The sequence below is a fragment of the Streptomyces gardneri genome, assembly GCF_006539185.1.
Classification (GTDB): Bacteria; Actinomycetota; Actinomycetes; order Streptomycetales; family Streptomycetaceae; genus Streptomyces; species Streptomyces gardneri.
In genome coordinates this window covers 1-57,049 of sequence record NZ_BJMN01000017.1, presented here as the reverse complement: position 1 = coordinate 57,049, position 57,049 = coordinate 1, and the positions used below count along the sequence as shown (strand labels likewise).

Annotated in this window: 52 protein-coding genes and 5 pseudogenes (1 of these 57 cut by a window edge); 40 read left to right on the top strand and 17 right to left on the bottom strand. The window is 70.9% G+C overall.

The window, feature by feature from the left end; all coding sequences use genetic code 11:
• From SGA01_RS14595 to SGA01_RS42890, 3 genes and pseudogenes are all read left to right on the top strand, one after another.
• Positions 1-211: the end of an FG-GAP repeat domain-containing protein gene (locus SGA01_RS14595; RefSeq protein WP_308699056.1), read on the top strand. The gene continues 473 nt to the left of window position 1, outside the view; the window shows 211 of its 684 coding nt (coding positions 474-684); the start codon falls outside the window, past its left edge; its stop codon occupies positions 209-211.
• An 893-nt stretch (positions 212-1,104) separates the two neighbouring features.
• Positions 1,105-2,076: an NADP-dependent oxidoreductase gene (locus tag SGA01_RS14585; protein ID WP_371866037.1), complete on the top strand. Its 972-nt coding sequence runs from the start codon at positions 1,105-1,107 to the stop codon at positions 2,074-2,076.
• Positions 2,077-2,378: 302 nt separating this feature from the next.
• A pseudogene (locus tag SGA01_RS42890) lies at positions 2,379-2,456 on the top strand (glycosyltransferase family 2 protein); the annotation flags it as partial.
• 302 nt (positions 2,457-2,758) lie between these two features.
• Here SGA01_RS42890 and SGA01_RS14575 read toward each other — a convergent pair.
• Complete coding sequence (locus SGA01_RS14575) at positions 2,759-3,601, bottom strand: hypothetical protein (RefSeq protein WP_141296925.1); 843 nt, start codon at positions 3,599-3,601, stop codon at positions 2,759-2,761.
• Between the two features lie 138 nt (positions 3,602-3,739).
• Positions 3,740-4,624 (bottom strand): LysR family transcriptional regulator, encoded by an 885-nt coding sequence (locus tag SGA01_RS14570; RefSeq protein ID WP_141296924.1) that lies wholly within the window; start codon positions 4,622-4,624, stop codon positions 3,740-3,742.
• A 138-nt stretch (positions 4,625-4,762) separates the two neighbouring features.
• On the opposite strand from SGA01_RS14570, the gene mgrA reads away from it, so the two are divergent.
• The 5 genes and pseudogenes from mgrA (at position 4,763) to SGA01_RS14545 (ending at position 9,810) form a co-directional block, all read left to right on the top strand.
• Positions 4,763-5,755, top strand: a complete 993-nt coding sequence (gene mgrA, locus SGA01_RS14565; RefSeq protein ID WP_141296923.1) for an L-glyceraldehyde 3-phosphate reductase — start codon at positions 4,763-4,765, stop codon at positions 5,753-5,755.
• Between the two features lie 329 nt (positions 5,756-6,084).
• Positions 6,085-6,429, top strand: a complete 345-nt coding sequence (locus tag SGA01_RS14560; protein ID WP_141296922.1) for a hypothetical protein — start codon at positions 6,085-6,087, stop codon at positions 6,427-6,429.
• Between the two features lie 227 nt (positions 6,430-6,656).
• A complete protein-coding gene (locus SGA01_RS14555) occupies positions 6,657-7,454 on the top strand; it encodes an 8-oxoguanine DNA glycosylase OGG fold protein (protein WP_141296921.1) in 798 nt (265 codons plus the stop codon).
• 360 nt (positions 7,455-7,814) lie between these two features.
• A pseudogene (locus tag SGA01_RS14550) lies at positions 7,815-8,438 on the top strand (LamG domain-containing protein); the annotation flags it as partial.
• 229 nt (positions 8,439-8,667) lie between these two features.
• Positions 8,668-9,810 (top strand): S1 family peptidase, encoded by a 1,143-nt coding sequence (locus tag SGA01_RS14545; RefSeq protein WP_141296919.1) that lies wholly within the window; start codon positions 8,668-8,670, stop codon positions 9,808-9,810.
• Positions 9,811-10,025: 215 nt separating this feature from the next.
• On the opposite strand, the pseudogene SGA01_RS42885 reads toward SGA01_RS14545, so the two are convergent.
• Positions 10,026-10,712 (bottom strand): annotated as a pseudogene (locus SGA01_RS42885) (AbfB domain-containing protein); the annotation flags it as partial.
• A gap of 156 nt (positions 10,713-10,868) precedes the next feature.
• Entirely contained in the window at positions 10,869-11,204 is a 336-nt protein-coding gene (locus tag SGA01_RS14535; protein WP_141296917.1) for a hypothetical protein, read from the bottom strand.
• 434 nt (positions 11,205-11,638) lie between these two features.
• Here SGA01_RS14535 and SGA01_RS14530 point away from each other — a divergent pair, with 434 nt between their 5' ends.
• From SGA01_RS14530 to SGA01_RS14520, 3 genes and pseudogenes are all read left to right on the top strand, one after another.
• Positions 11,639-11,920: a hypothetical protein gene (locus tag SGA01_RS14530; RefSeq protein WP_141296916.1), complete on the top strand. Its 282-nt coding sequence runs from the start codon at positions 11,639-11,641 to the stop codon at positions 11,918-11,920.
• A gap of 182 nt (positions 11,921-12,102) precedes the next feature.
• A pseudogene (locus SGA01_RS14525) lies at positions 12,103-12,712 on the top strand (histidine phosphatase family protein).
• A gap of 122 nt (positions 12,713-12,834) precedes the next feature.
• Positions 12,835-13,845: a tellurite resistance/C4-dicarboxylate transporter family protein gene (locus SGA01_RS14520; protein ID WP_141296915.1), complete on the top strand. Its 1,011-nt coding sequence runs from the start codon at positions 12,835-12,837 to the stop codon at positions 13,843-13,845.
• 40 nt (positions 13,846-13,885) lie between these two features.
• Here SGA01_RS14520 and zwf read toward each other — a convergent pair whose 3' ends face one another.
• The 3 genes from zwf to SGA01_RS14510 form a co-directional block, all read right to left on the bottom strand.
• Positions 13,886-15,337 (bottom strand): glucose-6-phosphate dehydrogenase, encoded by a 1,452-nt coding sequence (gene zwf / locus SGA01_RS14515; RefSeq protein WP_229918361.1) that lies wholly within the window; start codon positions 15,335-15,337, stop codon positions 13,886-13,888.
• Between the two features lies 1 nt (position 15,338).
• On the bottom strand, positions 15,339-15,467 hold the full coding sequence (locus SGA01_RS42015) for a hypothetical protein (protein WP_255325193.1): 129 nt from the start codon (positions 15,465-15,467) through the stop codon (positions 15,339-15,341).
• Positions 15,468-15,637: 170 nt separating this feature from the next.
• Positions 15,638-16,072, bottom strand: a complete 435-nt coding sequence (locus SGA01_RS14510) for a MarR family winged helix-turn-helix transcriptional regulator (RefSeq protein WP_141296914.1) — start codon at positions 16,070-16,072, stop codon at positions 15,638-15,640.
• 120 nt (positions 16,073-16,192) lie between these two features.
• Between SGA01_RS14510 and SGA01_RS14505 the strand changes: the two genes are divergently transcribed.
• Positions 16,193-17,320 carry an NADH:flavin oxidoreductase gene (locus SGA01_RS14505; protein WP_055639318.1) on the top strand — a complete coding sequence of 376 codons (1,128 nt, stop codon included), beginning with the start codon at positions 16,193-16,195 and terminating at the stop codon, positions 17,318-17,320.
• A gap of 1,161 nt (positions 17,321-18,481) precedes the next feature.
• Positions 18,482-18,646 carry a hypothetical protein gene (locus tag SGA01_RS41050; RefSeq protein ID WP_167534103.1) on the top strand — a complete coding sequence of 55 codons (165 nt, stop codon included), beginning with the start codon at positions 18,482-18,484 and terminating at the stop codon, positions 18,644-18,646.
• 156 nt (positions 18,647-18,802) lie between these two features.
• Here SGA01_RS41050 and SGA01_RS14500 read toward each other — a convergent pair whose 3' ends face one another.
• Positions 18,803-19,372: a DUF6434 domain-containing protein gene (locus SGA01_RS14500; protein ID WP_141296913.1), complete on the bottom strand. Its 570-nt coding sequence runs from the start codon at positions 19,370-19,372 to the stop codon at positions 18,803-18,805.
• Between the two features lie 139 nt (positions 19,373-19,511).
• Here SGA01_RS14500 and SGA01_RS14495 point away from each other — a divergent pair, with 139 nt between their 5' ends.
• Positions 19,512-20,036, top strand: a complete 525-nt coding sequence (locus SGA01_RS14495) for a hypothetical protein (RefSeq protein WP_141296912.1) — start codon at positions 19,512-19,514, stop codon at positions 20,034-20,036.
• Positions 20,037-21,077: 1,041 nt separating this feature from the next.
• Here SGA01_RS14495 and SGA01_RS14490 read toward each other — a convergent pair.
• A complete protein-coding gene (locus SGA01_RS14490) occupies positions 21,078-21,422 on the bottom strand; it encodes a hypothetical protein (RefSeq protein WP_141296911.1) in 345 nt (114 codons plus the stop codon).
• 708 nt (positions 21,423-22,130) lie between these two features.
• Between SGA01_RS14490 and SGA01_RS14485 the strand changes: the two genes are divergently transcribed.
• The 9 genes from SGA01_RS14485 to SGA01_RS14445 all read left to right on the top strand — a co-directional run bounded on the left by SGA01_RS14485 (position 22,131) and on the right by SGA01_RS14445 (position 30,879).
• A complete protein-coding gene (locus SGA01_RS14485; RefSeq protein WP_141296910.1) occupies positions 22,131-23,384 on the top strand; it encodes an IS256 family transposase in 1,254 nt (417 codons plus the stop codon).
• 134 nt (positions 23,385-23,518) lie between these two features.
• Entirely contained in the window at positions 23,519-24,544 is a 1,026-nt protein-coding gene (locus tag SGA01_RS14480; protein WP_055646586.1) for a hypothetical protein, read from the top strand.
• Positions 24,545-24,822: 278 nt separating this feature from the next.
• Positions 24,823-25,380: an STAS domain-containing protein gene (locus tag SGA01_RS42880; RefSeq protein WP_141296909.1), complete on the top strand. Its 558-nt coding sequence runs from the start codon at positions 24,823-24,825 to the stop codon at positions 25,378-25,380.
• Positions 25,381-25,417: 37 nt separating this feature from the next.
• The gene (cseB, locus tag SGA01_RS14470) at positions 25,418-26,140 is read left to right on the top strand and encodes a two-component system response regulator CseB (RefSeq protein ID WP_371866036.1); all 723 of its coding nucleotides are present in this window, start codon (positions 25,418-25,420) and stop codon (positions 26,138-26,140) included.
• A complete protein-coding gene (locus SGA01_RS14465; protein WP_229918362.1) occupies positions 26,137-27,393 on the top strand; it encodes an ATP-binding protein in 1,257 nt (418 codons plus the stop codon). Before cseB ends, SGA01_RS14465 begins: the two co-directional genes overlap by 4 nt.
• 433 nt (positions 27,394-27,826) lie before the next feature.
• Entirely contained in the window at positions 27,827-28,780 is a 954-nt protein-coding gene (locus tag SGA01_RS14460; protein WP_141296907.1) for a D-alanyl-D-alanine carboxypeptidase family protein, read from the top strand.
• Entirely contained in the window at positions 28,777-29,865 is a 1,089-nt protein-coding gene (locus SGA01_RS14455) for an endonuclease/exonuclease/phosphatase family protein (protein ID WP_141296906.1), read from the top strand. The genes SGA01_RS14460 and SGA01_RS14455 overlap by 4 nt, the downstream gene beginning before the upstream one ends.
• Before the next feature lie 65 nt (positions 29,866-29,930).
• Positions 29,931-30,161 (top strand): DUF11 domain-containing protein, encoded by a 231-nt coding sequence (locus SGA01_RS14450; RefSeq protein WP_141296949.1) that lies wholly within the window; start codon positions 29,931-29,933, stop codon positions 30,159-30,161.
• A gap of 10 nt (positions 30,162-30,171) precedes the next feature.
• On the top strand, positions 30,172-30,879 hold the full coding sequence (locus SGA01_RS14445) for a response regulator transcription factor (RefSeq protein ID WP_141296905.1): 708 nt from the start codon (positions 30,172-30,174) through the stop codon (positions 30,877-30,879).
• Positions 30,880-30,886: 7 nt separating this feature from the next.
• On the opposite strand, the gene SGA01_RS14440 is transcribed toward SGA01_RS14445, so the two are convergent.
• Positions 30,887-31,237 (bottom strand): CAP domain-containing protein, encoded by a 351-nt coding sequence (locus SGA01_RS14440; protein ID WP_141296904.1) that lies wholly within the window; start codon positions 31,235-31,237, stop codon positions 30,887-30,889.
• 801 nt (positions 31,238-32,038) lie between these two features.
• Here SGA01_RS14440 and SGA01_RS42010 point away from each other — a divergent pair.
• The 7 genes from SGA01_RS42010 to SGA01_RS14400 all read left to right on the top strand — a co-directional run bounded on the left by SGA01_RS42010 (position 32,039) and on the right by SGA01_RS14400 (position 40,721).
• Positions 32,039-32,596: a hypothetical protein gene (locus tag SGA01_RS42010; protein WP_229918364.1), complete on the top strand. Its 558-nt coding sequence runs from the start codon at positions 32,039-32,041 to the stop codon at positions 32,594-32,596.
• A 259-nt stretch (positions 32,597-32,855) separates the two neighbouring features.
• Positions 32,856-33,680: a thioredoxin family protein gene (locus tag SGA01_RS14425; protein ID WP_141296903.1), complete on the top strand. Its 825-nt coding sequence runs from the start codon at positions 32,856-32,858 to the stop codon at positions 33,678-33,680.
• Complete coding sequence (locus tag SGA01_RS14420; RefSeq protein WP_167534102.1) at positions 33,680-34,279, top strand: TlpA family protein disulfide reductase; 600 nt, start codon at positions 33,680-33,682, stop codon at positions 34,277-34,279. Before SGA01_RS14425 ends, SGA01_RS14420 begins: the two co-directional genes overlap by 1 nt.
• The gene (locus tag SGA01_RS14415; RefSeq protein ID WP_141296902.1) at positions 34,276-35,058 is read left to right on the top strand and encodes a cytochrome c biogenesis CcdA family protein; all 783 of its coding nucleotides are present in this window, start codon (positions 34,276-34,278) and stop codon (positions 35,056-35,058) included. Before SGA01_RS14420 ends, SGA01_RS14415 begins: the two co-directional genes overlap by 4 nt.
• Positions 35,059-35,224: 166 nt before the next feature.
• Positions 35,225-35,803 (top strand): protein-disulfide reductase DsbD family protein, encoded by a 579-nt coding sequence (locus tag SGA01_RS14410; RefSeq protein WP_167534101.1) that lies wholly within the window; start codon positions 35,225-35,227, stop codon positions 35,801-35,803.
• 205 nt (positions 35,804-36,008) lie between these two features.
• Positions 36,009-37,421, top strand: a complete 1,413-nt coding sequence (locus SGA01_RS14405) for a HAMP domain-containing sensor histidine kinase (protein WP_141296900.1) — start codon at positions 36,009-36,011, stop codon at positions 37,419-37,421.
• Between the two features lie 621 nt (positions 37,422-38,042).
• Positions 38,043-40,721 (top strand): SpoIIE family protein phosphatase, encoded by a 2,679-nt coding sequence (locus SGA01_RS14400; protein WP_141296899.1) that lies wholly within the window; start codon positions 38,043-38,045, stop codon positions 40,719-40,721.
• A gap of 266 nt (positions 40,722-40,987) precedes the next feature.
• Here the strand turns inward: SGA01_RS14400 and SGA01_RS14395 are convergent, their stop codons facing one another.
• Both SGA01_RS14395 and SGA01_RS14390 read right to left on the bottom strand, forming a co-directional pair.
• A complete protein-coding gene (locus SGA01_RS14395; protein WP_141296898.1) occupies positions 40,988-41,875 on the bottom strand; it encodes a ketopantoate reductase family protein in 888 nt (295 codons plus the stop codon).
• Positions 41,876-42,009: 134 nt separating this feature from the next.
• Positions 42,010-43,194: an MFS transporter gene (locus tag SGA01_RS14390; protein ID WP_141296946.1), complete on the bottom strand. Its 1,185-nt coding sequence runs from the start codon at positions 43,192-43,194 to the stop codon at positions 42,010-42,012.
• A gap of 55 nt (positions 43,195-43,249) precedes the next feature.
• On the opposite strand from SGA01_RS14390, the gene pdxR reads away from it, so the two are divergent.
• On the top strand, positions 43,250-44,728 hold the full coding sequence (gene pdxR, locus SGA01_RS14385) for a MocR-like pyridoxine biosynthesis transcription factor PdxR (RefSeq protein ID WP_141296897.1): 1,479 nt from the start codon (positions 43,250-43,252) through the stop codon (positions 44,726-44,728).
• Entirely contained in the window at positions 44,716-45,432 is a 717-nt protein-coding gene (locus SGA01_RS14380; protein ID WP_141296896.1) for a maleylpyruvate isomerase family mycothiol-dependent enzyme, read from the top strand. Before pdxR ends, SGA01_RS14380 begins: the two co-directional genes overlap by 13 nt.
• Before the next feature lie 188 nt (positions 45,433-45,620).
• Here the strand turns inward: SGA01_RS14380 and SGA01_RS14375 are convergent, their stop codons facing one another.
• The gene (locus SGA01_RS14375; protein ID WP_141296895.1) at positions 45,621-46,169 is read right to left on the bottom strand and encodes a hypothetical protein; all 549 of its coding nucleotides are present in this window, start codon (positions 46,167-46,169) and stop codon (positions 45,621-45,623) included.
• A gap of 298 nt (positions 46,170-46,467) precedes the next feature.
• On the opposite strand from SGA01_RS14375, the gene SGA01_RS14370 reads away from it, so the two are divergent.
• On the top strand, positions 46,468-47,244 hold the full coding sequence (locus SGA01_RS14370) for a YoaK family protein (protein WP_141296894.1): 777 nt from the start codon (positions 46,468-46,470) through the stop codon (positions 47,242-47,244).
• Here SGA01_RS14370 and SGA01_RS14365 read toward each other — a convergent pair.
• Positions 47,234-47,719 (bottom strand): carboxymuconolactone decarboxylase family protein, encoded by a 486-nt coding sequence (locus SGA01_RS14365; protein WP_229918365.1) that lies wholly within the window; start codon positions 47,717-47,719, stop codon positions 47,234-47,236. The two genes, SGA01_RS14370 and SGA01_RS14365, sit on opposite strands and share 11 nt — an antisense overlap.
• 113 nt (positions 47,720-47,832) lie before the next feature.
• Here SGA01_RS14365 and SGA01_RS14360 point away from each other — a divergent pair, with 113 nt between their 5' ends.
• Together SGA01_RS14360 and SGA01_RS14355 are read left to right on the top strand one after the other, a co-directional pair.
• Positions 47,833-48,756 (top strand): pirin family protein, encoded by a 924-nt coding sequence (locus SGA01_RS14360; protein ID WP_167534100.1) that lies wholly within the window; start codon positions 47,833-47,835, stop codon positions 48,754-48,756.
• 58 nt (positions 48,757-48,814) lie between these two features.
• Positions 48,815-49,195 (top strand): GNAT family N-acetyltransferase, encoded by a 381-nt coding sequence (locus SGA01_RS14355; protein ID WP_141296891.1) that lies wholly within the window; start codon positions 48,815-48,817, stop codon positions 49,193-49,195.
• A gap of 60 nt (positions 49,196-49,255) precedes the next feature.
• On the opposite strand, the gene SGA01_RS14350 is transcribed toward SGA01_RS14355, so the two are convergent.
• Complete coding sequence (locus tag SGA01_RS14350) at positions 49,256-50,053, bottom strand: VOC family protein (protein ID WP_141296890.1); 798 nt, start codon at positions 50,051-50,053, stop codon at positions 49,256-49,258.
• Between the two features lie 269 nt (positions 50,054-50,322).
• On the opposite strand from SGA01_RS14350, the gene SGA01_RS14345 reads away from it, so the two are divergent.
• Together SGA01_RS14345 and SGA01_RS14340 are read left to right on the top strand one after the other, a co-directional pair.
• The gene (locus SGA01_RS14345) at positions 50,323-50,715 is read left to right on the top strand and encodes a hypothetical protein (protein ID WP_141296889.1); all 393 of its coding nucleotides are present in this window, start codon (positions 50,323-50,325) and stop codon (positions 50,713-50,715) included.
• Between the two features lie 243 nt (positions 50,716-50,958).
• Positions 50,959-51,348, top strand: coding sequence for a hypothetical protein (locus tag SGA01_RS14340; protein WP_141296945.1), 390 nt, complete (start codon positions 50,959-50,961; stop codon positions 51,346-51,348).
• Positions 51,349-51,781: 433 nt separating this feature from the next.
• Here the strand turns inward: SGA01_RS14340 and SGA01_RS41045 are convergent, their stop codons facing one another.
• Complete coding sequence (locus tag SGA01_RS41045) at positions 51,782-52,036, bottom strand: hypothetical protein (protein WP_167534099.1); 255 nt, start codon at positions 52,034-52,036, stop codon at positions 51,782-51,784.
• A gap of 126 nt (positions 52,037-52,162) precedes the next feature.
• On the opposite strand from SGA01_RS41045, the gene SGA01_RS41040 reads away from it, so the two are divergent.
• Together SGA01_RS41040 and SGA01_RS14325 are read left to right on the top strand one after the other, a co-directional pair.
• Positions 52,163-52,873 (top strand): hypothetical protein, encoded by a 711-nt coding sequence (locus tag SGA01_RS41040; protein ID WP_167534098.1) that lies wholly within the window; start codon positions 52,163-52,165, stop codon positions 52,871-52,873.
• Between the two features lie 407 nt (positions 52,874-53,280).
• The gene (locus tag SGA01_RS14325; RefSeq protein ID WP_141296887.1) at positions 53,281-53,502 is read left to right on the top strand and encodes a hypothetical protein; all 222 of its coding nucleotides are present in this window, start codon (positions 53,281-53,283) and stop codon (positions 53,500-53,502) included.
• Here the strand turns inward: SGA01_RS14325 and SGA01_RS14320 are convergent.
• Entirely contained in the window at positions 53,492-55,753 is a 2,262-nt protein-coding gene (locus SGA01_RS14320; protein ID WP_255325192.1) for a Dyp-type peroxidase, read from the bottom strand. The two genes, SGA01_RS14325 and SGA01_RS14320, sit on opposite strands and share 11 nt — an antisense overlap.
• A 345-nt stretch (positions 55,754-56,098) precedes the next feature.
• On the opposite strand from SGA01_RS14320, the pseudogene SGA01_RS14315 reads away from it, so the two are divergent.
• Positions 56,099-57,049: pseudogene (locus SGA01_RS14315) on the top strand (glyoxal oxidase); the annotation flags it as partial.

Genomic DNA, 57,049 nt, shown 5'->3' with positions numbered 1-57,049 from the left:
AGGCTCCGACGTCTCGTACGGCGGCAACTGGACGGCGTCGAACATCCCGATGGTCATGAGCACACCCGACACCAGCGGTGACGGCATCCCCGACCTCTGGGCGCTGACCGGTTCCGGAAGGGTGAAGCTGTACCGCTGCACCACGACGGACACCACCGCGGGCGTCCTCGTCGTGGTCGGCGGCTGGAGCTCCATGAAGGCCTTCGGCTGACCGCTACCGCGACCGCCGCGAAACCGGTGAGGGCGTCTGCCACGAGCTCATGGCCCGTGGCAGACGCCCTCGGCGCGGGGCGGCCCGCGCCGCCCCCGAACTCACCGCCTTCGAGAGGGTCAGAAGAAGCCGAGGGCTCCGTGAGCCCTCCCAGACGACTCGCGGAAGTCTCCGCGAGGGCTGCCCTCATCTGCGGTGAGGGTTAACGCGGAGCGCCGAGACCGTGGTGCGGCGATGGGGAATTGCGGACTACGCCGATACGGGCGAACACTTCACCGTCAAGGTGTGGAAGCCCGCGCTCGCGAAGGCCGGCGTCATCCCCATGCGGAGGGCGGGCGCTGGAAGGCGTCCCGCAAGGACGGTTCCCCACGTCCTCCGGCACACGTACGCCTCGGTCGTCCGCGAACACGAACGCCACCGGAGGCAGGCCCTCCCGGCCGGTCGGCGGGTAGACCCGGCACCACAGCCGCCGCTCGTGGTCGACGTTCTCGATTGCGTTTGGCCGGGAGCGGACAAGGTCCACGGCGGGCTTGTCCGCGCCCTGTGGCAGAAGCTGCCCCGCTCCCAGTACCGGCGCAGCTTCTGCACCAGCTCGTGGGCGTCCTCGGTACGGCGGTCGACCTCCAGCAGGAACGCCGGCACACTGGCCGCCGGCGCCCGCACCAGGTCCGCCCGCTTCTCCTCGCGAAGCGCCGAGACCCGTATGCCCTTCGTCCCAGCATTCTCTTGGCCTCGCCGGGTCCTCGCCGGGTCAGCACCCCCACCTGCCGCTGGTCCTCCTGAACCAACTCGATCCTCACCAGGCGGTGGTCCGCCAGGGCCGCGCACCAGGCTCCCACCCGCCCCTACTTCCGGGCGAGCCTTGCAATGTGTCCGGGGCTCACCGTGCTCAGATGGAGCGGGGACCGAACGGTACGGGAGAGGCGTCGCGGATGTCCGAGGGCACTATGAGGGCGATGGCGTATGAGACCTACGGTGGGACGGAGGTGCTCCGTGAGACCCGGTTGCCGCTGCCGAAGGTCGCCCCTGGCGAAGTTCTCGTCAAGGTCCGATGTGCCGGGGTGAACCCGGTCGATTGGAAGATCATGGCGGGCGGGCTCGACAGCCTGATGGATGTCTTTCACCCGGTGGTTCCTGGTTGGGACGTGAGCGGCACCGTGGAGCGGGTCGGCATCGACGTGCCCGAGTTCGCGGTCGGCGACGAGGTGATGGCCTACGCCCGCAAGGACTACGTGCACGGCGGTACCTTCGCCGAGTACGTCAGCGTGCCCGTACGTGCTCTCGCCGCCAAGCCGGCCTCGTTGAACTGGGCGCAGGCCGCCGGACTGCCGCTGACCGGCCTGACTGCCTACCAGCTCCTCACACGTCTGGGGACGACCTCCGACGACATCGTTCTCGTGCACGGCGCGGCCGGCGGCGTCGGGTCCTTCGGCGTGCAGCTGGCACGGGCACGGGGAGCGAGGGTCATCGGCACCGCCTCCCCTCGCAACCACGATCGGTTGCGAGGGTTCGGCTGCGAGCCCGTCACCTACGGGGACGGACTGACCGAACGCGTTCGTGCCCTGGCTCCTGACGGGGTCACGGTTGTCGCCGACTTCGTGGGCGGGGTTCTGGACACCACCCTGGCTGTTCTGGCCGAGGGCGGGCGGCATGCTTCCATCGCCGACCACACCGTCCTCGGTGCCGGTGGCCAGTGGATGTGGGTCCGCCCGGACAGCGAGGACCTCGCTGCTCTGGGCAGGCTCGCGGACCAGGGCCGGCTCACGGTCGATGTCGCCGCAATGTTCCCGCTCTCCGAACTCGCCGCGGCCTTCACCCTCAGCCAGGAGGGCCACACCTCAGGGAAGATCGTCATCGAGGTCTGACCCCGGACCGCGAACCCGGGTCGACGGGCCCGGAAGCAGACGCCCATGCCAAGGCGCGGTGGTCGCGGCCCGGCCCTGGTCGAAGGCTCCATCAGAACATGGCCCTGCAGCTCGTCGCCTACGCCGGGCAGTACCTGATCGCGGTCTCCAACGAGGAGTGACCCACTCCGAGGAGGACAGCGCGTCCTCTGGCAAAGACGCACAGTACGACCCGCTCGCCCGACTGCTGTTGCCGCCGGAGGAGCTGACCTCTTTCAGCAGACAGTACGTCAGGACGCCTACGTGTCCGAACAATTCGCACGTTCCTCGACAGCGACGACATGTGGCTCCCGACGAAGCTGGAGAAGCAGCTCGCCTTCGCAGCGACGGCCGAGACGCCGCGAGAGCTCGCCCAAAGCCCTCATCCAATCGAGTACGTGCTGAACCACCTTGCCGGGCTGGCGGGTGGCCGGCCCCGCGCACGTGCGGAACGTGAGGCCGGCTCTGGAAATGTGCACCCGTCCTGTGGGCGACCCTCACGACCATACGGGCAGGCCGGACACCACGCAGGTCCTGATGCGCTGTCGCCGCGAACCGGGCCGTCCCGCCGGCCGCCGTACCTCAAGACCTACGAGCATGAACGGCGCCGACCCCGCCGCCTTCGGAGCAACTGGTCAGGCGCGCACTCATGCGTAGCGTCTCATCAGGGACGTTCGTAGTGCTGGAGGATGCCGCCCGCGGAGAAACAGAGGGCACCGGTGAGGGTGCCCCAGTTGGCGATGTCGGCGTTGATCAGGCTGCCGGTGGCGGGGCGGGTGTACGCGGCGAGTGCCGAGACCATGAAGAGGACGGAGCCCAGCTGGTTCACGGCGACGATCCACCAGCCGAGGTCGCGCTGCCGGATGCACGGCCGGCCGTGGCAGATCTCGGCGAACGCGAGGTGGCCGGAGATCAGGAAGAGCACGCAGCCGATCACATCGGGTGCCCAGATCAGCCGGTTGACCTGCTGGGTGGTCAGGCCCTGGAGGAAGGAATCGAGCAGGTCGACGGCGAACACCAGGGTGCCGGCGAACAGGACGAAGGCGCTCAGCCAGTCGACCCGCATCGGCTCATAGCTCCACCACCGCCACCCAGGGGCGACGAGGGTGCCTTCCCCTCCGGGCACGTGCCGCGGGGCGTTGACGACCTGGAGCAGGGAGACGTAGCCGCCGGTGTTGAAGAACAGACCGCCGGCGAAGTAGATCGAGGCACAGGTGGTGGCGTCGCCGGAGCCGAACTGGGCCACGGCGGCGCCGGCCGCGAAGAGCGCTCCGCCGATGACGAAGGCGGTGGCGGCCACGGCGTTGAGCCTGCGGAGCCGGCCGAGGGCGGCGTCGTCGGCGCTGGCATCACGGGCGCCGGCCGCGCCGGGCGGACGTACGGCGATGAGGCCTCGGCGCCGGGCGGGCCGGGATTCCCAGACGGCCGTGCCGCCGCCGGGCGGCTGCCAGGTGAGGCGGGTCGTGAACGGTCCTGTGCCTTCGGCGCGTTGATCGGGCTGTCCCACAGGCCGAGATTAGACGTCGTGCCCGTCGTCGGCCGAGCGCAACGCCGCCGGTGAGGCGGACAGAGCCTCGCGAGCGCGGCGAGCCGCCGACACCGACGAGGGCGGGCGCGACCTCGTCGGTGTCGGGTCATGAGGCCGTCACCGTCTGTCTCTCTCCAGTAGTTTCATCAGCGCGCGGGCTGCCGGGCTGGTGGCATGCGGCGGTGGCAGCAGGGCCACCGTCTCGTAGACCGCCTTGCCGGTGTCGGCGAGAGGGGCGGCGTGCAGGGAGTCCCGTTTGTGCCGGAAATGCCGAGGTACGGCAGCGACACCGAGGCCCTCCTCCACCAGGTCCAGGAGGCTGTGCACGTCGTTCACCTCCAGGCTCACGGTCCGCAGTACGCACGCGGAGGCGAAGGCCTCGTCCGTGGCCCGGCGCGGTCCCCAGCCGGGGTGGAAGTCGACGAAGACCTCCTCGGCGAGGTCTCCGAGGGTGAGGTCCGGGCCGGCCGCGGCGAGAGGGTGCTCGGGGTGGCACAGCAGGGTCATCGGCTCGGTGGCCAGCGGCACCGACCGCAGTTGGTCGGAATCCGCCCGGGTGCGGTAGGCGAAGGCCAGGTCGAGGCGCCCCGCGGCGACGTCCTCGGCCAGTGCGAGCCCGCCTTCCTGCCGGAGGCGTATCTCCACTTCCGGGTGCCGCTGCCTGAACGCAGCCAGCAGCCCCGCGACGTGCACTCCGGCGACGCACTGCTCGGCCCCGAGGGAGAGCGTGCCGCGCACCACGCCCTGCACGGCCGCCACCGCCTCGTGCGCGGCCCGTACCTGTGCCAGGATGCGCTCCGCCTCGACCAGCAGCGCCCTTCCGGCCTCCGTCAGCGTCACCCGACGGGTGCTCCGTACGAACAGCGGCGCCCTCAGGTCCCGCTCCAGGGCGCGGATCGATGCCGAGAGACCGGACTGGGAGACCATCAGCCGCTCGGCGGCCCGTGTGAAGTGCCGGTCCTCGGCGACAGCGACGAAGTGCTGAAGATGGCGCAGTTCCATGACTCAGAAGCCTATGCGCTGAATCCCATCGGATTCTCCTGTTGGATTCATGCCCAGAGGTCGGGGGAGATTGGTCACGCCACGAAAAACCCGCCGCGCATCGATCGCCGTGCGCCGGTCCCACGCCATGGAGTCGCGTTGTACACCGCACATCCCGCCCGTTATGACGACATGCCCTACCGGCGCTCCGGGCGCAGCGGCCTGAAGCTCCCCGCCCTCTCCCTGGGGCTCTGGCACAACTTCGGCCCGGACCGTCCCGCCCAGACCCAGCGCGCCATCCTGCGCCGTGCCTTCGACCTCGGGATCACCCACTTCGACCTGGCGAACAACTACGGCCCGCCGCCCGGCGCGGCCGAGTCCGCCCTCGGCGAGTTCCTGCGGACGGATTTCGCGCCCTACCGCGACGAGCTGGTCGTCTCCACCAAGGCCGGCTACCTGATGTGGCCCGGGCCGTACGGCGAATGGGGCTCCCGAAAGTCCCTGCTGTCGTCGCTCGATCAGAGCCTGGGCCGGCTCGGCCTCGACTACGTCGATGTCTTCTACTCGCACCGCTTCGACCCGGACACGCCCCTGGAGGAAACCATGGGCGCCCTGCACTCCGCGGTCCAGCAGGGCAAGGCGCTCTACGTCGGCGTCTCCAACTACTCGGCCGAGCAGACCCGTGAGGCAGCCCGCATCCTCGGCGAGCTCGGCACACCCCTCACCATCCACCAGCCCCGCTACTCCATGCTCGACCGTCGCCCGGAGGACGAAGGCCTGCTCGACGCCCTCGACGACCTGCGGGTCGGTTCCATCGCCTACTCCCCGCTGGAACAGGGCCTGCTCACCGGACGCTACCTGGACGGCGTCCCCGATGACTCCCGGGCCGCGAGCGACAGCCCCTTCCTGAACCGCGACGCTCTCACCGAGGACCTGGTGACCCGGTTGCGCGCCTTGAACGACATCGCCGCGTCCCGTGGCCAGACCCTGGCCCAACTCGCCCTCGCATGGGTGCTGCGCGGCGGCCGCGTGACCTCCGCCCTGGTGGGAGCAAGCAGCGCACGACAGCTCGAGGACAGTGTGGCCGCCCTGCGCAACCTCGAATTCGACACCGAGGAACTCACCCTCGTCGACACGCTGGCCCGCCCCTGAGCCACGAGCGCCACCCCGCAACCTCGACTGGCCTCGATCCCCTGTACGACACAGGCCGGAGTGGAGGACCGGGAGCGGCGAACCGGAAGCCTGCGGTGCCGTGCGAGACGGGCCGGGCTGAACCGCCGTGCAGCCCTCCAGGCGATTCGCGACACTCTCCCGCCCGCGCCGCGGGCACGTAGCGGGTTCACTGCATCGCCCGACGGTCCAGCCCTCGAAGGCGTACCGGGAGAGTTGATCGCGCTTGTCCAGACAATGACGCGCTCAGGCCACAAGCGCCTCGACGAAGCCGTCGCAAGGGCTCGCCGGAACGCCGGCCACCCCAGCGAGTGGAACCGCTTGGTGCTCGCTCCCTCACGGACGCCCTGGCGTACAACGTCCTGCTTGTAGGCGCACTCGCCGCCTACAAGCAGGAACAAGGCATCGTTCCGGATCTGCTGCGCCGACACCTCCAGTCCCCCGACCCCGACCGCTTCGTCACCCAGGAGGCGTTGGACCTGGTGTCCGGCCTCATGGGGCGTCCCGCCACGACTGATGGGCCGGAGCCCCCATGGCACTTCCACGGCCGGGACATCGCCGAGCGCGGCGTCGCCCATGAACCAGGTCGTCTCCGCCGCAGCGAGCAGCAGGCCCTGCAATCCTTGGGCCCTTGCTCGCCGCTCTCGCAGTGGTAGGCAGGGGCCTCTGCGACTGGCTACGCGTCTGCCGCTGATGACTCGGCGGTCAAGATCGCCTGCCAGACGACTACGGTGACGGCCCTCCGCCCGGAGGGCCGTCGAGTAAAGCCGGCAGCGGTCAGCCCAGGCTTCGTCAGCTTCTCGGCCCGCGCATGCGTGGGGGCGAGGCGGTAGGCGTCGGTCCCGGTTTCGATGAAGTGGGAGTGGGAGTGGGAGTGGCGAGGATGGCACGACAGGATCTCGCGGATGCGTTGGACGCCGAGCTGATGAAGCGGCTGTTGCCGACGGCTGCGGTGCACTCCGTACACGGGTGGTTGGCTGGGGCTGGAGCTCGGTACGTAACCGGTGTCGGCGCTCATGCCGTGGAGTATGTGCCCGCACGCTGGTCGGGCATCTTGCCGTGGCCCGACCAGCTCCTTGAACAGTCGCACACAACGAGCGCAGCGATCAGCCGCGCCCAGGTAGTGGCGGTTGCGCGAGAGGCGGTCAAGGGAGGGGAGTTGTCCGAAGCCCTTGTTGCCTCGTATGTGTGGGGGCAAGGAAGAACTGGCTACGGACCACACCGCCTCAAGGAGATCTTGGCCGAACCGAACGTCTCCGATGCGTTGGCCAAGGCGGGTGCGGCTCTGCGGGAGGAAGGCGCGGTCGCGGCTTATCGCGTGCTGTGCAGGGCGGTAAGGGGGCTGGGGCCGGCCTTCTTCACCAAGCTGCTCTACTTCCTCGGCCTGGCCATGGACGCTCCCGCTGCCCCTCGTGCACTGATCCTTGACCAGAGGGTTGCGCGCGTCGTGCGCACCCACGCTACGCGGGTCGGGCTGGAGACGGGACTGACGTCAGCGTCGGGCGTGGCGGCCTGGACTTGGTCGGACGGCGGCTGGACGCCGCACCGTTACGGGGTCTACCTGCGCTGGATCAACGCCGCCGCCGAGCAGCTCGTCTCTTCTGGGATCGGGTGGCCTGAGTCAAGCCCGGACCTGCTGGAGCTCGCCTTGTTCGACGGCGTCTGGGATCCAGCAAGGTGACTCCTCCCCGGAGATACCGGCCTCCGCTCCGTGCCTCACGTGCGCCTTCCCGTGAGCGATCGGCCGATCCGGCGGCGATGCCGCTGCGACCTGGCCGAACAACGAACTGCTCGGCGACGTGCCCTTCGACGTGAGTATCAATGCCGCGATGCAGGGAAGCGGCGGCAACGTATGGCACGTCATGCCGCACTACGGCACGCCCACCGGGGCGGCAGCTTCACCTGGCCCGGGCCCACAGCGCTGGCAACGGCTGGGGACTTCATCGGGCCGTGAACAGCCTGAGGCAAGGAGGAGACCGTGCCAGAGTCGGCTTCGTTCACTTCTAGGGGCTCTGGCACAAGGTCTGTGAACTGCCTCTTCCTGTCCGGCTCCGGCTCGTCCCGGTCAGGAACAGGCGCGGGCACGACCGCCCGTGACTCGGGACCGAGCGGACGGACGCTCACGCTCAACGAGGGAACGGGCTGGAGCGCCGGGTTCGGCGGAAGTGCGCTGAAATTCGACGGCCAGGGCCACTTCGCCCAGGCGGACGGGCCCGTCATCGACACCACGACGAGCTACTCCGTGTCGGCGTGGGCGACGCTGGACTCCCTGCCGGGCAGCTACGCGACCGTGGTGAGCCAGGACGGCCGACGCCAGGAGAACCCCTTCTACCTCCAGTACGGCCAGGGCGCCTTCGCCTTCAGCACCTCGGGCGGCAACCGCGCCCACTACGTCACGACTCCCGAACTGGGGCGCTGGTACCACCTGGTGGACATCAGGGACGCCGAGAGGAACGAGATCCGGCTGTACGTCGACGGCGTCCTCGCCTCCACGGCGGTCGCAGGTCCGGCCGATGTGAGCACGGGTCCGTGCGCGGTCGGCCGCGCCAAGTGGGGCGGCGGGAACGTGGACTTCTGGAAGGGCTCGGCCGACGGGGTGCACGCCTTCGACAAGGCGCTTTCCTCCGAGGAGGTGGCCGCGCTGCACGCAGCCGAGAAGCCGTAGGGCGACGTCCGCGGGGCCGCGCGGGAGCACCGCGGCGGCCCTGGGATCCCCGGACCGCGGGCACGGGCCCGCGGTCCGGGACTTCGCCATGCCCGGGGGCGGTGCTCCGGGGCTGCCGTCGCGACGGCCGAAACCTGGTATGGACCTGACAAGCGTGGGCGGTTAGCGTGGCGGCGACGCTCACTGAGAGCGCTCTCAAGATGGCCAACCCCCCACACCAGGAGGTCCCGTGAAACGCACCACCCCCCTGCGCGCCGCCATCGCCGCCGTGCTCCTGACGGTCGGTCTGGGCGCCGCCCAGGCCGGCGCGGCCCCGCTCCCGGAGCCCGCGGCGGCGCCATCCGCCTCGGCCAGCCTCCTCGACGCCATGAGCCGGGACCTCGGGCTCACGGCGGCCGAGGCCGAGGAGCGGCTCAGCGCCGAGAAGGCCGCCGTCGAGGTGGAGAAGGCCGCCCGCCGGAGCGCGGGCGCCGCCTACGGCGGTTCCTGGTTCGACGCGGCGACCGGGCGGCTCGTCGTCGCCGTGACCGACCGCACCGAGGAGGCCGAGGTCCGGGCACTGGGCGCCGACACCCGGCTGGTCCGGCACAGCGCGGCGGCACTGGACCGCGCCAAGGCCCGCCTGGACACGCTGAACGCACCCGCCGGAGTGGCCGGCTGGCACGTCGACCCGAGGAGCAACAGCGTCGTGGTCGACGTCGTGCGCTCCGAGCGGCAGACCCCCGCCGTGCGGTCCTTCGTGGACCGGGCCCGGGCCGGCGGCGCCGTCACCGTCGCCGAGACGGCGCAGGCGCCCCGTACCTACGCGGCGGGCACGGTCGGCGGCGACCCGTACTACACCGGCAACGTCCGCTGCTCGATCGGCTTCTCCGTGTACGGGGGCTTCGTGACGGCCGGGCACTGCGGCCGGGCAGGCGCGGCGGTGCGCGGCTGGGACGGTTCCGCGATGGGCACCTTCCAGGGCTCCTCGTTCCCGGGCGACGACTACGCGTACGTCTCGATCCACAGCGGCTGGTGGACCGTGCCCGTCGTCCTCGGCTGGGGCACCATCCCCGACCAGCTCGTCCGCGGGTCGGCCGAGGCGCCGGTGGGCTCCTCGATCTGCCGCTCCGGCTCGACCACGCACTGGCGCTGCGGCACGGTCCTGGCCAAGAACGAGACGGTGAACTACAGCCAGGGCGCCGTGTACCAGATGACCAAGACCAGCGTCTGCGCCGAGGGCGGCGACTCCGGCGGCTCGCTCCTCAGCGGTGACCAGGCCCAGGGCGTCACCTCCGGCGGCTGGGGCAACTGCTCCTCCGGCGGCGAGACGTGGTTCCAGCCGATCAACGAGATCCTCGGCCGGTACGGCCTGCGGCTGCACACCGCCTGAGTCCGTGACGCCGGACGGGTCCTTCCAGGCACCGGCGCCCGGAAGGACCCGCGGTACGGCTTCCCGTCAGGCCCGCACGGGCCGGACGGGGTTCCCATCAGGGCGCCCAGGGCGCCTCCGACCGACCAGCTGCTGACGGCGCCGAGCGTCTGGGGGCGGTCGAAGCCCCCGCTTCCCGCGCCCGAGGCGATGTACGCCGGGGACTCGAAATGGCGCAGGTAGAAGCCAGGTATGTTCAGCGACTCGAAGGTGACGCCGGTCCCGCCGATGCCCGGGCGGGCACGGAAGGTGGCGTCCTGGCGGAAGAGCGCCGTGCCGTCGTCGGCCGCCGTGCGGACCCGGCTGTCGGCGTGACGCAGGTACCGGCCGGGGTAGTTCACCGACTCGAACGAGTAGCACGAGGAGTCGGCGAGCCCGCGGCGCAGCGTGAAGGTGGCGTCCTGCTTCAGCAGGGTGCCCCCAGGTGGTGACGCGCAGCGAGCGCCGCACGTCTGTGGGGAGGAGCACCGAGCTGCGCCACAGGGCGGGGTCGCCGGTGCTCCACGTCGCGTCCGCCGCGAAGGAGGACGCCGCGTCCCAGGCGTTCGGGCCACCGCTTCGGGCGAGGTACACGCCGCGGCGTTGTGGCGCAGATAGGAGCCGGGGAAGTTCAGTGACTCGTACGAGGTGCCCCCAGCCGCGATTCCGGTGCGGGCGCACCAGGTGGCGTCGGCCGCGGAACGTGCCGCCGGTGTCGCCGTCGAGGCGTACGCGGCCACCGGAGTGGCGCAGGTAGCGGCCGGGGGGCTCGCCGACTCGAAGGAGTGGCAGCGAGGGTCGGCGAGCCCGGTGACGGTGCGGAACGAGGCGTCCTGGCGGGCGCCGTCGGCGGAGGCCGCGGTCAGCACGTCGGTCCGGGCCAGGCAGTCGGAGTGGCGGAGGTAGCGATCGGTGTAGCCGGGGGTGGTGACCCGGAAGGAGCGGATGTGGCCGAGACTGAGGCCCGGCGTGGCGTTGAGGTTGCGGGAGGCAGCGATGAGCGCGCCGTGCGCGGCCCGGAGTCGGGCGGTGTCGACCTTCTAGACCCTGCGGTCGTAGCTGAACAGGCCGTTGTACTCGCCCTCGACGTCGGTGATCTCGGTGTAGACGTACGCGGACAGGCCCTTGGTGAGCATGAGCTGCTGGGTGTCGCGGACCATGCCGGTGCACCGGTCGTAGAGCTGCGCGACGCTGGACACCTGCTCGTAGGCGAAGAACCGTCCGTCGAGGCTGTACTCGTGGCCGGGTGTGCGCAGTCCGAACTCATCGCGCCCACGGCCCCCACCAGTCGGGCGGCCGCGGGTCGCCCGGAACCGGGGTCGGCTGGTCGGGGGATGGAGCCCGAGGCGCATCAGGGCGTCCGCGCGGACGCTCACCGGCCTCTGCAACCTCCTGTCCGCCGCCCAGCGGACCTTCCGTCCCTCGCGTCCCGGGCTCGTCGACGACCGGGAGGTCCGCAAGCTCCCGTACTGGCGGACCGGGCTGGGGCACCTGGCCTGGTTGGGCCTGATGCTCAGCTACAAGGCCGTCGCGACCGCCGACGACGTCCAGGGCGTGGCGGACGACGACCAGAGCTGGACCAGCGTGCTGGTTCTCGTGTGCACCTTCCCCGTGGTGGTGGGCGCCTTCTGGCAGCCGCACGGGACGGCCTCCGCCGGGTCTACCTGCCCCGGGCCCTGCGGCCCCTCGGCTCGGTCCTGGCCATCATGGCATCCATGGGCACCTCCGCCCTCGCCATGGCACCGGAGTCGGCGGGGTTCAGGGACGCCGTGGGGCTCCCCGGGCGGGTCGTCGTCATCGCCCTGTTCGTGTGGTCCATCGGCTTCGCCTCTACGGCATCGGACTGTCGTGGGTGCGCGTGTTCCGCACCGCCGACATCCACGAGGTGCTGCCACCGATCCTCGCCTGCGTCCTGGTGTGGGAGATGGCCCTCCTGGATGTGACCACCGGCGCCTACGACCAGGCTCCGCCGGGGGTCCGGAGGCTCTTCATCCTCGGCGTGCCCGTCACGGTGACGGCGCTGTCGTGGTGGGAGCTGTCCCGGCTGCGGCGCCACCACGGCCTGACGCTGCGCACCGCGCTGCGCCGCTGACCCGACCCGCTACCTCCGTGCACCGCGCTGTCGCCCCCGCTTCCGGCGTCGCACCCGTGCAGCGTTCTCACGGTGCGTGACCGGCGCCGAGGGCCCCATGCTGGAGTGCGGGACCTGTCTCCCGGCCGCCCCACGGCGGCAGAGGCCCGCGCCGTCATGCCGACGAACGGAGCACCGCCGCCATGAGTGACCTCATCCTGATCCGCCATGGCGAGACGGAGTGGAGCGCCACTGGACGCCACACCGGCCTTACCGATCTGCCGCTCACGCCGGAAGGCGAGGCGGAGGCCCGTACACTCGCCCCGTTCTTCGAGGGCCGCCCCACTTCCTTCGTGCTCACCAGTCCCCTGCAGCGCGCCCGACACACGGCGGACCTGGCCGGGCTGCGGGACACGGTGGTCGACGAGGACCTGCACGAGTGGGACTACGGCGGGTACGAGGGGCTGACCACCGCCCACATCCACGAGACCCGGCCCGACTGGTCCCTGTGGGAGGACGGCGTGGCCCCGTACGCCGACGGCCGGCCGGGCGAGACCACGGAGGACGTGGGGCGGCGCGCTGACCGGGTCCTGGCGCGTCGCGTCCCTTCTCGCCGCCTCCGAGGAGGACGGCGTGCTGGTCGCGCACGCGCATCTGCTGCGCGTCCTGACCGCCCGCTACCTCGGCCTGCCGCCCTCCGAGGGCCGGCTGTTCCTCCTCGCCACAGCGCGGGTCGGCAGGCTGTCCACGGAGCACGGACTGCCGGTGGTGTCGGGCTGGAACCAGCGTCCGCTCCCTCCTGTCCACGAGTGACACGGCACCGCCGATACGCGCCACCGAGGCACTCGGCAGAGCCGAACGGGTGCCGGTTCCGCCCCCTCGCCCGCCCGCTCCGACGAGTGGCGGGCCGCCGGAAGCAGCGATGCGATGGGGCCATGCACGAACGCCAGCAGGTGAGGCACCGGTACGCCGGGCACTGGGCCGCGTGGCCGCCGGTGACCGGTGCTGCGGTCATGGCCACCGGAATCCTGTCGGTCGGTCTGAGTCTGACCGGCTTCGAGGTGGTCTCCGTGGTGGCGTTGTGCCTGGCCACGGCACTCTGGGTGCTGCTCGCGTTCGGCTTCTCCGCCGTGATCCTTGAGGACCGACGCCGCTGGGAGTCGATCGCCGACACCCCTCCGGCACTCACAGCGGTCGCCGCCACGACGGTGCTCGGTGTCCGGTTCGAACTCCTCGGCCTCACTCCGGTGGCCGTGTCGCTCCTGGTGATCGCGGTGCTGGTGTGGCCCGTGATGCTGATCGCCGTCCTCCGGCACATGACCCGGCGGGCACCGGGCGCCGTGTTCCTGATCTGTGTGGCCACCCAGGGGCTCGCCGTCCTGTGTGCCGTCCTCGCGCCGGAGGTCGGCGACTGGCTTGCCCGGGTGGCCCTCTGCCTGTTCCTGCTGGGTCTCGTGTTGTACGTCGACGCACTGGCCCGCTTCGACGTCCGCCAGGTGTTGACGGGCGCGGGTGACCAGTGGATCGCGGGTGGGGCCTTGGCGATCTCCGCACTGACCGGATCGAAGCTCCTCGCCTCGGGAGTCTGGTCGGGCGGGGCGGCCACGACGCTGCGGGTCGCCACGCTCGTCCTTGTGGCTCTCGATCTGGCCTGGTACGCGGTCCTGCTGTGCGGCGAGGTCGCGCGCCCGCGCCTCGGCTACGACGTCCGTCGCTGGGCGACGGTCTTCCCCCTGGGCATGACGGCGGTGGCGTCCCTCTCGGTGTCGGCCGCCACCGGGGTCGGGTGGCTGGAGGGGGTGGGGCGCGTACTGCTGTGGATCGCCGTCGCCGCGTGGCTTCCGGTCGCCTACGGCTTCGCACGCTCGCTCGTGGGCCGCGCGCAGGACCGCTCCTCCCCCGCTGCCGGCGACGGTCGACCGCTCCGCGTGCGCCGGAGGCGGTGACGACCGCAGCGGCCGAAGCGGTCGGGCTGCGGATTCCGGGTCAGCTGCTACGGGGGAGGTGCCAGCGGTAGGGCCGGATGAGCTCCGTCAGGCTGTCGGGGCCCCAGGATCCCTTGGCGTACGGTTCGACCGGCGGTGGGGAGTCCAGGAGGGGCGCGGCCACCTCCCAGAGTCGTTCGATGCCCGTCGCGTCGGTGAAGAGGGACTGGTCGCCCAGCATGGCGTCCAGGATGAGGCGCTCGTAGCCCTCCAGGGCGTGGTCCCGGCTGAAGGAGTCGGCGTAGTCGAAGACCATGTCCGCCGGAGTCAGGCGCATGTCGGGGCCGGGCTTCTTGGCGAGGAAGCGGGCGGTGATGGTTCCGGGGTCGTTGAAGTCGATGACGAGCTCGTTGTGACGGCCTTCGGCGGACTCCTGCGCGGCCAGCGGGAACATCCGCAGGGGCGGTTCGCGGAAGCCCAGGGTGATGACGTGGCGGCTCGCGGCGAGGGCTTTGCCCGAGCGGAGGTAGAAGGAGACGCCTGCCCAGCGCCAGTTGTCGATCTCCAGGCGCAGGGCCGCGAGCGTCTCGGTGTCCGAGGCCGGATCGACTCCCGGCTCGTCGCGGTAGCCGTCGTACTGTCCTCGGACCACCCGGGCCGGGTCGACGGGGCGCAGGCTCTGGAAGACCTTGTCCTTCTCCGCGCGCAGCGAGTTCGCGTCCAGGGTGGCCGGCGGTTCCATGGCGATGAACCCGAGGAGCTGGAACAGGTGCGTGACGATCATGTCGCGGAAGGTGCCGGTGCCCTCGAAGAAGTGGGCGCGGCCTTGGATGTCGATGTGCTCGGGGACGTCGATCTGCACGTGGCTGATGTGGTCGCGGTTCCAGATCGGTTCGAGGAGTCCGTTGGCGAACCGCAGGGCGAGGATGTTGTCGACGGACTCCTTGCCCAGGAAGTGGTCGATGCGGAAGACGCGGGACTCGTCGAAGACGGTGTGGATGGCGTCGTTGAGGGCACGGGCGGAGGCGAGGTCCGTGCCGAACGGCTTCTCCACGATCACGCCGGCGTTCCGGGCCAGTCCGGAGGCACCGAGCAGCTGCACGACCGAGGCGCAGGCCTGCGGGGGTACGGCAAGGTGGTGAAGGAGCCGGGGAGTGCCGCCGATCTCCCGTTCGGCCTCCTGGACGGCGGCTACGAGCGGGCCTGGGTCCTCGGGGTCGGCGGCGCCGAAGGTGAGTCGGCTCTCGAATTCCAGCCACTGCGGGCCCTCGGGCTTGGCGAGGCCGAACTCGGCGACCGCCTCTCGCGCGTGTTCGCGGAACGCTTCGCTGCTGAGGGCGACCGCGGCGGGGGCCGAGCCGACGATCCGGTAGCGGTCGGGGAGCAGTCCGGCTCTGGCCAGGTGGTACAGGCCGGGCAGGAGCTTGCGGCGGGCGAGGTCGCCGGTGGCGCCGGAGATGATGATGACGTGGTCGTCGGGGGTGGCTCCGCCGGGGCTGGGGGATGCGGCCACGTCAGTTCGTCCTCTCGCCACGGTCGCCGGACTCGTCGTGCGTCGTGGAGTGGACCTGGCGGGCGGGCAGGTTCGCCGGGGCGGTGAACCGGTCGCCTCCTCGGGACAGCACGTCCGGGATCTGCTCCATGGGGCCACTGTGGAGGCCTCGCGGGAGTCCGGCACCCTCCGGCGGGCCGACCGGGCGACTGGGGGAGGTACCGACCAGCGGCCGAGCCGGCGTATGTGATCACCGCAGCAGCCCGGCCTGCGCGGCGTGGCCGCGAGGGCGTCGGCGCGCCGGTGTGCGCCGGGCGGGGGTCAGGCGGTGGGCGGGGTGAGGAAGACCCGTTCCAGCAGGGCGTACAGGGCGCCCTGGTCGTCGGCGCCGAGCCCGGCCAAACCCTCCTGGGTGATGTGCATCTTCGCGCGGATCGCGTCGGTGACGCGCTCGCCCTCGGCCGTGAGGATCACGTTCTTGACGCGCCGGTCGGCAGGGGCGGCTTCGCGGCGTACCAGGCCGCGCTTCTCCAGCCGGTCGATGATCCCGGTCATGTTGGAGGCGTCGCAGGTCATGGTCTCGGCCAGGGCACGCATCGCGGCCGGTCCCCGGCGCAGCACGGTCAGGGCCTTCCCCTGGCTCGCCGTGAGGTTCTCACTCGCCGCCGCGACGGTGAAGTCGCCGTAGTAGACGCCGAGCGACACGGAGAGCAGCTCCAGGAGCTGGGCCGTGTCAACGCGGGGAGCTTCTGTCATGGCGGCCACTCTAGCCCAGAGATACTTGACCATCTCAAACATCGACGTCTACCGTCGCCCTCGTTGCATGAAGTTCTCAAGCATCAAGATTGTCAAGTAATTGCCACGAGGAGCGTCCCTGTGACCGTCACCGCGTCCCCCAGCTCACGCGCTGCCGAGATCCTGTCCCGGCCTGTCACGCTGAACGGCCTGACCGTCCCGAACCGCATCGCGATGGCCCCTATGACCCGCATGTTCTCCCCCGGCGGCGTCCCCGGCGAGGACGTACGGTCGTACTACGCGCGACGCGCCGCGGCCGGCGTCGGCCTGATCGTCACCGAGGGGACCTACGTCGGCCACGAGTCGGCCGGGCAGAGCGACCGCGTGCCGCGGTTCCACGGCGAGGAGCAGCTCGCTGGCTGGGCAAAGGTCGCCGAGGACGTCCACGCGGCCGGCGGCACGATCGTGCCGCAGCTGTGGCACATCGGCATGGTGCGCGAGCAGGGCCAGGCGCCGTACCCCGACGCACCGGCGATGGGCCCCTCCGGCATCCGCACGGACGGCACCGAGGGCGCGGGCAAGGCCATGACCCAGAGCGACCTGGACGACGTCATCGGCGCCTTCGCCGAGGCCGCCGCGGCCGCCGAGCGGATCGGCTTCGACGGCGTCGAGCTGCACGGCGCCCACGGCTACCTCCTGGACCAGTTCCTGTGGGCGGGGACGAACCGCCGTACCGACGCCTACGGCGGCGACCCCGTGGCCCGTACGAAGTTCGCGGCCGAGATCGTGGCCGCGGTCCGCCGGTCCGTCTCGCCCGAGTTCCCGGTGATCTTCCGCTACTCACAGTGGAAGCAGGACGCCTACGACGCGCGGCTCGCCGAGACCCCGCAGGAGCTCGAGGCGATCCTCGCCCCGCTCGCCGCGGCCGGCGTCGACGTCTTCCACGCCTCCACCCGCCGCCACTGGATCGCCGAGTTCGACGACTCGGACCTCAACCTGGCCGGCTGGACCAAGAAGCTCACCGGCAGGCCCACCATCACTGTCGGCTCGGTCGGCCTCGACGGCGACTTCATCCACGCCTTCGCTGGCCAGGGCGCCCCGGTCCAGGGCATCGACGAGCTCCTCGACCGCCTGGAGCGGGACGAGTTCGACATGGTCGCCGTCGGCCGCGCGCTGCTCCAGGACCCGGAATGGGCCGCGAAGGTCCTCGCCGGGCGCACCGACGAGCTGAAGCCGTACGACGCGTCCGCTGTGAAGACGCTCAGCTAGCGTCGCGCGTCACAACTGCTCGGCGACGCGGCCCTATGACCGGTGCTGCCCGGCTGAAAGCCGGGCCGCACCCGTGTCGAAGTGTCCGCCCCGCCGTGCGACACCTCAGGGCGGGGCTGCCGTTGGTGACAGGGCCCGTTCCCCGGGCGGACCCCCGCCGTCCGGCAGGCGGGCAGACGACGCCCGTCGTACCGCTGGGCCCCTGCCGTCCCGGGGACGGGACAGCGCTCCCTTCCTACCGCCGCGTCAGAAAGTCCTGGCGCAGGGCGTCGAGGATGTCGGCGGCATCTGTGTGGTCCGCCTTCCGGCAGCGGGCGGATGCCGTTGTGAGGCGGGTGACGGCCTCGCTGAAGCGACCCAGGCGCCGCCCTCGACGAGGGCCGCGAAGCGGACCGCCTCCGCGCGGGGCATCTCGCCCTGCGGCCTGCCCCGCTCATGGGTGGCGATGGCCGCCTCGGCCTCCGGCGCGGCCGGGACGGCCGCGCAAGGTGTTGCATCGGAGGGTGTCTGTACAGGTGCAGCCGAGCGGCCTCGACATCGGCTCCCACGGGAGCTTCAGGCGCGCCCGGTGTTCGCCGTCGCAGAGCTCGCCGATCCGGCCGCAGCCTCGGCGGGCAGCACCTCGCGGGACGTCGCTGACCTGAACCGCATATGCCAGAGGCTGATTCGTGCACGACTCTGGCGTACGCCAATGGGCAGGTGGCAGGGTGAACACCCAGCGGCCCCCGCAGCTCACCCCCTGCGAAGCGCGGCCGCCGGCCTGGCCCCGCGTCGCCCGCGAAGGCCGGGCCGCGCCCGCCTCCCGGCTCCCCACGGGAGGCCACAGGCGCGCCCTCACGGGCCGGCGGTACCTGCCCACTCCAAGAGCGGCCGGTGCGACACCTGGCTTCAGTCGGAGTGCTGCCGCCATCGTTTGACGGTGTCACGCCGACACCGATCTGCGCTGCGGCTTTCCCCACTCGGCAGATTGCGGGGCGCGCTGATGGCATCGGCCATCACGGTCGCATGGTTGGCACGGATACGGTCAGCGAAGCGGTGTCCCCTCGGCCAGGGCGAGCCGGACGGGTCTTCGAGCGTCTCCGACTCGGGGGCCGGCTGGGCTGGATCCAGCGCCAGAACCCCTTCTCGTGGACATCGACCACGGCTCCGGCGGGGTGCAACTTGTACCGGCTGACCGCGTACCTGGGCCGGGAGCGGGACGTCGTGTGGCGGACTTTCCTGACCGAGCTCCTGCCGTTCGAAGACCTCTACCGAACCATCTCCACGGGCATCGGTCTCACTGCGGACATCGTCGAGCCAACCGTGGAACAGGAGCCCACCGAGTAGACGTCCACCCGCCGCCTCCTGTTGCCCGCTGGACGAGACAAGCGGCGCCCCAGCGCAGCCAGGACTGCTGGGTGATCGGTTGGCAGCGAAGCAGCGAGGGGCCGGCGCGACACGCCCCGAACGTCGTCACAGCACCCAGTCATCGCTACGACCCGGTCACCACGCGGACGGGCTACGAGGTCGGCCGCGGTGAGCCCTCCAAGCGGCAAGCGCTTCGGTGCGACTGCCGGCCGGATGCTCGGCATGCCAGTCACGCAGGAAGCGGTTGAGCTCGAACTGCGCGCCAATCTCTTGAAGCTGGGCAGCAGTCTGACGGGTGGCGTGCCAGTGGGCGATGGCGTCGGCCAGTGTGCGCCCTGCACTTTCGGTAACAAACGCTCGCATGTACGCATCGAAGTGGAAGCTCGGGCCGATCTCCCGGCGGAAGTACTCGCGCAGCACCTGGCTGCACCGCTGACCCTCGGGAATCACAGTGGAGCCGTTCACCGGCGCGGCAAGCTGGTGGCCGGTGCTGCGCGTCCGGGGCGGCGCGGCCGCCGGGGCGACGCCGTCCAATGCGGCCCGCAGTCGCTGCGTCAGCGCCACCTTCCCACCGCTCCGCGACACCCCGATCTCCCGGGCAAGCACGGTCAGCTCGGCCAGCGTCCAGTACCAGCGGGCCAGCTCGTTCCCACTCAACGTCGCACTAAGCTCCGGTCGCGCCTCAGCACCCGCGTTCGAACTCATGTCCCCATGATAGGTGTCCCGTCTTGGCAACTCAGTGCCGCAACGCCTCGTACTGCGGTCAGGGCTGTCGTGAGAGCGGTGGGCGGCGGGGGTGTCCACGCCGAGCTGCCCGCCGGCGTTGGCGCCCCAAGATTTGACGGTGCCGGCAGCGGTCAGCGCCAGGACGTGGGCGCACGGAACCGGTTTCATCGAAGCTGCGTCTGACGGCCAGGAAGGGGGCGTCGTGACAGCTCAAGGCAGGGCCCGTCGTCGCTGCGTGGCGGCTGTTTCGATTCGCGCGCGGCTCGTCGCGGTAACGCTGACATCCTTGCTGGTTGCCGGTTGCGGCATGCTGAACGATCCAGTCAAGGAACGCTGGGAGTCCAGAACCGAGTTTTCACGTTGTGGCGAGGTGAGCCTGGATCAGGGTGAGGAGATGCAGAAACAGGCGGCGCGGGAAATTGCCTGCCTCCAGCGAGCCCTCAAGAACGGCGAGAGCGCGGAACTGAAGGTGGCCTATCCCACCGTGGAGGGTGACCCGATTCGCGAGTACTACCGCTTGACGCCGCAAGGCAGGCTTGAGGTGTACACCGACAGCACAGACGATCACTACTCGGACCAGAAGTGGTCGTTCGCCGAGTGCTACACCCCGGAATGGTTGGCTGAGATTTCCTGCGATCCATGACCAGCGCCAGCGACCCCATCTGGTGCGATGAGGTCGTCTGTTGCCTCCCGGCAACCGACTGGAACCACCCGCCAGATGCTTTCAGTCCAATGAACCGATCATGAAAGCGGGCTTACCCAGCGGCTTCACGTCCTGTCGGACACGCCGGAGGCTCATTCGCCAGGAACTGTCCCCGCTGCTTGATCCCGGTCCGCAGGACGAGGCCTGAGGGGACGTTCAGGCCTCGTTCCATTCGTGGGCGCGGCCTCCGCGCCACCCCGCTCCCTCCCCGCCTCATCGATCACATCTCGCGGTCCTCTGGTTCTGAAGTCTCAGGCAATCTGCCCCTGAATCGGTAGACGTCATGGCGGGCGCCCCAGACCAGGCGATGCAGGAGAGCGGCGAAGTATCCGAGGAAAGCATCCGTCAACCGAGTCCCCAAAGTCCGCGGGCGCGTACGCCTCCCTGGCCTCGAAGACGCGCGGCCGCGGTCTTTCTTCGCTGCTTGCTTCATTTCGCTGACCGTCGTGGTGCGAGTGCGGGATATAGATCCTGTGGGGAGAAGAGCGTTCCGCTTCCGTCGGGCGGGACGAGCCAGAAGAGCCCGGACACTCTCCGGCCGGGGGCAGGCACGGCCAGCCAGGTTCCGGTCGTCAGATGCCGAGCAGCGCGCTCCAGCCTCGTGGCGGGGCTGCCTGGAGTCATCAGGAACACAAGTTCCTGGCGCATGGTGTTGCGGAGCACTGGGCCGGTTCTTGGGTGTCCGGAGCGTGCGACAGAGTTCAGGAGGCTGTGTCCCAGTGTCTCCGGGACCGCCAGGGCGTCCCAGAGTCTCCCCGCCGGAAGGAGCACCACGCTCTGTTCGCTCAGTCTCCATTCACGCAGACACGCGGTGGGGTCATCACCAGCGGAAGCCAGCCACCGAGCCGACCACAAAGAAGAATTCATCTGCTACCTCGTTTCCGGGATCAGCTGACGAAGTGGCCGACTATCCCGGATCAACAGCGGTATGGGCAGGGAGGCGGGGCCTGGCGTATTCAACCGGCCGATTCTTGTGATCTGTCAGACGTTGCCAATCCCGCTGAGCCACCGCCGGAGCGCGATGTGGGTGGTGTCGTCCAGCGTGCAGAGGGCCTCGATGGCGTCGAGGTCGCCCGGAAGGGGCGCGATACCCGCCGTGGTGAGGGCGGCGTGCAGCTCCAGCCGGCGGCGGTCGGCCGGCTCCAGACGAATGGACAGGCTGCGCGTGGGCACAGGCGCCGACAGCGGGTGGTCGCCGAACGCCATGGTGCCGCCGGCCGTGGACGTTTCCTCGCGCCAGTCGTCGATGTACGCGGCAGGGAAGCGGTACGGGTCGAGATCCAACAGCGCGGCCGGAGTGTTTTCGATCGCCTGAAACCCAGTCATGAGTGCCTCCGCAGTCGTCGTGGAACTGCAGAGGACGACGACGCGGAGGTTAAGACAGTTGCAACACCAAGGGACATCCACTCGCATGTCCCCTACGCCATCTCGTCACAAGAGAGATGACCTGACCGGCTGGGTACACCACCTAGAGCCGGGCATCAGAAGCTGCGCAATTCCTGCATCGGCCATGATTGGCCGGACAAGTTTGGTGACCTGACCAGTACTCACTGCTCCTTGCCTTGCCCGACCAGGCTCCGTTCGCCCACTGTCCGGGACGAAGTACCTGGCTCAGGGCTGACTCTCCTCTGGTCGGGAAGCTCGGCGCGGTCGCCCTCATCCGGGTGGATACATTCCCTCTGGCGGGGATTGTTGCTGGTCACATGGGGTGAAACAGCCACGTGGCTCGCTACCCGGACCACGGCGGGCGGTGTTGATGGGGATGTGAGTACTACAAGCACCGCCCCGATAAAGCCCGCTCCCCTGAACATCCCGGATTCTTCTGTCGTGCACGACTCGGGCGCGGACACCGCGCCCTACGTCATAGGCATCGAGTCCTGCACCAGCCTCGGCACCACGCCTGGTCAGAGCAATGCTCAGGACTTGTGGATCAGCTCCTTTGGAGGACACGCGAAGGGCGTACCTTCCCGAGCGAGTGATCGTCAAGTCACCGAGTAGGCCCGCGCTACGAACGCGGGTCGGGAAGGCACGCCCGTGCTCAGAGTGGTCAACGAAGAAGGCACCACCGAGGCCGGTTCCCTGATCGACGAGATCGTCCGCGAGGGTGCTCGGCGGATGCTGGCCGCCGCCCTGGAGGCGGAGGTGGACCAGTACATAGCCGAGCTCGCCGGGCAGCGTGAAGAGGCAGGTCGCCGACTGGTGGTCCGCAACGGCCGGCACCGGCCGCGGACCGTGACCACGGCTGCTGGGCCGGTCGAGGTGGCCGCCCCACGGGTGAACGACAAGCGGGTCGACGAGACGACGGGTGAACGGCAGCGGTTCTCCTCGAAGATCCTGGCGCCGTGGTGCAGGAAGTCCCCGAAGATCAGCGAGGTGCTGCCGCTGCTCTATCTCCACGGCCTGTCGTCGGGCGACTTCGTGCCCGCGATGGAACAGTTCCTGGGCTCCTCGGCCGGGCTGTCGCCGGCCACGGTGACCCGGCTGACGCAGCAGTGGACCGTCGACCACGCCGAGTTCCAGCGCCGTGACCTGGCCGGATCCGACTACGTCTATGTCTGGGCCGACGGCGTCCATCCCAAGATCCGCTTGTCCCAGACGCACTCCTGCCTCCTGGTCCTGATGGGCGTCCGCGTCGACGGCACCAAGGAACTTATCGCGATCACCGAGGGTCTGCTTGAGTCCACCGAGTCCTGGGAGGACCTGCTGCGCGACTGTCGGCGGCGCGGGATGCGCGACCCGATGCTCGTGGTCGGCGACGGTGCTATGGGCCTGTGGAGGGCGCTGTCGGAGGTGTTTCCGCAGGCCAGGCATCAGAGGTGTTGGGTTCACAAAACAAGGAACGTCTCGAACGCGCTGCCGAAGTCCGCGCAGCCCGGCGCGAAGAGGGCTCTGCAGGAGATCTACAACGCCGAGGACCGTGCGCACGCGGAGAAGGCGGTCTCCGCGTTCGAGAAGGCGTACGGAGCGAAGTTCCCCAAGGCTGTCAAGAAGATCACCGGCGAGGTCGACGAGCTGCTGGCGTTCTACGACTTCCCCGCCGAGCACTGGGTCCATCTCAGGACAACGAATCCGATCGAGTCGACCTTCTCCACTGTGAAGCTTCGGACCAAGGTCACCCGCGGCGCCGGCAGCCCGGCCGCGGCCCTCGCGATGGTCTTCAAACTCGTTGAGTCCGCCCAGGCCCGCTGGCGAGCGGTCACCGCACCGCACCTCGTCGCCCTCGTTCGAGCCGGCGCCCGCTTCGAGAACGGCCTCCTCGTCGAACGAGATGAGACCCTCGCAGCGTGATCCACCTCAACTGAGGGCCACCGACGAAATGTGCTGACCTGCGGTGATGGCTTCGGTCACGTATGTGGGATCCCGAGCTCGTCGTGGGGCGGCCACGAGGGCCGTTGTCAGAGGTCATTGGCAAGATTGCGGCCATGAATGTCACTCCTGTCACTCCGCCACGGCCGATCGACGTTGTCGCGGTCTTTCCCCAACTGGCTCCGCTGGCCCGCACGGCGACCCGCCTGCACCCCCGCCCCGGGGCGCCGACGTGGCACGACAGCTCGATCGGCGGGCCGCTGCTGTGGCCCGCCGAGGAGCCGTGGCCGCACTGCGAGGAACCGCATGTGGTGGACGGCATCAACCCAGCCCGGTCCCCGGCGGATCTGCGGCTGGAACGACGGATCTTCGCCGCCTCCCACGGCCGGGAAATGACTCCGGAGGAGCGGGAGACTCTGGCGCGGATCCGGCCCCCTCAAACGTATCCGGTGAAGGTGGCGGTCCAGCCGTACGAGGGCCCCATAGCGATGCTGCCCGTCGCGCAGCTGTACGTACGGGATGTGCCCGATCTGAGCCCGCCGGAGGGCAAGGACCTGCTGCAGGTTCTGTGGTGCCCTTTCGATCATCCGATCATGCCCAGGACCCTGCTCTTCTGGCGTTCGGCAGCCGCCGTCACCGACGTCCTCGACACGCCCCCCGAGCCGCCCGCAGTGCAGTTCGACGGCTATCTACCGGATCCGTGCGTACTCGAACCGGAGCAGATCACCGAGTACCCCGACCATCTGGAGCTGAGCGAAGAACTGCGGAAGCAGATCGAGCAGTGGAGTGTGCCGCAGGCAGCAGAGGAAGACCTGACCCCGGACACGTACTACGACCTTGTGCTGTCCAACGCGCCCGGCTGGAAGGTGGGCGGCTGGGCTGGCTGGAGCTCTACCGACCCCAGCCCGCAGCACTGCTCCGAGTGCGGCACCGGCATGGAGATTCTGATGACCGTCGCCACGTTCGAGGAAGGGGACGACGACGCCAACAGCTGGTCACCGCACCCCCACCCAGGCGCTGGACCGTACCCCGGCCACCGCGGCTACAACGCGACCGGCGTCCAGATAGGTAGCGGCTACCGGCAGCACCTGTTCGTCTGCCCAGCCGAGCCCGAGCATCCGCACATCGAGTTGATGACGTAGCCCGTCCGCAGTGTGCAGCCGGGGCATCACGGTGCGGGCATGCCGTGACGCCGGGTGGCCACGAGGCGCAGGGTCCCGAACAACCGACGGAGTTCGTTGACCTGCAGGAACGTGACCTTTGACGCGTGGAGTTCCCGCGCAGGTGGGCCAGCATGCCCTTCCACGAAGGTCGGTAGGGCACGAACGTAGGCACATCCTGACGGTGCCCGACCGGCCCCTGCCTGCGTTTCGTCACTCGGTAAGGCCCACTTCTTCGGTGCCTCACTGATCCACAAGTCTTGACAATTACTCCGCTGGTCATCCACCTCACCGGAGAGATCGACCACCACAGCATCAGCCCGCTGAGGGCGCTGCTGGCCTCCGCGGCCAATAGCGGCTACACCGGTCTTGTCCTGGACACGGCACGGGTGACCTTCTGTGACTCTGCCTTCCTCGCCGTTCTTGAGTGGTGGCCCCAGCGCGGGCGACACCTCAGGCTGACGAACCGGTCCAGAGCCGTTGCACACCTCCTGAACGCGGCACGTGTGACAGGTCTCCGTACCCGTCCACGCCGACGCCCCCGCGGCGGGGGCCACGACATGACCTTCCTCCCTCTTCTTGACCGGCATCCCCGCACTTGCCGCCGTCCTCCTCGCAACCCCCGTAGCTCGTCCGGCGATGGTGGGCGCCGGAGCGGCTGCCGTGCCACCGGTGTCAAGCGCGCCGCCTCCGTGTCCGTACCGGCTCGAATGTGTGTCGGCCACCGCGCGGTGGCGTATCAGGCGTGTATCAGCCCAGGTCGGGGGCGTGCCGACAGCCCTCCGGCGCCGCCGGGGGTGCGTGAGGGTGAGGCATGATGGAGGACCTGTCCCGTCCCGTGCCCGAGAGATGTACATGTCTGATTCCGTGTCGGCGCCCGCGCCTGCGCCCGTGACGGTCCTGCTCGTCGAGGACGACGAGGTGATCCGGCGGTCCGTCGCGATGACCCTGGAGCGCTACGGCTACCGCGTGCTCGTCGCGGCCGACGGACTGACCGGGCTCGAACTCTTCCGGGAGGGGCGGCACGACTTGGTGCTGCTCGACGTGATGCTGCCGGGCCTGGACGGCATCGGGCTGTGTCGGCGCATCCGGGAGACGGCCACGGACCCGATCCTGATGATGTCGGCGCGCGGCGACGCCCTCGACGTGGTGTCCGGCCTGGAGGCCGGGGCCGACGACTACGTGGTGAAGCCCGTCGACACCGCTGTCCTGGTGGCGCGGATCCGTTCGCTGCTGCGCCGGGCCGCCTTCGTACCCCCGGCGCCCGAGCCGGCCGGCTCCGCGGAGCCGTCCGGCCCCCTGCTCTTCGGCGACCTCTCCCTCGACCCCGCGGCCCTGGAGGTCCGCAGGGGCGGCAAGAGGATCGCGCTCGCCCCGACCGAGCTGCGGCTGCTGCTCGAATTCGCTGCGCACCCCGGGATCGTGCTGGACCGTCAGACCCTGCTGCGCGACGTGTGGGACTACGGCTGGGACGGCGACACCCGGGTCGTCGACCTGTGCGTGCAGCGACTTCGTAAGAAGATCGGCGCCGAGCGCGTCGAGACTGTCCGGGGCTTCGGCTACAAGTGGAAGCGGTGAGCGGGGGTCCCCGGGCGGTCACGGGCTTGGTGCCGCACTCCCGCTCGCTGCGCTGGAAGATCGTCCTCCTGGTGGCGCTGGCCTGTACCTCGATGGCGCTGACGGTCGGCGTGCTGGTGCACGACTCGGTGCTGCGGCGGTCCATGAACGAGGGCGCGGGCAAGGCCCGCGCGGCCCTGGCGACGGCTTTGGAGGACGCCACGGCCGCAGGTGAGGACGGGCCCCGGGTCTCTCCCGGGGAGCTGCCCGAGGCCCTGCTGCGGCAGGTCGAGCACGGCGGCGAGGCCTCACTCTACGAGAACGGGCCCCCGGCCCCCGTCTTCTGGGCGGCCCGGCAGGAGGGCGGGAAGCTGTACGCGGTCGAGGTCGACATGACCGCCGACCTGCTGACCCGGCAGGCCCTGGACCGTCACATGTGGAAGTACTCACTGCTCACCCTGGGCATCGTCGTCCCGGCAACGGCCCTGGCGACCGAACTCCCCGCCCGGCGGCTGCGTCGGGTGGCCCGCACGGCCCGCCGCATCACGGCGGGCGACCTCGACGCCCGGACGGGGACGGTTCGCGGGGGCGACGAGGTCGCCGAGATCTCGGCCGTGGTCGACTCGATGGCCGACAGCCTCCAGCGGCGGATCGACACCGAGCAGCGCTTCACCGCCGACGTCGCACACGAGCTGCGCACCCCGCTGATGGGCCTGGTCACCTCGGCGGAACTACTGCCCGAGGGCGAGGTGACGGACATGGTCCAGAGCCGGGTGCGGGTGCTGCGCGACCTTGTGGAGGATCTCCTCGAGATCTCCCGGCTCGATGCGGGCGCCGAGACGTCCCAGCCGGGACCGGTCGACCTGGCCGCCCTCGTCCGGGACTCGGTGGCGCGGACGGGCCTCGCGGCGCGGGTGACCGAACGGGAGGCGGCGGTGGTCGAGTCGGACCCCCGGCGTCTGGACCGCATCGTCTCCAACCTGGTCGTCAACGCCCACCGGCACGGCGCGGGCCCGGTGGAAGTCGCCGTCGCCGGCCGGACGGTGACCGTTCGGGACCACGGCCCCGGCTTCCCGGCCGACCTGCTGTCCCACGGCCCCCAGCGGTTCCGTACGGGGACGGCCGAGCGGGGGCACGGGCACGGCCTGGGCCTGACGATCGCGTCCGGCCAGGCGAGGGTGATCGGGGCGATCCTGGACTTCGCCAACGCCCCGGACGGAGGGGCGGTCGCGACCCTGAGCCTGCCGCAGGACGGGCCACCGTCCGAGGCGTGACCCCGTCCCTGGGACGGACCGCCTGTGGGTGGCCCGGCCGGCCGGGGCGGCCTGCCCGTCGAGGCACGACCCTCGCCGTCCCGGGACGGCGACCTGTCGGCGTACGTCCCCGCACCCCGGACGGCCCGCCGGTGGGGAGGCTCCGCCGTCCGGGGACGGCCCGTCCGCCGACGAGGGGCCCGCCGTATCGCTCACCTTCGCCTGGACGGCCGCCCAGCGCGACGCGCACTCCTTCCGTGTCGCCCGGCCGGGGTCCCGCCCACCGATATGTCGAACTCGACGGCCGGCGCACGTCCACTCGCCGCCGCCCCGTTGATACACGACCGATGGGTTCCCGAGCGCGGGCCGCGCTCTCCCGACCGTGGGACGGAGACCTCGTCCCCGGAGTCTTGCTGCCGTACCGATCCCGTACCGCAGCCCCTGGAGGCGGCCCGTGTCCCTTCCCCGTACCCCCCGTCATCGCCTCGTCGGCGGTGCCGTGTCCCTGGCCCTGTTGACGGCGCTGGGCATCGCTGTCGCCTCCCCTTCCGGCGCGCCTCCCGTGCCGGGTGACGAGCGACTGCCGGTTTCCGACATCGGCCCGCTCCCGTGGCCGCACGACGGCCAGAGCGCCGTCGAGCTCGAAGGGACCGGTTCGCTGGGCGAGCGGGGCGGGCGGCGGCCTGTACCGATCGCGAGCCTGACGAAGGTGATGACCGCCTACGTCATCCTCAAGGAGCACCCGCTGCGGCCTGACGAGGAAGGCCCCCTGATCGAAGTGGATCGGACGGCCGCGCACGAGGCGGGGGTCGGCGGCGAGTCGACCGTCCCTGTACGGCCTGGCGAACGCTACTCCCAGCGCCGGCTCCTGGAACTGCTCCTGATCCCCTCCGGAAACAACGTCGCCCGTCTGCTGGCCCGCTGGGACTCCGGCAGCCAGGCAGCCTTCGTGGCGAAGATGCGGCGCGCCGCCGGACGGCTCGGCATGGAGGACACTGTCTACACGGGGTCGAGCGGCATCGAGCCGACGACCACGAGCACCGCGGCCGACCAGCTGCGGCTGACGCGGGCCGCGATGGAGGACCCGGTCTTCCGGGCGGTCGTGGCCACCCGCGAGACCATCGTCCCCGGCCTCGGGACGATCACCAACACCAATCCCCTGCTGGACACCCCGGGCGTCCTCGGCGTGAAGACCGGCTCCAGCACCCTGGCGGGCGGGAACCTCCTGTGGGCCTGCGAGGTGCGCGTCGGCGGTACGCCCCGGCTGCTGGTGGGCGCCGTCCTGCACCAGCGGGCGAACACGACGCCCGCCGAGGGGCTCCGGGCCGCCGTCGACGCCAGCCGCGGCCTGCTCACCTCCGTCCGCGACCGGCTGGCCGCCGCCGGAACGGAGGGCGGGGAACGATGACGGCGACGACACGCCCGGACCTCGCCTCGGCGCCGGACGGCACGGCGGCACAGACCATTCCCTCCACCGGGGCGGACGGCACAGCTGTCGGCCCGGGCCGCGCCCCCGGGCCCTCGGACCACGCGGCGGACGCCGGGTCGCGCCTCCGGTGGTGGCGGCGCCCCGGGGCGGCGGTCACGGGCTGCTCCGTCCTTGTCGCGGTGAGCGTCGCGGGCCACGGGCTGCTCCCCAGGCTGCCCGGACGGCTGAGCAGTCTGGCCGAGACCCTCATGCCCTGGAGCGCGCTGGCCGTGCCCGTGCTGGTGGCCGCAGCCCTGCTGCGGCGGGCGCCGGTGGCGGCGGCGGTGGCCCTGGTGGTGCCGGCGGTGGCCTGGCTGACGGTCTTCGGCGGAGCCCTCGCCGACAAGACGTCCCCCAGCGGGGACCTCACGCTGGTCAGCCACAACGTCAACCAGGCCAACCCCGACCCGGGGGGAACCGTGCGGAGCCTGCTCGCCGCCGGAGCGGACGTACTGGCGCTGGAGGAACTGAGCCCGGCCACGGCGCCCGCATACGAGCAGGCCCTGGCGGAGGCCTACCCGTACCACTTCTACCAAGGCACGGTGGGCCTGTGGAGCGTCCATCCGCTGAGGGACGCACGGGCCGTGCCGATCATGCCGTGGACGCGGGCGATGCGGGCCACGGTGGACGCGCCCGGCGGGCGGCTGGCCGTGTACGTCGCCCACCTGCCGTCCGTCCGCGTGGGCCCTGCCGGATTCACCGCCGGGGCGCGCGACGAGGCCCTGGGCCTGCTGGCGGCGGAGGTACGGGCCGAGCCCGTCCGGCGCGTCGTCGTCATGGGCGACCTCAACGGCTCCACCGACGACCGCGCACTGCGGCCCCTCACCGACCGTCTCGTCTCCGCACAGGCCGCGGCGGGCGCGGGCTTCGGCTTCACCTGGCCAGCGCGCCTGCCGGCCGTCCGGATCGACCAGATCCTTCTGGGGGGCGTCCGGGCCGCTTCGGCATGGACCCTCCCCGCGACGGCCAGCGACCACCTTCCGGTAGCGGCCCGGATCCACCTCTCCCCGGACCCCGCTCCCTGATGACGGGTGGGTGCTCCTTGAGTGCGAGGTGGGCCGAGGGCGACCACGCTTGTCCTCGCTGAGCGCTGGGAGGTTGCGGACACGGCATACGACCGTGCCCTCGTCGCCGGCGCCGAGACCCCCTCCACAATGCCGGTCCCAGCCCGGCGACTGGTGTGACTGTCGCCGACCGGCTCCCGAACGGGCTCGTCTTCCTGTCCGCCGAAGCGAGCGACGGGATCACCCGTGATCCGGAAGGCCCCGCCCGGAATCGGGCCCTGGTGAGGGCTGTCCGGATGGCGGACGGCCGGTTGTAGGGTGTCGGCCATGCCCTGCGTACTCGTGGTCGAAGACGACCCCAGCATCCGTGCCTCGCTGATGGAGATCCTGGCGGAGCACGGCCATGCGGTGCGCAGCACGGGCGATGGGTTCGGCGCGCTGCGCGAGGTCGCGCAGGGTTCGCTGGACGCGGTGGTGCTGGACCTCGGCCTGCCCGATCTCGACGGCGGCGACGCGCTCCGCATGATCCGCGGGATATCGAACGTGCCCGTGGTGGTCGCGACCGCCCGCGACGACGAGAGCGAGATCGTCAAGCTCCTGAACGCGGGCGCCGACGACTACCTCGTCAAGCCGTTCTCCGGGGCGCAGCTCCTGGCCCGGCTCTCGGCGGTACTGCGGCGCACCGCGGTCCCCGCCGCGGCCGCCGGACAGGCCCCACCCGCCGATCCATCGAGTCTGGTGACGGTCGGTGAGCTGACCGTGGATCCGCCGGCGCGTTCGGCTTATCTGGCGGGGCGTGAACTGGTCCTCACGCGCCGGGAGTTCGACCTGCTGGCCTTTCTCGCCCGGCACGCCGGCACGGTGGTGTCCCGGCACCGGCTGCTCGCGGAGGTCTGGCAGGAGTCCTACATCGAGGACCAGACCATCGACGTGCACGTGTCGGCGCTGCGCCGCAAGCTCGGCGAACGGGCCTCGGCACCGCGCTATCTGCGCACCGTGCGCGGGGTGGGCATCAAGCTGGTGGCGCCGCGCTGAGGAGGACTCAGGAGGGAGTGCCGAAGTCCTGGGTCCACCAGGGGCCTCCGTCGGTGCTGACGCCGACGCCGATCTCGGTGAAGCCGCAGTTGAGGATGTTGGCCCGGTGGCCGGGGCTGTGCATCCAGGCGTCCATGACGGCGGCCGCGTCGGCCTGTCCCTTGGCTATGTTCTCGCCGGACCGTGACCAGGTGTATCCGGCCGCCTCGATGCGGTCCTGCGGCTGGGAGCCGTCGGTTCCCGTGTGGGAGAAGTTGCCGGTGGCGGCCATGGCGTCGGTGTAGTCCTGGGCCGCCTCGGTGAGGTCGGCGTCGACCGTCAGGGCCTTGCAGCCCGCCGCTGCGCGTTCGACGTTCACGAGGCGTACGACCTCCTCGGCCTCGCCGCCGCCTGCCGGGCGCGTACTGCTGTCGGGCTCGGTGGCCGGCGGCTTCGCGGTGGCCGGGGGCGCGGGCCTGGGCTTCCGCGCGCCCTGGGACGCGGAAGGTCCAGCCGCCCTGGCGGTGGCCGAGGGCGGTGGGGTGGCCGAGGGGGGCATCGGCGTGGTGGAGAGGGTCTTCGGGGTGTGCGGGGCGGCTGACGGGGACGTCGGTGCGGTCGGCGATGCGGTGGTCGGCGGCCTGGTGGTCGGCGATGCGGTGGTCGGGGGCCTGGTGGTCGGCGTCGGGTCAGGCGAGTCGCCTCCCATGGCGACGGATTCGGCCTTTTCGTGCGCGGAGCCGGCGAGTTCGGTGCCTGCAAGGCAGGCGGCGGCGACGGCCAGGATACTGAGGCCCGCCGCGGCCGCTGTGACGCGCGGGCGACGTGGGGCGCGGTGTGTGCGACGTCCGTGGGCGGCTCGGGGACTCATCTCGGCTTCCTCCAGGGGGTGTACGGGTGCGGTGGCGGGGCCGGCCCAGGTCCGCGTCGGGTCGGGCGGGTTTCGTGCGGCGGAGAGGGTCCGCCGGCGCCGAGACGGGAGCGTAGGCGTGCCGAGGCTGCGAAAACGCCGTCTGAGGGATGCGCTCAGGAGGACCTAAGCCAGAGCTCAGGTTCGGGACCGGCCCGGGGCGGTCGCCGGGTCGGGCCGCCGATCGCGTCGGCCCGTACGGGACACGTACACCTCTCCGTGAGCGAGGGTGGGGTGGGTGGTGCGGTGGGCGTCGGCCACACTGATGCGGTGCCACGCCTCCTGCGCTATCTCCTCATATGGCTGTCGTGCACCGCGGCCAGCGTCACCGCGGTGATGCTCACGGTGTACTTCGTCATCGGCCTGACCCGACCGACCCCACCCGCCGCGCGGTCGGTCCAGGCGGTCTACCCCTCCCCGTCCGTCCTCGTCGGGGTGCCGGCCTCGTCCGTCGCGACCACGCCGAAGGCGCCCACCCCAACGACCGCGTCCCCCTCGTCACCGCCGCCGACCACCCGTACGCCCTCGCCGTCGCCCTCGGCCACGCGGGCGCCCGTCACGTCCACGCCCCGGCCGTCGGCCTCGAAGTGCAGCGGCGGCCCCGGGCTGCACACGGTTCCCTCCGAAGGGGGCAAGGTCACCGTCCAGTACGGCCGCGACAGCGTGTGCTTCGTCTCGGCCGTTCCCGATCCGGGTTTCCGCACGAGCACCGGTCAGAGCGATCCCGGCACGCTGGTGGTCGTCTTCACCAGCGACGAACACCGCTCGCAGATCACGGCGACCGTCGTGCCTACGGCGCGGGCCAGCGTGCGCGAGACCCGGTTGTGAGTCCTCGGGCAGGGGCCGCGGACGGCCGGAGAACCCCTGGTGAAGAGCTTGCGGTCGCGAACCTGAGCAGTTCCTTAAGCGTGCCTGATGGGTGGCATCAGGACGGCCCAGGACGCGTTCTCGGCACCTAAGCTCACGGTCGGTCAGGACGATCGCTCCGGCCCCGGCGGGCAGGACGCCGGGCCGCGTCCTGCGCCCGCTCCGGCATCGGCCGCCTCAAGGCCCCGGAGAGCTCACCGACACAAGGGGTTGATCCGTCATGGCCGCACACCGGCGCAAACAACGCACCGTCGGCATCCAGGGCCTCGTCCGCTTCTCGGCCGTCTCCCTCACGATCGCCTCCGCCGCCGTCGCCACGGCCTGCGGAGTGGGCGGCTCGAAGAACGACGCGGCGCAGAACGTGTCCGTGGCGGCGGCCCCGGACGCTCCGGCCGACCAGGGAACCGGCGCCCCGGCGCCCATGGAGGCGGCGACGGCATCCGCCTCCCCCGCCGCCGCGACGTCGGTCCCCCCGACGACCCGGCCGAGCCCTTCCGCCTCCTCGCCCGTGGCCAAGCGACCCGCGGCGACGACCAAGGCAACCCCTCGCCCCGCGGCGACGACTAAAGCCGCCCCTCGCCCCGCCAGGACCACTGCCGCTCCCGCCCCGACCAGGCCCGCCGTGAAGAAGAGCGCTCCCGTCTCGGGCTCCTCGGGCTTCACCAGCGGCTACCCGACAGGTGCGGACGCCCGTGGAGCCGTCACGGCCGCGGTCGCCGCCGCCAAGGCCGACGGCAAGAAGGTGCTGATCGACTTCGGCGCCAACTGGTGCGGCAACTGCAAGGCCGCCGACCGGGTGTTCGCCACGAGCGGCGTGGGGGCGCTCCTGGACGCCTCGTACCACGTGGTCAAGGTCGACATCGGCAGCCAGGACTCCTCGGCCTTCGACCTCCTGCGCGACTACTGCTCCGGCGAGGGCGCGTACAAGATGCCCGTCCTGGTCGTCCTTGACGGCAACGGCAAGGTGGTGACCGAGACGCACTCGACCGGCAACCCCGAGCTGACCGAGACGGGCCTCGGCGCATTCCTGCGGAAGTGGGCCTGATGACGGCCCGCGGCCACAGACGTGGCGCGTCGGCGACGGTCGTCCTGTTCCTCCTCGCCCTCGCGGCCACCGGCTGCGGCGGGGGCGCCGTGGCGGGAGCGGACGGCGGCGCGCCGGGAGCGGGCACCGTCGAGACCGCGGCGGTGCTGCCGGTCGCCGAACGCCCTTCCGCGCCCGACACCTCCGGCCGGGACCTCACGGGCCGGGACCTGGCGCTGCGCTCGTACCGCGGCAAGGTCGTCGTCCTGAACGTGTGGGGCTCCTGGTGCGCCCCTTGTCGCGCCGAGGCCGCCGACCTGGAGGCGCTGCGCGGTGCGGCGGCGCCGCGCGGCGTGGAGCTCCTGGGCGTCAACATCCGCGACCGTTCCACCGGGCCGGCCCGGGAGTTCGAGAGGACCTACGGTCTGCGGTATCCGAGCATCCACGATCCCGACGGAAGGCTGCTGCTGGCCTTCCCGCCCGCGCTGCTCAACCCGCAGGCCATCCCTTCCACCCTGGTCATCGACCGGCAGGGCCGGATCGCCGTCGCCGTCTCCGGTCCGGTCACCCGCGCGCGGCTGGAGCCCCTCGTAGACCGGGTCGCCGGGGAGGACGAGTGACGGGCCCCACGTGGGCGGCGCTCGCCGCCGGGCCGGCCGCCAGCGCGGTGTCGGGCACCCTGCTCCTCGCCGTGCCGGTGGCCGCAGCCGCAGGCCTGGTGTCCTTCCTTTCCCCGTGCGTCCTGCCGCTCGTGCCGGGCTACCTGAGCTACGTCACCAGCCTGTCGGTGTCCGACCTCGCCGAGGCGGACGGCGGGCGGCGCGGGCGGATGGTCGCCGGAGCGGCGCTGTTCGTCCTGGGTTTCAGCGGCGTCCTGGTGTCCGGGGGCGCCCTGTTCGGCTTCGTCGGGCGCAACCTGCTCGCCTACCAGGACGGCATCACGCTGGTCCTGGGCCTGTTGACCGTCGTCATGGGCCTCGCCTTCGCGGGCTGGCTGCCCGGCTTCACCCAGCGCGAACTGCGCAGCAGCCGTCGGCCCTCCTTCGGCCTGGCCGGCGCGCCCCTGCTGGGCGTCGTCTTCGGCGTGGGCTGGACCCCTTGCATCGGGCCGACCCTGGCCGCCGTGCAGGCCCTGGCCTGGAACGAGGCCAGCGCCGGGCGCGGCGCCCTCCTCATGGTCTGCTACTGCGTGGGGCTGGGCGCGCCCTTCCTCCTCACCGCACTCGCCTTCCAGCGGGCCCTGCGCGCCTTCCGATGGGTCAGGAACCACCACAGGACCGTCATGCGGGCCGGCGGCGCACTTCTGGTCCTCGTCGGCCTCCTGCTGGTCACCGGCCTGTGGACCGACCTGGTGTACGCGTTGCAGGTAAGGCTGCAGGGCACGACCGCGGCCCTGTGAGCGCCGGTACCCGAGTGCCACCGCCATGCGCCAGGGAGGACCCGACTCCCCCTGCGCACCGGACGGCTCCACTCCCCCGTACCCATGAGGGCCGGTCGCGCCCTCGGTGTGCGGCCCACCTCCCCGAAACACGCGAAAGACACGGAAAGACGACATGAGACACCCCATGGCCTCCCCCCACCCGGCCCCCCGCCTCCCCCGCGCCGCGCGCACGCGCCTCGCCTGGACCGCGGCCGCACTGCTGGGCGCCGCCTCGCTGACCGGCTGCGGCCAGGAGTCCGCGCCGTCGCACGCCGCCGCCGTGACCGAGTTCAACGAGAACGGCGTCACCGTCCGGCTGAGCGTGGCCGACTGGAAGTCCGACGCGGGAACCCTGGTCGCCACGTTCACGCCCGACGAAGCCGGCTTCCACCTCTACAGCACCGCGCTCCCCGCCGAAGGCGTCGAAGGGGTGGGGCGACCGACCGAGGTCCGTCCCGTCGGTTCGCTCGCCACCGCCGGTGAGATGACCGTGGACAAGCCGGTCAAGAGCATCACGGTGCCGGGCGTGCGCGGCGCCCTACCGGTCTACCCCGACGGCCCCGTCACGGTGACGCTGCCGATCCGGGCGACCGCTCCGGGCGAGGCGAAGGTGCTGATCGGCTATGCGAGCTGCAGTTCGACCGAGGGGTGTACGATCCCCGTGGCCGACCGGGCGGTGTCCCTGCGCACCGGCGAACACGGCCTGGCGTTCGCCACCTCCTGACGGCCCGTCGTCCCGGATCACGGGGCCGGTGACGGCATACGCCACTCCCGGAGGACGTCGTACCGGGAGGCCCTCCGGCGGCCCGTCGCCCGGACCCCGGACCCGAATCCCCCGACCGTGGCGCTGGGCACACGGCTACCCGTTGGAGCGCTGTACCCGTGAACCGAGGGCCCCGAAGACGCCACGCCGAGCCCGGGGCCCCGCGGTGAGGCGCTCCCTGGCGGGGGTGGCCCTGGCCGTCACCTCCATGGTGGCGCTGTCGTTCCTGATCCCGCTGGGTCTGCTCGTGATGTCGCTCGCCCGCGAGCAGAGCATCACGGCGGCCGAGCAGAGCGCGGCGGCGATGGCGCCGATCCTGGCCCTCACCACGGACGCGGCCGAGCTCCGCGAGGCGGGGGCGGGGCTGCGCGCGGCCGAGCACATGGTCATCCATCTGCCGGACCACAGCACGGTCGGCGGCGCGGGGCACGCTCCGCCGGATCTGCTGGGCCGGGCCGAGGAGGAACGCGAGTCCATCTCCCGGGACGTGCCCGGCGGCTGGATCTACCTGCAGCCGGTGATCCTGCCCCAGGACCGGGTCGCGGTGGTGGAGAACTTCGTGCCCGACGACGACCTGACCCGTGGGGTCGTCCTGTCGTGGAGCGTCATGGCGGGTCTGGCGGTCGTCCTGCTCGGCGGCTCCGTCCTGGTCGCCGACCGCCTCGGCTCCGCCGTCGTCACGGCGGCGAAGCGGCTTGCCGAGGCATCACGCCGGCTCGGCACCGGCAACCTCGACACCCGCGTGCAGCCGAAGGGACCGCCGGAACTGAAGGAAGCGGGCACGGCCTTCAACACCATGGCCGACCGCATGACGGACCTGCTCGCCGTCGAACGGGAACTGGTCGCGGACCTGTCCCACCGGCTCCGCACCCCCCTGACCGCCCTACACCTGGCGGTCGAACGGATCGCTCCGAGCGCCGACACCGGACGCATCCGGACGGCCGTCGCCGAACTGGAGCGGGAGCTCAACGCGATCATCGCCGAGGCTCGCACGCCGCTCGCCGTCGGCCCGATGGGCCGGGCGCTGCGGGGCGAGGAATCGCCCGACGGGCCGCGGGAGGGCGGGGACCACTGCGAAGTCGCCGACGTCGTCCGTCGACGCGCGGCCTTCTGGGCCGTGCTCGCGGGTCAGCAGGACCGTCCCTGCACACTGCAGATCACGGACGAGACGACCCCCGTCTGCCTCCCCGAAGCGGACATCACGGCCGTCGTGGACGCGCTCGTGGGCAACGTCTTCCGGTACACCTCCCGGGGCACCGCCCTGGAGGTCTCCGTGTGCCGCACCGCCCACACCGTGGAACTGACCGTTCACGACGCCGGCCCCGGCATCGCCGACCCGGACGATGCCCTCGCCCGCGGCGGGAGTACGGGCTCCACCGGCCTCGGGCTCGACATCGCCCGTCGCGCGGCCCTCGCCGCCCGGGGCGCCGTCCGCATCACGCGCGGCCCCCTGGGCGGTGCCCGCGTAGTGGTCACGTTCCAATTGTCGACAGGCACGGCGCCGGGGCGTCCGCGCTCGCGCCGCAGGGGTCGGAGGGCGGCCGCGGCTCGGACGGCGCCGGGTGCGGCGGGCGACTGACCGCCCGGGGAGTTCGCTGCTCTGCGCCCGGCCGGTCCTGGGCGGTGACACATTGCTCGGCAGGTCTGCTTCACCTGCTCGCCGCCGGAGGGCAAGGTTCGCCGGAGCACGGCAGGGTGCCGCCACGCGGCAGAACGCGCACAGTGCCTGCGGTGACGGGAGCACTGGTTCGGCGGCCGCCGAGGATGTCGGCCGTGCGCCGGGCGGGCCCCGGCCTGACCGGGTGCCGGGCGGGGGGACCATGGCCCCTCAGCCTGGGATCAGTCCACGTGGAGATGTCAGTGATGGCGTGGATGCAGCCGCAGTGGGTGGCGTCCGGGCCGCTGCCGGTCTTCACCGGTTCGCCGCTGGTCACCCCTGGTAGTCGGCGGCGGATACTCGCCCCGCCGAGCCACGCCCATCGATGCCACTCAATCCCGGGCCGGCGGCCGGTCCGGCGGCCGCCGGCTCCTGCATCAGGCCGGACCGTACGCAGCCGACAGCTCGCTGCTCGTCCGCTCCGTGAAGGCGTGGGCCTGGCGGGCGGTTCGGGCCGATCAGCAGTGCGTGCCCCTGGGTCGGTACGTTCCGTGCCCGGGCCGCCCACTCGCCCGCCGTTCGGGCCGGTGCTAGACATGGACTATGGCCGGATTCCTCGGCCGCCTGCGCTCCGCGTTGAGCGTCCGCACCGTCGCCCGTCAGGTCTTCTCCCTACAGGCGGCGATCGTGGTGCTCCTCGTCGTGGCCGCCGTGGTTGCTCTCGTACTGCAGTCCCGGGCGGACAGCGAGCGGGAAGCGCGCAACCGGTCCCTCGCCGTGGCCGAGACCTTCGCCAACGCGCCGGGAATCGAGGAGGCCCTGGCCGGTCCCGACCCGACCGCAGTGCTCCAGCCACGCGCCGAAGAAGCGCGAAAGGCGTCCGGCGTCGACTTTCTCGTGGCGATGACCACGGACGGGATCCGCATCACCCACCCCGATCCGGCACAGATCGGAAGGCAGTACATCGGCACGATCGGCCCTGCTGCGGCAGGCGGGATCGTCAGGGAGACCGTGACCGGCACCCTCGGCCCGTCCACCCGCGCGGTGGTCCCCGTGACCGACGCCGAGGGCGACGTCATCGCTCTGGTTTCCGCAGGGGTCACGCTCGAAGCCGTGAGCGGAGTCGTCGATCATCAGCTGCCCCTGCTGCTCGGTGCCGCGGCGGCCGCGCTGGCGGTCGCCACCTTCGGTACCGCTCTGGTCGGCAGGCGACTGCGCCGCCAGACCCACGGCCTGGGCCCCGCCGAGATGACCCGCATGTACGAGCACCACGACGCGGTGCTGCACGCCGTGCGCGAGGGCGTTCTGATCCTCGACGGCGACGGTCGACTGGTGCTGGCCAACGACGAGGCGCGCAGGCTGCTCGGTCTGAGCCCGGACGCGGAGGGCCTGCTCGCCCGTGAGCTGGGCCTCGCCCCGGACATAGCCCGGCTGTTGGCTTCCGGGCGTTCGGCCACCGACGAGGTGTACCTGACCGGGAACCGGCTGCTGGCCGTCAACCAGCGGCCGACCGACCCCGGAGGCGGGCCGTCCGGCTGTGTCGCGACGCTGCGGGACACCACCGAGCTGCAGACCGTCACCGGCAGGGCCGATGTGGCGCAGGAACGCCTGAAGCTGCTGTTCGACGCCGGATTGGAAATCGGCACCAGCCTCGACGTCGAGCGGACCTCCCAGGAGCTGGCGGACTTCGCCGTCCCCCGGTTCGCCGACTTCGTCACCGTCGACCTGGCCGACCCCGTCCTGCGGGGCGAGGAGCCGTCGGGGGGTGATGCGGCGATGCGCCGTGTCGCGTTCCGGGGTATCCGGGACGACACACCGCTCTACCCGCCCGGCAAACTGATCCATTTCGTCCCGTCCACCCCGCAGAGCCTCGGCTTCGGCTCGGGCGAGACGGTCTTGGAGGCGGACATGACCGCCTTCTCCGGCTGGCAGGCTCAAGACCCCGAACGGGCCCGGAGACTTGTCGAGGCCGGCATCCATTCGATGATCGCGGCTCCGCTGCGCGCCCGCGGCGTCATCCTGGGTGTCGTCACGTTCTGGCGGTCGCGCAAGCCCGAGCCGTTCGAGCACGACGACGTGACACTCGCCGAGCAACTGGGCGCCCGTGCGGCGGTCACCATCGACAACGCCCGCCGCTTCACGCGCGAGCACACCCTGGCGGTCGCCCTGCAGCGCAGCCTGCTCCCCCGCGCCTTGCCGGAGCAGAACGCGCTCGACGTGGCCCACCGCTACCTGCCCGCGCATGCGGGCAGCAGCGGTGTCGGCGGGGACTGGTTCGACGTCATCCCGCTACCCGGCGCCCGCGTCGCCCTCGTCGTGGGGGACGTGGTCGGCCACGGGCTGCACGCCGCCGCCACCATGGGCCGGCTGCGCACCGCGGTCCACAACTTCTCCTCCCTGGACCTGGCGCCAGACGAACTCCTGTGGCGCCTCGACGAACTGGTCACTCGGATCGACCAGGACGAGAGCGGCGACGCCGACGGCGCTCCGGTCACGGGCGCCACCTGCCTGTACGCGCTCTACGACCCGGGCACCCAGCTGTGCACGATGGCCCGCGCCGGCCACTTCGAGCCCGTCATCGTGCGCCCCGACGGCAGCGCGGAGTTCGCCGCCGTACCGGGCGGCCCACCTCTCGGGCTCTCCGGACTCCCGTTCGAGACCGCCGAGATCGAGCTCCCCGAGGGCAGCGGCCTCGTTCTCTACACCGACGGTCTCGTGGAGGACCGCACCCGCGACATCGACGAAGGGCTGGAACTGCTGCGGCGTACCCTGGCTCACCCCGGCCGTACGCCCGAGCAGACCTGCGGCGCGGTTCTGGACGCGTTGCTGCCCGAGCAGCCCTCGGACGACATCGCGCTGGTGGTCGCCCGCACGCGTGCGCTCGGCAGCGCCCGTACTGCCGCCTGGGACGTCGCGTCCGATCCGTCGGCCGTCGGCCAGGTTCGAGCCGCCGTCGCCCGCACGATGGCCGAATGGGGTCTGGAGGAGGAGTCGTTCACCACCGAGCTGATCCTCAGCGAGCTTGTCACCAACGCCATCCGCTACGCCGCCGAGCCGGTCCGCGTACGTCTGATCCGCGATCGCGCATTGATCTGCGAGGTCTCGGACGGCAGCAGCACCGCTCCACACCTGCGGCGCGCGGCGACCACCGACGAGGGTGGACGGGGCCTGTTCCTGGTGGCCCAGTTCGCCGACCGCTGGGGCACCCGCTACACCGCGGACGGCAAGGTCATCTGGACCGAACAGCCACTTCTCGCCGGCACGTCGGACAAGGACCGGTGATGATCGGTGGCGCCCAGGGCCGTTTCGTTTGGATCTTGCGAGGCTTGTTCATACTTCCCGAATGGAGATGCAAGCCGAGGAGGCAGCGCGGCGTTGGCTGGCTGATCACGGCGTCCGCCAGGTGCGCGACGGGTGGGTGAGCGACAAGAAGCCGGGGGCGTTGTCTCCTGAAAGCGGGCGGTGAACACGCCGGGGTGTTGTGTATGGCTTTGGACTGTCGGCACTTGACGAGGTGCCCCCGCCGCCGTCGGTACGGGCCGGTGTTGCTACTGACTTGCTGTGGGAACCAGCTCTGCGACGAGACGTGCGGTAATCGGGGTCTCGATCCTGTGAGTGGCCGCGGCCCGTAGGACAGCCCCTCCGATGGCGTCGAGCTCGATCGGGTGGCCGTTCTCCGCGTCGCGCTGCATCGAGGACTTCATCATCTCGGGGGCCCGGTCGAAGAAGGAGAGCACGGCCTCGGCGGTCACCGGTGTGCCCGCGGCGCGGGCCACGGCAGTGATTTCGTCGAGTACGGCAAGCAGCTCGGACCGCCGCTCGTCGCGGATGGCGCCCACAGCGGACTGGTAGCGCGTGGTCAGCAGGGCGAACGGGGCGAGGAAGGAGAGTTTGTCCCAGAGCATCGTGCTCTCGTCGGTGCGCAGGGTCACGTCGAGGCCGGCGTGCCGAAGGTGGGATGCGAGGTCGGCGAGCGGGGCGGCCAGTTCGAGGGCGGTGAAGGGGCTGGTGTGCGCGATGCGTCCGGGCGAGGTGCGGGTGGCCTCGACCCTGATGGTTCCGGCCACGACCTGGCCGGCCGGATAGTGTCGGCGCAGTGCTGCGAGGTGGTCGAGTCCGTTGAGCAGCGGTACGACGATACCGTCGCCGAGGACCTGCGGCGGAACACGGTCGAGGGCGGCGGGCAGGGCGGTCTGCTTGACGGTCACGAAGGTGACGTCGACCGGTTCGCGCAGCAAGGTGTCAGCTTCGACCGGAGTGGTGAAGTCGCCGTACTGCGTGCTCTGCACTCGCAGGCCCTCGCGGCGCAGCACGGCGGTGGTCTCCTCGCCGGCCAGGCAGACGACGCGGTGTCCGTCGCGGGCGAGCAGCGCGCCGATCAGGCCACCGACACCGCCCGGTCCGAGGATGGCCACCGTCACGGTGTTCGTTGTCATGTGCGCTCCTGTTCTTGGGAGACCCGTGCCCGTTGGGCGGTCTCGTTGCTGAATGCGGTCAGTTCGTCGACGGGATCGCGTCGGCAGGTGCTGGTGGTCGAGCCTTGGCCCCCGGCCGTGTGTGGTTGCGCCGGTCATCGACGGGAGCCGTTGGCCAGGCGGTCGCGCCAGGCCGGGGCAAGGGCGGTGAGCATCAGCGCGGCGGTGAGGGTGAAAGCCAATGGGTACCCGGTCTGGCCTGCGAGCACCCCGAACCCGACGGCGCCGACGCCCATGCCCGCGTCGTAGGCGAAGTTCCACAGGGCGCTGACGGTGCCGTAGCCAGACGCGGGGACACGCGCGTACATCAGCGTCAGCGTGGCGTTCTGGGTGACTCCGAAACCGACCCCGAACAGGGCCACGCCGACGACAACGGCGACCGGGCTGTGGGTCAGAGAGGTGAGCAGCGTTCCTGCGGCGGAGACAACAAGGCCGGGCAGGACGAGTGAGGCCGGTCCGTTCCGGTCGCCGTGTCGGCCCGCGACCCAGCGGGCCACGGTTGACGCCGCGGACTGGACGAACAGGGCCATGGCCACGACTCCGGTAGAAGCCGACGGGACGGCAAGGGGGAGGAAGGTGACGGTGATTCCGGCAGCGAGCGCAGTAGCCGAGAAGACGACGGCGGGCCGCAGAAGAGCGGCCGTCCGGAACCCGGCCAGCACCCCGATCGACCGTCCCGAGGTCGGCTCGCTGTCCGGCCGGCCCGGCAGGCCCGGCACCGAGACGATGGCGGCCAGCGCGGCCACTGCGCCAGCAATGCAGACCGGTACGTACCCCACGTGCCCTACCAGCCACACCCCCAGCGGCAGGGCCACCAGCGACGGAACCCCGGACACGATGCCAACCAGTGCCAGCCCCTCACCACGGCGCTCGGGCGGGATCAGCGACGCCGTCAAAGCGCCACCCGCGACGACCGTGAACGCGAAGCCCAGACCCCGCACGACACAGACCGCCGTGATCCAAGCCGTGCTCCCGGAAGCGGTCAGCACCAGCGTGGGCGTGCCGAGGAGGACCAGCCCTGCCACCAGTACCAGGCGGTAACCGAAGCGGGCAACGAACCGGGGAGTGGCCAGCCCGCCTCCGACCGTCGCCAGCATCAGCGCACCCGTGGCCAGTCCCGCGGCATAACCGCCTCCGCACACCTCGGCGTAGAGGGGGACGACCGACAACAGCAGGTAGAAGCTCGTCGAGGCACCGATGACCGAGACGAAACGCAGCAGCAGGGGCCGCGTCACCAGCGGCGGCCGCGAACCGGCGCCCTCAGCTCGAGAGTTGATCATCCTGTTCACACGACGAAGCTAAAGGCCAAGCGGATCGCCAGTAAGATCCAATTCCATGCCTCTGGAGTGGTCCGGTCTGTCACCCGATCTGTTGCTGGTCATCGACCGGGACAGCGGCGAGCCGCTGCGATCCCAGCTGGAACTCCGGCTGCGGGACGCGATCCGGACCGGGCGGCTGCAGATCGGCGAACGGCTGCCGTCCTCCCGTGAACTCGCTCGGATGCTCGGGCTGTCGCGCGGGCTGGTGCAGGACTGCTACGCCCAGCTCCAAGCCGAGGGATACCTCGTGACACGCGTCGGCTCAGCCACCCGGGTCGCCGCCGGCGCGGGCGCACCGCCAGCGCCCACGTCACCGCCCTCGGCACCTCCACGCCTGGTGGCCGACTTCAAGTGGGGCGTCCCGGACTTGAGCAGCTTCCCGCTCGCCGACTGGCTGTGGGCCACGCGCGAGGCGGCACGCACCATGCCGACGGCGGCGCTTGATTACGGAGACCCGCGCGGCAATGTGGCTCTGCGCGAGGTCATGGCCGGATATCTGCGGCGGGTGCGCGCCGCCGCAGCGGATCCGGAACGGATCGTGATCTGCTCCGGCTACGCGCAGGGCCTCGGTCTGGCCCTGCACGCCCTGGCCCGGACAGGTGTCCGTACGGTGGCGTACGAGGACCCCGGCTCACCGGCCACGATCTCCTCTGCCGCGTCCTGGGCGGGCCTGTCGGCGATCCCGGTACCGGTCGACGAGCGCGGCATCGACGTGCAGGCACTCGCCGCGACCGACGCCCGCGCCGTCGTCATGACCCCTGCGCACCAGTGGCCCACCGGTGTCGCTCTGGCACCCGAGCGGCGGCTCGCCCTGATCGAGTGGGCCAGGAGCCGGGACGCCGTCATCATCGAGGACGATTACGACGCCGAATTCCGCTACGACCGGGAGCCGGTGGGCGCCCTGCAAGGACTCGCCGCCGACCGCGTGATCTCCATAGGCACCGTCAGCAAGTCCCTCGCGCCCGCGCTGCGCATCGGGTGGATGCTCTGCCCTCCCGCACTCACCGAGCTGATCATCGAGCACAAGCAGCTGAACGACCGCGGGTCGCCCACACTCGATCAGCTCGCCCTCGCGAGAATGATCGAGTCCGGCCGCTTCGACCGGCACCTGCGCCGGATGCGGACAACCTACGCGGCACGGCGCACGACCCTGGTGGCGGCGCTCGCCGAACATGCCCCCGAGGTCAGGGTGACCGGCCTCGCGGCGGGCTTCCACGCGGTAGCGCACCTCCACGGACCGGCCGACGAGCAAGACCTCATCGCCGCCGCCCACGCCCGATCCGTGGGCCTCTACGGAATGAGCACCTGCCGTTCTTCGCATGCGACAGAGCCAGTGCAGCTGATCCTGGGGTTCGGCAACGTCGGTGAACGCGCCATCACGGCAGGCATCACGGCGGTCGGAGGCCTGCTGAGGGGCCGATATCCCGCGTCGCAGGTCCGCCCGACGCTCGGCGACGACTACCCCGCCACTACGGTACGAACATGCTCGACATAATCGAGGAAGTCACCCGCTCCGGTGCCAGGATCACCGCCACCCTCGACGCGCTGACCGACCTGGAGATGCGTGCACCCTCGACGCTGGCCGGCTGGACCCGCGGCCACGTCATCACCCACCTGGCCCGCAGCATCGACGCCTATGGGTGGTTGCTCGCCGTGGCCCGAACCGGTATCGAACCCGCCCCGAGGACGGACGCCAAGTCGCTCGCCCGTACTGTCAGTGAAGGCGCCGACCGCCCCGCGGCCGAACTCGCCACCGACCTGCGCAGCCGCCTTGCACACCTGGCCGAAGACGCCACATCGATGCCCGTGGAACGTTGGGACACCCTGGTCACGGCACTGGCGGGCTGGCGGCACCCGGCCTGGTACACCCTCCACCGCTGCTGGCGCGAACTCGAAACGCACCACGTCGACCTGAACGCCGGCTACCGCACCACCGACTGGCCCAGCACGTACGTGACCTGGGCACTCGACGACACCATCACGGCGCTCGCCGCACTCGACTTCCCCGTCGCCCGGGTCAAAGCCCTCGACATCGGCCGATCCTGGACCCTGTCCCCGACCGGCCCCGACATCACCGGCTCCGGCCACGCCCTCCTCGGCTGGCTCAGCGGCCGCGCGCTCGACCCCCCGCTCACGTCCGACCGTCCACTGCCGGTCCCGCCCGACTGGCCCCTACCACAAGCCCCCGGCTGGAGCTGATCGCGAAGACCTCCCTACGGGTCGTCGAGTTGTTCGGAAGGCCCCCTGCCTTCATGCCCCGACCACGGGAAGATCACCCAACCGGGAACCCTCGTTCGACCGCCAAGCGAACCTCTCGGTACTACAACGGCTTCTGAACGAGTGCGTCGCTGGGGTCGGTACCCAGCGGTGACCTGGGTCGGAAGCTACTAGGTCACCTCGTGGACCGTGCCCCCCTCGGTGGTCATGCGAATCCGGTCAGTCGTCGTCCACTCGGTCTGGCGTAGCGCGTTGTCTTCGGAGTCACCGTCGAAGCAGCCGACACGCCAGCGGCGTTCCAGAGGCTGGTTCCCCTGGTGGACGTAGACGCACCAGACGGGGTCCACATAGCCGCCCACCGTCACCACGAACCGGCGGTCGCCGCGGCCGGGAGCCGCCGCCTCCGTTTCCACCTCCTCGTCAGTACCGAACGCTGCGGAGGCGAGGCCACCAAGAAGCAGCATCGGAACGCCGACGAAGAGCAACACGGTGACCAGCGGCGTGCGCAGCGAAGAATCCGTCAGCCCCAACAGGACCGCCCCGGTCGCCGCGGCCAGGGCAAGCCAACCCAGCAGAAGGACGTACTCGCGGAACCTGAGCAACAGGACCAGAGCGCCCTCGCCTCCCGAGCCGAGCCCGGCCACAACCGCGGCACCGAGGACGACCGCGACCGTCAGCAGCAGGAAGGCCAACGGTCCGCGATACCGCGTGAAGTTCATGATCCCCCCGAATGATGTGGATCACGCAACCTATGGAGAGGGCGGGCCAGAGGCCGGCGCTGACGGGATGGTACGAGGAGTTGCACGAGCGACAGCGCAAGGCGCACTCCTCACGCCGTAACCGCCAGAAGTGAACACCAGGCCCACCAAAGGCTTCGGCATCTCACCGCTTACCGTGCACGAGCTCGTTAGCCGAGGGACACGGCCGCCCTCCGCCGACCGATGACTCGGCGTGGCGACGCGGGGGATCGGGAGCGGATCGGTGATGCTCCCTCCGTGGTGGAAGGAGCGCCGGAGGATGCGCAAGCTGTTGGCCGACGTGGCCCACTCGCTGGTTCCGCCGCGGGGCGACCGGCACGGGCCGCTGCCACCGCTCCTGCTGACGCTGACAGTGGTGACCGGGCTGGTGGATGCGGTGAGCTACCTCGGGCTCGGGGAGGTCTTCGTGGCCAACATGACCGGCAACGTGGTGCTCCTCGGCTTCGCGCTGGCGGGCACCGCGGGGCTCTCCGCGCCCGCCACCGCCGTGTCGACGGCGGCGTTCCTCGTCGGCGCGGTGGCCGGTGGCCGCTTCGGCTGCCGGTTCGCCGGGCACAGCGGGCGCCTGCTCGCCTCGGCCATGAGCGGGCAGGCGGTGCTCGTCGCGGGGGCGCTCGGCACCGCCGTCGTGGCGGACGCCAGGCCGACCGACCCGGCCCGGTACGCCCTGATCGTGCTTCTCGGGCTCGCCATGGGGCTGCAAAACGCGGTCGTCCGGCGCCTCGGTGTCCCCGACCTGACCACGACCGTGGTGACCCAGACGCTGACGGGCCTCGCCTCGGACTCCACCCCCGACTCCGCTCCGAACTCCACTCCGGGCTCCCCCCACGACTCCGCCCCGGACGGCGGGGCCGGCCTCCGGCGGGGTCGTCGGATCCTGTCGGTCCTGGCGATCCTCCTCGGCGCCCTCGTGGGCGCCCTGCTGCTCCGGGTCTCCCTGGCACTCGTCCTTGGGGTGGCGCTGGCGCTGCTCGCGGCGGCCGTCCTGGTCACGCGTCGTCTGTCGGCCACCGACGCGGCCTGGGTCAGGCCCTGACGTCCCGTACGGGATGCCGGCTGAGGATCGAAACGCGGTTGAAGGCGTTGATGGTGATCGCCACCCAGATCACTGCGGAGATCTCGTCGTCGTTCAGGACCTCCCGGGCCAGGTCGTAGGCCCGCTCCTGTGCGAGGGAGTCCGCCGGGTCGGTGGTGGCCTCCGCCAGGGCGAGGGCCGCGCGCTCCCGCGGGGTGAAGAGCTCGGTGTCCCGCCAGGCGGGGAGCACGCCGAGACGCCGGGTCGTCTCCCCGGCGCGGAGCGCCGCCCTGGTGTGCACGTCGAGGCAGGAGGCGCAGCCGTTGATCTGCGAGACGCGGAGGTTGACCAGTTCCACCAGGACGCGGTCGAGGCCCGCCTCGGCGGCGGTCGCGCGGACGGCGTCGGCCGTCGCCACCAGGGCCCGGTAGGCCGTGGGAGTCTGCTTGTCGAGGTAGACCCGTCGACCGTCCTGAACCACTGTCACGTCGTTCACCCTGCGCTCCTTCGACCGACCCGTGCGCGTCACGGGTTTCGGGGCTATGATCATTCATAGTTGTTGAAAGTAAAACTATAGTCTCGATGTGCGAGATACGAGAGGGGTCGGGCATGGACGACACGGAGGTGCAGGTACTCAGTGCCCGGGACGTCCCGCTGGGCGGCCCGCGCGCCATGACCGTACGGCGCACCCTGCCCCAGCGGTCCCGGACGCTGATCGGAGCATGGTGCTTCGCCGACCACTACGGCCCCGACGAGGTCGCCGAGTCCGGCGGAATGGACGTCGCTCCCCACCCGCACACCGGCCTGCAGACCGTGAGCTGGCTGTTCAGCGGCGAGATCGAGCACCGCGACAGCCTGGGCAGTCACGCGTTCGTACGGCCCGGGGAACTGAACCTCATGACCGGCGGCCACGGCATCAGCCACACCGAGGTCTCCACACCGGGCACCACCGTCCTCCACGGGGTGCAGCTGTGGGTGGCACTGCCCGGCGCACACCGTCACGCCGACCGCGCCTTCCAGCACCACGCCCCGAAGCCGATCCGGTTCGAGGAAGCGGAACTCCGGGTGTTCCTCGGCTCACTGGCCGGTGAGACCTCCCCCGTCCCCACCTTCACGCCCCTCCTCGGCGCCGAACTCCTCCTCGCCCCCGGTGCCACGGTCGCCCTTCCCGTCGACCCGGCCTTCGAGCACGGCCTGCTCGTCGACGAGGGAACCGTCCGCCTCGGCGGCACCTCGCTGCGCCCGGCCGAGCTCGGCTACGTCCCCACGGGGCACGACACCCTGACCCTGACGAACGAGTCCGACCACCGCGCGCGGGCGGTCCTCCTGGGCGGCACGCCGTTCGACGAGGAGATCGTCATGTGGTGGAACTTCATCGGCCGCAGTCACGCGGACATCGTCGAGGCCAGGGAGGAATGGGAGCGCGCCTCCGAGCGCTTCGGGCACGTCCACGGCTACCCCGGCGCCCGCCTCCCCGCCCCTGCCCTGCCGAACGCCGCTCTCACGCCCCGGGGAAACCCGCCCCGCGCGTGACCCGCGCCCCGGACCCGACCCCGATCCCCACCGACCCCCGACGCAGACAAGGCAGATCATGAGCGAGCAGAAGCCCGAGCAGGGAACCGCGCAGGAGACCGGGCGGGAGGGCCGCACCCCCGTCGTCCGTCGCGTCGACCCCCGCCACCGTTACGAGATCCTGGTCGACGACCGGCGCGCCGGCCTCACGGCGTACCGCGACCGCGACGACCGGCGTGTCTTCTTCCACACCGAGATCGACGACGCCTACGCGGGCCAGGGCCTCGCCTCGACCCTGGTCGAGCAGGCCCTGACCGACGTGCGCGCCTCCGGGATGCGGATCGTGCCGGTCTGCCCGTACGTGGCGAAGTTCCTGAAGAAGCACGAGGAGTTCGCCGACATCACCGACCCGGTGACCCCGGAGATCGTCCAGTGGCTGGACGCGCAACTGGGCCGCTGAGCCAAACCGGAAGTCGGGCGCCCTACCCGGCCACCCGGCCTCCCGGGTCGGCCGCCCGGCTCAGCCGGCGACCGGGGCGAGGACCACGAAGTCGGCGTTCGACGGGTCGAGACAGACGGCGAGCCGGCCGACGCCCTCCGCGTCGTCCGGTCCCATCTGGACGTTTCCGCCCCTCGCGGTGACCCTGGCGACCGCGGCGTCGCAGTCGTCGACGGCGAAGACGGGGTGCCAGTACGGCCGCCCGTGCGCGAGGGCGAGGTCCGCCTCGCTCAGCTGCATGAGGCCGCCGTGCATCCGCTCCTCGGGGAGTCCGGCGGGGGTGATCAGGGCGTACGTGCCCCCACCGCCGGGCAGTTCCATGTCGCTGAACTGCCAGCCGAAGACGGCGCCGTAGAACTCCTTGGCGGCCGCGGCGTCGGTCGTGTACAACTCCGTCCAGGACAGTGAACCCGGCTTGTCGACCAGATCGACGCCCTTGTTCGTTCCCGGCTGCCACACGGCGAACTGTCCGCCCAGCGGGTCGCTGTACTGCGCCATGCGGCCCCACTCGTCGAGGTCCATCGGGGCCACCCGGACCGTGCCGCCCGCCTGCTCGACCGCCCGGGTCGTGGCGTCCGCGTCGGTGACGCTGTAGTAGATCATCCAGGCGGAACGGGCGCCCTCCTCGGTGAGCTTGCCGAGCCCGGCGACGATCTTCCCGTCCTTGCGGAACATCCCGCCTTCAATCTCCTCCGACTCCCCCATGGACTCGTACTCCCAGCCGAGCACGCCGCCGTAGAAGGCCGCGGCGGCCCCGACGTCGGGGGCGCCGAGGTCGAGCCAGCAGGGCGAGCCGGGTACGAAGTCAGTGGTGATCATGGTGATGACCTTTCGCAGAGGCGGTACGCCCCCAGGCTCGCACCGGACCCCAACCCTCGCCCGTCGGCCGCTCGCGCGCCGCCCCGATGCAGGGCCGCGCGCACCGGTCCGGGCATCGGCCACGCGCCCGGGCCGACGACCCCGCCGGGGTGCTTCCCCCCGGCCGTCCCGCCGTCTCCGGGCACCTCGCGGTACCGGCCCGATCAGCGGCGAATCCGGCGCCCAGGTACCGCGTGTGGACGCATCTGGGAGCGGGATACGGTGACGAGGTGACGGAGACACTGCCCGCTGATGTAGCCCTCGTGCTGGAGGCAGTCCTCCGCAAGGACGATCCGGTCCACCTCGCACTTCGTCGGCAGGTGCCGCACATCCGCGTGCAAGGCCGCTGCACGTGTGGCTGCGGCACCGCGTACTTCGATCTCGACACACACGCGGTGGAGCCGGCGCCATCCGGCCCAGGCACTGTGGTGGCGGCCGAGGTCCTCATCTTCACGGAAGACGGAGAGTGCCCGGGCGAGGTCCTGGTCTTCGCGCAGGGCGGCTACCTCTCTTCGTTGGAGGTCTGCACTTGGAGCGACGGGACTGAGGTGACGCTGGCCACCGCCGTACGGTCATTGCGCCCCGGATGTCAGCCTTCATGCCAAGTTGAGGCGTCCGACTGATCAACCTTCGGGCGCTCGATGAGCTCGCGGCCACGCCGCCACGAAGTCGTCACGGCCGATCGCCATGGCCAAGTACTACGGATCATGAAGATCGAACGGAGCGTCGAACGCCCAGTCCTCGACACTCGTCTTGACCGCACCGCCGTCGGGACCGATCTCCACCCGCAACGAATAAAACGATCTTGGGCAGCCTCGTCCTCGTCTCCGCAGACACCCCTTGGACCACACCACCAGGAGGAACCAGTGTCACACCCGCACCTGCTCACGCCCGAGGAGAAGCTCGCCGACGCAAAGAAGCTGTTGAGCCTCCCTCCTATCGTCGTGATCTGCGGCTCCACCCGCTTCATGAGCGAGATGAACGAGGCCGATCTACGGGAGACCAAAGACGGAAAGATCGTCGTCAAACCGGGCTGTGACATGAAGTCACCGCACAAACTTTGGTCCGATCCAGTCGAGGCCGAGGCACTGAAGGTTCGACTCGACGATCTGCACCGGGCGAAGATCCGGCTCGCTGATGAGGTGCTCGTAGTCGGCGACTACATCGGAGACAGCACCCGAGCCGAAATCGCCTACGCCCGGTCGCTGGGCAAGCCCGTGCGATACACGCACCCCGAAGTCGACCCTGACGCCTGACCGCCCGCGCCCACCTCGACAAACAGGGCCAGCAGCCTAACCGTCTCGCGGTGGCTTCGGCGAGCGCGAGGCGCTGCTTGTGCAGGGTGGTGAGCTCCTCGGCCAGGCGCTGGGACTCGGTGTCGACGTCGGTGGTCAGGCTCTCGACGGACCGGTGACCGGCGGTCAGGACCCGCTGCTCGTAGGCCTCCTCGGAGTCCTGGTCGGGCAACCAGTACTTGCCGGCCTCGCGGGCGGCATCGGCCCAGGTACCGATGGCGGTGCGGGCTGTGTCGACCGCGACGACATAGGAGTGGTGGGCGGCATGCCACGCGGTAGCCGTGCTCAGGGCCTTCCGGCGGACCTCGACGAGGTGGAGGGCTCGGTCACGGCCGTGGCGCGCGGCCGGTTCGGCGGCGTGCCGCGGGCAGATGAAGTTGTAGGCGGCCAGCGCTTAGGAGAGTTGGACGAGGTCGGCCTGGAACTCGCTGTTGCCGGCGCCGTCGGGGTGGTCGGCGACATAGCGGTGGGCGGCGTTCAAGATGGTTCGGCCGTCGGCTTCCACGTCGGTTCCGGTCAGGCCGTCGATGGTCACCGTAGCCATGGGGACCTCTTTCATGGGCCGGGCGTCGGGGTCGATCCCCTGGGACCGGAGATCGGCGTAGATGGTGGGGCGGGAGGTGCGGGCTGCCTCGGCGAGCGCGGACACTCGGGTCTCCCCTGCAAGCCACGCTGCCGCCACCAGGGCGTGGAACGAAGAGCCTGAGTCGATCTTCCGGCGGAATGAGTACGACTACTCAGGCGGCCGGAGGCCACCGGCCAGCAAGGTATCGGCATGCGATCGATTCTCCTCCCGAAGCCCCTGCTCACCGCCGCACTCGGCAGCGTCGTCGTCCTGGCCGCCCTCGGCACCCAGAGCGCCCACGCCGCCACCACCCAGGTCACCGCCCCGCGCGCCTCCGCCACCACCAATGCCGCCTCCGCCCCCTCGGCTCGCGCCTCCGCCGTCAACGCCGCCGTCCGCGTTTCCGCCCGTGCCTCCGCCGCGCGGACCGCCCGGGCGGCCACCGTCCTGACGAGTGCCCGAGTGGCCGAGGCACGGTTCCTGGAGCTGGCCAACCTCATCGGGCAGAGCTGCGAACCGAGGGTCTTCAGCGCCGTCGGCCACGTGACATCGGAACCGACCCCCGACTCCACCCAGCCCGTCCTGTCCGACCCGGTGCCGCTGACCACGACGGAGCAGTGCGCCGCCCAGCGGCACCAGCTGCGGATCCGCAAGGCGTTCGCCGGAAAGGAGACGGCCACGTACGAGCAGATGCGGGCCGGGCTGACGGGCCTGGAGTACCCCGGAGCGCGGATCCACCGCATGCCGAACTTCGCGGGCAAGCCCGTGGCGAGGCTCGACCTGCGCGTGGGAGCCGGACGCCTGGCCCTGGAGGTCACCTACATCGGCCACGGCGTCATGGTCGAGGCGTTCGGCGCACCGCAGGACTTCAGCGTGACCGACGTCCGTTTGAAGCGGCACCTGGACCGGCCCACCTCCTGAGAAACCACCTGCCAGGCCGCCCACGGCCCGGCAGACAAGGCGGGCGGACTCCGGATGGGACCTTCCAAGGGCTCTCACCCCAGTCGGCGTCCGATCTGCGGACCGCAGCAGCAAAGGCCCCGCAACCTGAGGTTCCGCCCCTTAGCCCCTGCGTGCGCAAGACCGGCGGCGATCCGTCGGCGGAGACGAGGCGTACGCATCAGCACGCCCGAATCCCGACCGGCGCGCGGGATCGAACGCCTGCCTCGTGACTTCTTCCCGGGCTGGGTGGCCTTGCCCCAGACACACGTCCGCCTCAGACGCCGAAGGGAGTCTTCCGAACGGCCGTAACCCTGAACCGCCGTCACGAGTCCCTGTGGTCGTGGCGCTTGGACGCCACGACCACAGGGCGCCTGGGAGGACTCCCCTTGAACCGCCTCAGCCCCGCCGGTCGGCCCCTCGCCGTTGCCGCCGCGGTCGCCCTCGCGGCGACCGCAGACGGCCTGATCGCCCCGTCCCTCGCGACCGGCCCGGCAATGGCATCCGCCACGACCCAGGAACAGGCGATCTCCGTACCGCCCGGCACGGTCGCCCTCTCCGGCGGGCCCACGGGCTTCCTGTCGCGTCACAAGGCGCCGGTCAGCCCGTGAGGGACCTCCACATCGTCAGCGGCCGGTCCTCGACCGTGACCTGGTCCTCGTGACCGTGGCCGTCACGGATCACGATGATCCGGTACGTGTCCTGGTGGAAAACCCAGAACAGACTCATGCCGTTGATCCTCTGCATGTCGGGGACCGCGAGGAACTCGTCGACCCACGTGATCCCGGCGAGCGATCGCCACAGGTCGAGGCCGCGGTCGCCGCGTTCGAGGTTGTCCTGGTGCATCCTGCCGTCGGCGACCGAGACGAGACGGTACACCTGACGGTCCATCACGGTGTGGAACACCCAGTACCAGCTCTTGCCGTCGACCCGCTGCATATCGGGGACCGGCAGGAAGGCGTCCACACTCTCGATGCCGTTGAAGGAGACCCACGCGGAGAGCGAGCGGTCCGGGAGGTCGATCGCGGCGGACCGCTCCAGCGGTCCGGACTCGGCGCCGTCGGCGATCGAGATCTTCCGGTAGACCTGCCGGCCCTCGATGGTGTGGAACAGCCAGAACCGGCTGCGGCCGTTGATCCGCTGCTCGTCCGGGACGGGCAGGATCGCGTCGACCTTCTTCACCCCGGCGTAGCACGGCCAGGTGCTCAGCGGCCGGTCGGGGCGTTCGCGGACGTCCGTGTGCTCGTCCCCGTCGGCGATGGAGAGGGTCCGGCAGACGGCATCACCGTCGGCTCCCGTCCCGTACGCCCAGTACCAGCTCTTGCCGTTGATCCGCTGCATGTCGGGGATGGGCAGGAAGGCGTCGGTCGGCCGGACGTCGGCGGGCGGCTTGTCGGTGAGCCTGCCGTCACCGAGCAGTCGTAGCAGTGTCAGCGAGGGGACGAAGGCGTAGACGGACCCCTCGGTGACGACGAACTGGCTCATGCTCAGCTGAGTGGTCTTGCCGGGGCTCTCGTAGCTGAGCGTGCCGGCGGCGCCGACCATTCCGTCGGGGCCGGGCTTGTTGGGCCGGTTGGGCGGAAAGTCCGGGCTGTCGATCCACGCCTTCTGAATGAACTCGAACTGCTGCACAAGGTCCGACTGATAGCAGACGAAGAGCAGACCGCGCTTCTCGTCGGGCCCGCCGGGCCCCTCTGAGGCGGGATCGAAGGGCGCGCCGTACGGGGCGCCGCGGCGGATGATCCGCCGTCGGTCCATCACCGGATTCTCGTTGAACGGCGGATCGCCGGGCTTCTCCTGCAGGCCGTCCCGGGGGTTGGTGCAGCGCAGGTGCGAGAAGAGCGGGGTGATGAAGCCCTCGGGATCGTTGCGGTAGCCGAAGTCGTTGTCGTCACCGGCCAGCGCGTTGGAGGGCCTGTCGGCGTTGGGGCACGTGGCGACGGGGGTCCCCGAGCGCCACCGGCCGACGAGGCGGGCCGCCAGCCACTCCGAGGTGGCCTCGGGGGGCACGACCTTGGCCTCCTTGAGCACTTTCAGCTGCCCGGCGACCTGGGACCAGAAGCCCGGGACGTCCTGGCCGAGCCGCCGCACCACTTGAAAGGTTCCGTTGTCGGCCCAGTCGGGTGTCTCGTGAGACTCACCGCCCACCCGGTCGTGGCCGACGACGAACTCGCCGGGCGGGATCAGCCGCGTACCGTGATGGCCCTTGACGTACTCGGGCTTGCCGGGGTCCGGCTCGTCGAAGCCGATCACGCCGGGCTCGCTGACGCCGTCCTTGAATCCGAAGTGTTCCTTGCCCCTCCGGCTTCCGGGCAATGTGGCGGCGTCCTGCTGGAACACGATCACGATCTTGGCCGCGGCGCACGCCTCTCTCTGCTGCCTGACCATCGCCTGGAGGTCCTGGACGGTGTCGGAGGCGACGGTGAGCACGGCGTGGACGACCTGCCCCTTGCCGTTGCCGAAGAGCCACATCTCCGGCGAGCTGTCGCCGGTGTCCCCGAGCGCCCGCTTGGCCGAGCCCTGCTTGAACGCCTCCAGGCCACTCCCGGGCCTGACAGAGGGCAGCGGGTCCTTGCCGGTCAACTCCCGAAGACCCGCGCAGGTGAAGCTCACGTTGATCCACGTGGCCTTGAGCGTCTTCGGGTCGTCGCCGGCCGAGGCCTTCCTGGCCTTGCTGAAGGCGGCGTTGAAGGTAGCCACCTGCCGCGTCGTGGAGATCTGCGGTTCCAAGCCTTTGACCCAGGTACGCGCCCGCGCCTCGTCCTCGAACTTGAGGAACAGCAGGGTCATCTGGTCCTTCTTGAAGCCGGCGATCACATCGCCCTGGATGTCGTCGCTGTCACGCAACTTGAGATCGTCCACCGTGCTCACTCCAGAAGATCGACACCTCCACACCATTGTCGCGTGGAGTAATCAGCAAAGTACGCGGCACTCATGCGGGACTCCGGTGGCCGACCGGCCGACGGAGCCGTCCATCACCCGTTTGTTTTCCACAAACGTGCTGGTCGGGGGGCGCACGAAGCGCGTTGGAGCGCTTTCGGCGCTCGGGATCACCCGCCTGCATGCCTCGGGGTGACAGCCGAGCGACCCACCGGAAAGCTGAAGCCTGTCACTCTGCGTAAACAGGTGGCAGTCCTGGCGCGCCCTCCTCCGACGTGTCCCCTGGTCGGGGGCCGGCGCGCCCACACCTCCGCGGCAAGGAGTCCCATGTCCCGCAGCAGTCCGCCCCCGCCCGCCCGCCGCCGGCTCGCCACGGCGATCTCCGTCTGCGCCGCCACCGCGATGGCCGCGTCGGTGGCCCTGGCGTCGGCAGGCCCCGTACTCGCCCACAACGGTCACGACGAGGGGGGCGATGCCTATCCCTACGGCCCCGCCTCCCGGGCGGCGACCGCACCGGTCACCGTCGACCCGGACGAGGCGGCGACACTGGGCACGGAGCACGCCGAGGAGCACGCCCGCACCCGGAAGGCACTGGCCGACGTCGGCGAGTACCCGCAGACCACCCGTACAGAGCGGCTCAAGTCACTGACCGCCTCTCAGGAGAAGGCCAACGCCTACTTCGACGCCGGCGAGTTCGGCCGGTTCCGCGAGTACTTCCAGTCCCCTGACTTCGCGGCCCACATCGCGCTGCTGCCGACCGGCAAGGTCCTGCTGTTCTCCTTCGAGCGCATCGAGGTCAACCCGCAGAAGGAGCCGGCCCCCACCAACACCATCGGCAAGGAGAACGCCGGCCGCGCCTGGATCTGGGACCCCGCGAAGGGAACCGGCCCCGGCGCGTTCTCCGAGAAGAAGCCGCCGGTCATCAACATGCCCGACGGCAAGAACGAGCCCCGCCCGGCCCCGTTCTTCTGCGCCGGCCACTCCTACCTGCCTAACGGCATGCTCGGCGTCTTCGGCGGCAACCTCGGCGGAAACGGAGGCTCCGGGGCCAAGCTGTCCCTGGTCTTCGACCCCTGGGCGGAGGAGTGGTATCTGAACAAGGACATGTCCGTCGGCCGGTGGTACCCGAGTGTGGTCACCGGGGCCGACGGACGTCAGCTGATCATGTCCGGCCAGTCGGAACTCGGCTGGGGCACCCCCACCCCGCTCGTCGAGCGCTTCCCCTCCGCGGCCCACCCCGTGCCCGTCGACAAGACGGTCAAGCCGATCGGCTGGGGG

Bases quoted from the DNA above. Each gene is read 5' to 3' on its own strand.
- SGA01_RS42015 (WP_255325193.1), bottom strand. From the start codon at position 15,467: ATGGAGCAGATCCCGGACGTGCTGTCCCGAGGAGGCGACCGGTTCACC.
- SGA01_RS14520 (WP_141296915.1), top strand. From the start codon at position 12,835: ATGCACGAACGCCAGCAGGTGAGGCACCGGTACGCCGGGCACTGGGCC.
- SGA01_RS14500 (WP_141296913.1), bottom strand. From the start codon at position 19,372: ATGAGTTCGAACGCGGGTGCTGAGGCGCGACCGGAGCTTAGTGCGACG.
- SGA01_RS14455 (WP_141296906.1), top strand. From the start codon at position 28,777: ATGACGGCGACGACACGCCCGGACCTCGCCTCGGCGCCGGACGGCACG.
- SGA01_RS14585 (WP_371866037.1), top strand. From the start codon at position 1,105: ATGGAGCGGGGACCGAACGGTACGGGAGAGGCGTCGCGGATGTCCGAG.
- SGA01_RS14555 (WP_141296921.1), top strand. From the start codon at position 6,657: ATGGCACGACAGGATCTCGCGGATGCGTTGGACGCCGAGCTGATGAAG.
- pdxR (WP_141296897.1), top strand. From the start codon at position 43,250: ATGCCTCTGGAGTGGTCCGGTCTGTCACCCGATCTGTTGCTGGTCATC.
- SGA01_RS14490 (WP_141296911.1), bottom strand. From the start codon at position 21,422: ATGACTGGGTTTCAGGCGATCGAAAACACTCCGGCCGCGCTGTTGGAT.
- SGA01_RS14355 (WP_141296891.1), top strand. From the start codon at position 48,815: ATGAGCGAGCAGAAGCCCGAGCAGGGAACCGCGCAGGAGACCGGGCGG.
- SGA01_RS14395 (WP_141296898.1), bottom strand. From the start codon at position 41,875: ATGACAACGAACACCGTGACGGTGGCCATCCTCGGACCGGGCGGTGTC.
- SGA01_RS14400 (WP_141296899.1), top strand. From the start codon at position 38,043: ATGGCCGGATTCCTCGGCCGCCTGCGCTCCGCGTTGAGCGTCCGCACC.
- SGA01_RS14390 (WP_141296946.1), bottom strand. From the start codon at position 43,194: ATGATCAACTCTCGAGCTGAGGGCGCCGGTTCGCGGCCGCCGCTGGTG.
- SGA01_RS14375 (WP_141296895.1), bottom strand. From the start codon at position 46,169: ATGAACTTCACGCGGTATCGCGGACCGTTGGCCTTCCTGCTGCTGACG.
- SGA01_RS14380 (WP_141296896.1), top strand. From the start codon at position 44,716: ATGCTCGACATAATCGAGGAAGTCACCCGCTCCGGTGCCAGGATCACC.
- SGA01_RS14570 (WP_141296924.1), bottom strand. From the start codon at position 4,624: ATGGAACTGCGCCATCTTCAGCACTTCGTCGCTGTCGCCGAGGACCGG.
- SGA01_RS14510 (WP_141296914.1), bottom strand. From the start codon at position 16,072: ATGACAGAAGCTCCCCGCGTTGACACGGCCCAGCTCCTGGAGCTGCTC.
- SGA01_RS14420 (WP_167534102.1), top strand. From the start codon at position 33,680: ATGACGGCCCGCGGCCACAGACGTGGCGCGTCGGCGACGGTCGTCCTG.
- SGA01_RS14445 (WP_141296905.1), top strand. From the start codon at position 30,172: ATGCCCTGCGTACTCGTGGTCGAAGACGACCCCAGCATCCGTGCCTCG.
- cseB (WP_371866036.1), top strand. From the start codon at position 25,418: ATGTCTGATTCCGTGTCGGCGCCCGCGCCTGCGCCCGTGACGGTCCTG.
- SGA01_RS41040 (WP_167534098.1), top strand. From the start codon at position 52,163: ATGCGATCGATTCTCCTCCCGAAGCCCCTGCTCACCGCCGCACTCGGC.
- SGA01_RS14350 (WP_141296890.1), bottom strand. From the start codon at position 50,053: ATGATCACCACTGACTTCGTACCCGGCTCGCCCTGCTGGCTCGACCTC.
- SGA01_RS14410 (WP_167534101.1), top strand. From the start codon at position 35,225: ATGGCCTCCCCCCACCCGGCCCCCCGCCTCCCCCGCGCCGCGCGCACG.
- SGA01_RS14370 (WP_141296894.1), top strand. From the start codon at position 46,468: ATGCGCAAGCTGTTGGCCGACGTGGCCCACTCGCTGGTTCCGCCGCGG.
- SGA01_RS14480 (WP_055646586.1), top strand. From the start codon at position 23,519: ATGAATGTCACTCCTGTCACTCCGCCACGGCCGATCGACGTTGTCGCG.
- SGA01_RS14360 (WP_167534100.1), top strand. From the start codon at position 47,833: ATGGACGACACGGAGGTGCAGGTACTCAGTGCCCGGGACGTCCCGCTG.
- SGA01_RS14425 (WP_141296903.1), top strand. From the start codon at position 32,856: ATGGCCGCACACCGGCGCAAACAACGCACCGTCGGCATCCAGGGCCTC.